This is a genomic window from Streptomyces sp. NPDC030245, assembly GCF_055572995.1.
The window spans coordinates 281,882-337,969 of the sequence record NZ_JBVICF010000007.1; the positions used below are offsets into that span (position 1 = coordinate 281,882).

Annotated in this window: 51 protein-coding genes, 1 tRNA gene and 1 pseudogene (2 of these 53 only partly in view); 21 read left to right on the top strand and 32 right to left on the bottom strand. The window is 69.8% G+C overall.

Features of this window, described 5'->3' with window-relative positions; translation table 11 throughout:
* Positions 1-433, bottom strand: the 5' portion of a protein-coding gene (locus tag ACZ4Z4_RS20890; protein ID WP_468329048.1) for a DUF2617 family protein. 92 nt of this gene lie to the left of the window's left edge; the window shows 433 of its 525 coding nt (coding positions 1-433); its start codon is at positions 431-433; its stop codon lies beyond the left edge, outside the window.
* 386 nt (positions 434-819) lie between these two features.
* A complete protein-coding gene (locus ACZ4Z4_RS20895; RefSeq protein WP_468329051.1) occupies positions 820-1,080 on the bottom strand; it encodes a hypothetical protein in 261 nt (86 codons plus the stop codon).
* A gap of 127 nt (positions 1,081-1,207) precedes the next feature.
* Here ACZ4Z4_RS20895 and ACZ4Z4_RS20900 point away from each other — a divergent pair, with 127 nt between their 5' ends.
* Positions 1,208-2,416 (top strand): pyridoxal phosphate-dependent aminotransferase, encoded by a 1,209-nt coding sequence (locus ACZ4Z4_RS20900; protein WP_468329054.1) that lies wholly within the window; start codon positions 1,208-1,210, stop codon positions 2,414-2,416.
* Positions 2,417-2,488: 72 nt separating this feature from the next.
* Here ACZ4Z4_RS20900 and ACZ4Z4_RS20905 read toward each other — a convergent pair whose 3' ends face one another.
* Together ACZ4Z4_RS20905 and clpB are read right to left on the bottom strand one after the other, a co-directional pair.
* Positions 2,489-3,028 (bottom strand): type III secretion system chaperone family protein, encoded by a 540-nt coding sequence (locus ACZ4Z4_RS20905; protein ID WP_468329057.1) that lies wholly within the window; start codon positions 3,026-3,028, stop codon positions 2,489-2,491.
* 242 nt (positions 3,029-3,270) lie between these two features.
* Positions 3,271-5,889: an ATP-dependent chaperone ClpB gene (gene clpB, locus ACZ4Z4_RS20910; protein ID WP_468329060.1), complete on the bottom strand. Its 2,619-nt coding sequence runs from the start codon at positions 5,887-5,889 to the stop codon at positions 3,271-3,273.
* A 147-nt stretch (positions 5,890-6,036) separates the two neighbouring features.
* Between clpB and ACZ4Z4_RS20915 the strand changes: the two genes are divergently transcribed.
* Positions 6,037-6,462: a pyridoxamine 5'-phosphate oxidase family protein gene (locus ACZ4Z4_RS20915; RefSeq protein ID WP_468329063.1), complete on the top strand. Its 426-nt coding sequence runs from the start codon at positions 6,037-6,039 to the stop codon at positions 6,460-6,462.
* Positions 6,463-6,586: 124 nt separating this feature from the next.
* Here the strand turns inward: ACZ4Z4_RS20915 and ACZ4Z4_RS20920 are convergent, their stop codons facing one another.
* Positions 6,587-6,943 (bottom strand): hypothetical protein, encoded by a 357-nt coding sequence (locus ACZ4Z4_RS20920; RefSeq protein WP_362987996.1) that lies wholly within the window; start codon positions 6,941-6,943, stop codon positions 6,587-6,589.
* Between the two features lie 373 nt (positions 6,944-7,316).
* On the opposite strand from ACZ4Z4_RS20920, the gene ACZ4Z4_RS20925 reads away from it, so the two are divergent.
* The 3 genes from ACZ4Z4_RS20925 (at position 7,317) to ACZ4Z4_RS20935 (ending at position 10,364) form a co-directional block, all read left to right on the top strand.
* On the top strand, positions 7,317-8,306 hold the full coding sequence (locus ACZ4Z4_RS20925) for a helix-turn-helix transcriptional regulator (RefSeq protein WP_468329066.1): 990 nt from the start codon (positions 7,317-7,319) through the stop codon (positions 8,304-8,306).
* 121 nt (positions 8,307-8,427) lie between these two features.
* Entirely contained in the window at positions 8,428-9,426 is a 999-nt protein-coding gene (locus tag ACZ4Z4_RS20930; protein WP_468329069.1) for a helix-turn-helix transcriptional regulator, read from the top strand.
* Between the two features lie 101 nt (positions 9,427-9,527).
* On the top strand, positions 9,528-10,364 hold the full coding sequence (locus tag ACZ4Z4_RS20935; RefSeq protein ID WP_468329071.1) for a helix-turn-helix transcriptional regulator: 837 nt from the start codon (positions 9,528-9,530) through the stop codon (positions 10,362-10,364).
* A gap of 239 nt (positions 10,365-10,603) precedes the next feature.
* Here ACZ4Z4_RS20935 and ACZ4Z4_RS20940 read toward each other — a convergent pair whose 3' ends face one another.
* The 5 genes from ACZ4Z4_RS20940 to dnaK all read right to left on the bottom strand — a co-directional run bounded on the left by ACZ4Z4_RS20940 (position 10,604) and on the right by dnaK (position 15,531).
* On the bottom strand, positions 10,604-11,119 hold the full coding sequence (locus tag ACZ4Z4_RS20940) for a hypothetical protein (RefSeq protein ID WP_468329073.1): 516 nt from the start codon (positions 11,117-11,119) through the stop codon (positions 10,604-10,606).
* A 132-nt stretch (positions 11,120-11,251) separates the two neighbouring features.
* Positions 11,252-11,707 (bottom strand): heat shock protein transcriptional repressor HspR, encoded by a 456-nt coding sequence (locus ACZ4Z4_RS20945; protein ID WP_468329076.1) that lies wholly within the window; start codon positions 11,705-11,707, stop codon positions 11,252-11,254.
* A gap of 3 nt (positions 11,708-11,710) precedes the next feature.
* Positions 11,711-12,901 (bottom strand): molecular chaperone DnaJ, encoded by a 1,191-nt coding sequence (dnaJ, locus tag ACZ4Z4_RS20950; RefSeq protein ID WP_398302090.1) that lies wholly within the window; start codon positions 12,899-12,901, stop codon positions 11,711-11,713.
* Between the two features lie 33 nt (positions 12,902-12,934).
* Positions 12,935-13,666 carry a nucleotide exchange factor GrpE gene (gene grpE, locus ACZ4Z4_RS20955; protein WP_468329079.1) on the bottom strand — a complete coding sequence of 244 codons (732 nt, stop codon included), beginning with the start codon at positions 13,664-13,666 and terminating at the stop codon, positions 12,935-12,937.
* On the bottom strand, positions 13,666-15,531 hold the full coding sequence (gene dnaK, locus ACZ4Z4_RS20960) for a molecular chaperone DnaK (RefSeq protein WP_468329083.1): 1,866 nt from the start codon (positions 15,529-15,531) through the stop codon (positions 13,666-13,668). The genes grpE and dnaK overlap by 1 nt, the downstream gene beginning before the upstream one ends.
* A gap of 359 nt (positions 15,532-15,890) precedes the next feature.
* Here dnaK and ACZ4Z4_RS20965 point away from each other — a divergent pair, with 359 nt between their 5' ends.
* On the top strand, positions 15,891-18,173 hold the full coding sequence (locus ACZ4Z4_RS20965) for a (Fe-S)-binding protein (protein ID WP_468329086.1): 2,283 nt from the start codon (positions 15,891-15,893) through the stop codon (positions 18,171-18,173).
* Between the two features lie 81 nt (positions 18,174-18,254).
* Here the strand turns inward: ACZ4Z4_RS20965 and ACZ4Z4_RS20970 are convergent, their stop codons facing one another.
* From ACZ4Z4_RS20970 to ACZ4Z4_RS20980, 3 genes are read right to left on the bottom strand one after another with little or no spacing between them, the layout of a single operon-like run.
* On the bottom strand, positions 18,255-19,058 hold the full coding sequence (locus tag ACZ4Z4_RS20970) for an ABC transporter permease (RefSeq protein ID WP_468329089.1): 804 nt from the start codon (positions 19,056-19,058) through the stop codon (positions 18,255-18,257).
* A complete protein-coding gene (locus tag ACZ4Z4_RS20975; protein ID WP_468329092.1) occupies positions 19,055-20,014 on the bottom strand; it encodes an ATP-binding cassette domain-containing protein in 960 nt (319 codons plus the stop codon). The genes ACZ4Z4_RS20970 and ACZ4Z4_RS20975 overlap by 4 nt, the downstream gene beginning before the upstream one ends.
* Before the next feature lie 33 nt (positions 20,015-20,047).
* Positions 20,048-20,722 carry a DUF4097 family beta strand repeat-containing protein gene (locus tag ACZ4Z4_RS20980; RefSeq protein ID WP_468329096.1) on the bottom strand — a complete coding sequence of 225 codons (675 nt, stop codon included), beginning with the start codon at positions 20,720-20,722 and terminating at the stop codon, positions 20,048-20,050.
* Positions 20,723-20,970: 248 nt separating this feature from the next.
* On the opposite strand from ACZ4Z4_RS20980, the gene ACZ4Z4_RS20985 reads away from it, so the two are divergent.
* The 7 genes from ACZ4Z4_RS20985 (at position 20,971) to ACZ4Z4_RS21015 (ending at position 32,503) form a co-directional block, all read left to right on the top strand.
* Positions 20,971-21,735 (top strand): helix-turn-helix domain-containing protein, encoded by a 765-nt coding sequence (locus ACZ4Z4_RS20985; protein WP_468329099.1) that lies wholly within the window; start codon positions 20,971-20,973, stop codon positions 21,733-21,735.
* Positions 21,736-23,559: 1,824 nt separating this feature from the next.
* On the top strand, positions 23,560-24,999 hold the full coding sequence (locus ACZ4Z4_RS20990) for an FG-GAP-like repeat-containing protein (RefSeq protein ID WP_468329102.1): 1,440 nt from the start codon (positions 23,560-23,562) through the stop codon (positions 24,997-24,999).
* Between the two features lie 52 nt (positions 25,000-25,051).
* A complete protein-coding gene (locus tag ACZ4Z4_RS20995; RefSeq protein ID WP_468329105.1) occupies positions 25,052-26,566 on the top strand; it encodes an FG-GAP and VCBS repeat-containing protein in 1,515 nt (504 codons plus the stop codon).
* 245 nt (positions 26,567-26,811) lie between these two features.
* The gene (locus ACZ4Z4_RS21000; RefSeq protein ID WP_468329108.1) at positions 26,812-28,299 is read left to right on the top strand and encodes a VCBS repeat-containing protein; all 1,488 of its coding nucleotides are present in this window, start codon (positions 26,812-26,814) and stop codon (positions 28,297-28,299) included.
* A 91-nt stretch (positions 28,300-28,390) separates the two neighbouring features.
* Entirely contained in the window at positions 28,391-29,836 is a 1,446-nt protein-coding gene (locus ACZ4Z4_RS21005; RefSeq protein ID WP_468329110.1) for a hypothetical protein, read from the top strand.
* 62 nt (positions 29,837-29,898) lie between these two features.
* The gene (locus tag ACZ4Z4_RS21010) at positions 29,899-31,398 is read left to right on the top strand and encodes an FG-GAP-like repeat-containing protein (protein WP_468329113.1); all 1,500 of its coding nucleotides are present in this window, start codon (positions 29,899-29,901) and stop codon (positions 31,396-31,398) included.
* 127 nt (positions 31,399-31,525) lie between these two features.
* Positions 31,526-32,503, top strand: coding sequence for a Yip1 family protein (locus ACZ4Z4_RS21015; RefSeq protein WP_468329116.1), 978 nt, complete (start codon positions 31,526-31,528; stop codon positions 32,501-32,503).
* Positions 32,504-32,581: 78 nt separating this feature from the next.
* Here the strand turns inward: ACZ4Z4_RS21015 and ACZ4Z4_RS21020 are convergent, their stop codons facing one another.
* Both ACZ4Z4_RS21020 and dcd read right to left on the bottom strand, forming a co-directional pair.
* The gene (locus ACZ4Z4_RS21020) at positions 32,582-33,079 is read right to left on the bottom strand and encodes a phosphoribosyltransferase (RefSeq protein ID WP_468329119.1); all 498 of its coding nucleotides are present in this window, start codon (positions 33,077-33,079) and stop codon (positions 32,582-32,584) included.
* A gap of 8 nt (positions 33,080-33,087) precedes the next feature.
* Positions 33,088-33,663, bottom strand: a complete 576-nt coding sequence (gene dcd / locus ACZ4Z4_RS21025; RefSeq protein WP_030788950.1) for a dCTP deaminase — start codon at positions 33,661-33,663, stop codon at positions 33,088-33,090.
* Between the two features lie 568 nt (positions 33,664-34,231).
* Between dcd and ACZ4Z4_RS21030 the strand changes: the two genes are divergently transcribed.
* Positions 34,232-34,305, top strand: a tRNA-Gly gene (locus ACZ4Z4_RS21030).
* A 50-nt stretch (positions 34,306-34,355) separates the two neighbouring features.
* On the opposite strand, the gene ACZ4Z4_RS21035 is transcribed toward ACZ4Z4_RS21030, so the two are convergent.
* The 10 genes from ACZ4Z4_RS21035 to ACZ4Z4_RS21080 all read right to left on the bottom strand — a co-directional run bounded on the left by ACZ4Z4_RS21035 (position 34,356) and on the right by ACZ4Z4_RS21080 (position 41,317).
* On the bottom strand, positions 34,356-35,525 hold the full coding sequence (locus ACZ4Z4_RS21035; protein ID WP_468329122.1) for a tyrosine-type recombinase/integrase: 1,170 nt from the start codon (positions 35,523-35,525) through the stop codon (positions 34,356-34,358).
* On the bottom strand, positions 35,525-35,737 hold the full coding sequence (locus ACZ4Z4_RS21040; RefSeq protein WP_030788957.1) for an excisionase family DNA-binding protein: 213 nt from the start codon (positions 35,735-35,737) through the stop codon (positions 35,525-35,527). Before ACZ4Z4_RS21040 ends, ACZ4Z4_RS21035 begins: the two co-directional genes overlap by 1 nt.
* On the bottom strand, positions 35,730-37,025 hold the full coding sequence (locus tag ACZ4Z4_RS21045; protein ID WP_468329125.1) for a replication initiator: 1,296 nt from the start codon (positions 37,023-37,025) through the stop codon (positions 35,730-35,732). Before ACZ4Z4_RS21045 ends, ACZ4Z4_RS21040 begins: the two co-directional genes overlap by 8 nt.
* A gap of 162 nt (positions 37,026-37,187) precedes the next feature.
* Complete coding sequence (locus ACZ4Z4_RS21050; protein WP_468329128.1) at positions 37,188-37,433, bottom strand: SpdD protein; 246 nt, start codon at positions 37,431-37,433, stop codon at positions 37,188-37,190.
* Positions 37,434-37,458: 25 nt separating this feature from the next.
* Positions 37,459-37,653, bottom strand: coding sequence for a hypothetical protein (locus ACZ4Z4_RS21055; protein ID WP_468329131.1), 195 nt, complete (start codon positions 37,651-37,653; stop codon positions 37,459-37,461).
* 14 nt (positions 37,654-37,667) lie between these two features.
* Positions 37,668-37,859, bottom strand: coding sequence for a mobile element transfer protein (locus ACZ4Z4_RS21060; protein WP_468329134.1), 192 nt, complete (start codon positions 37,857-37,859; stop codon positions 37,668-37,670).
* A gap of 38 nt (positions 37,860-37,897) precedes the next feature.
* The gene (locus tag ACZ4Z4_RS21065) at positions 37,898-38,548 is read right to left on the bottom strand and encodes a DUF2637 domain-containing protein (RefSeq protein WP_468329137.1); all 651 of its coding nucleotides are present in this window, start codon (positions 38,546-38,548) and stop codon (positions 37,898-37,900) included.
* 86 nt (positions 38,549-38,634) lie between these two features.
* Positions 38,635-40,011 (bottom strand): FtsK/SpoIIIE domain-containing protein, encoded by a 1,377-nt coding sequence (locus tag ACZ4Z4_RS21070; RefSeq protein ID WP_468329140.1) that lies wholly within the window; start codon positions 40,009-40,011, stop codon positions 38,635-38,637.
* Positions 40,011-40,367, bottom strand: a complete 357-nt coding sequence (locus tag ACZ4Z4_RS21075; RefSeq protein ID WP_468329143.1) for an SCO3933 family regulatory protein — start codon at positions 40,365-40,367, stop codon at positions 40,011-40,013. The genes ACZ4Z4_RS21070 and ACZ4Z4_RS21075 overlap by 1 nt, the downstream gene beginning before the upstream one ends.
* A 164-nt stretch (positions 40,368-40,531) precedes the next feature.
* Positions 40,532-41,317, bottom strand: coding sequence for a GntR family transcriptional regulator (locus tag ACZ4Z4_RS21080; protein ID WP_468329146.1), 786 nt, complete (start codon positions 41,315-41,317; stop codon positions 40,532-40,534).
* A gap of 107 nt (positions 41,318-41,424) precedes the next feature.
* Here ACZ4Z4_RS21080 and ACZ4Z4_RS21085 point away from each other — a divergent pair, with 107 nt between their 5' ends.
* From ACZ4Z4_RS21085 to ACZ4Z4_RS21095, 3 genes are read left to right on the top strand one after another with little or no spacing between them, the layout of a single operon-like run.
* Entirely contained in the window at positions 41,425-41,832 is a 408-nt protein-coding gene (locus ACZ4Z4_RS21085) for an NUDIX hydrolase (protein WP_150217308.1), read from the top strand.
* 46 nt (positions 41,833-41,878) lie between these two features.
* Positions 41,879-42,310 carry an ATP-binding protein gene (locus ACZ4Z4_RS21090; RefSeq protein WP_468329150.1) on the top strand — a complete coding sequence of 144 codons (432 nt, stop codon included), beginning with the start codon at positions 41,879-41,881 and terminating at the stop codon, positions 42,308-42,310.
* A complete protein-coding gene (locus ACZ4Z4_RS21095; protein ID WP_468329153.1) occupies positions 42,301-42,690 on the top strand; it encodes a hypothetical protein in 390 nt (129 codons plus the stop codon). Before ACZ4Z4_RS21090 ends, ACZ4Z4_RS21095 begins: the two co-directional genes overlap by 10 nt.
* Positions 42,691-43,160: 470 nt before the next feature.
* Here the strand turns inward: ACZ4Z4_RS21095 and ACZ4Z4_RS21100 are convergent, their stop codons facing one another.
* The 4 genes and pseudogenes from ACZ4Z4_RS21100 to ACZ4Z4_RS21115 all read right to left on the bottom strand — a co-directional run.
* A complete protein-coding gene (locus tag ACZ4Z4_RS21100; protein WP_468329156.1) occupies positions 43,161-44,459 on the bottom strand; it encodes a hypothetical protein in 1,299 nt (432 codons plus the stop codon).
* Positions 44,460-44,926: 467 nt separating this feature from the next.
* Positions 44,927-45,253, bottom strand: coding sequence for a hypothetical protein (locus ACZ4Z4_RS21105; protein WP_468329159.1), 327 nt, complete (start codon positions 45,251-45,253; stop codon positions 44,927-44,929).
* On the bottom strand, positions 45,250-45,594 hold the full coding sequence (locus tag ACZ4Z4_RS21110; RefSeq protein WP_468329162.1) for a DUF6247 family protein: 345 nt from the start codon (positions 45,592-45,594) through the stop codon (positions 45,250-45,252). Before ACZ4Z4_RS21110 ends, ACZ4Z4_RS21105 begins: the two co-directional genes overlap by 4 nt.
* A gap of 128 nt (positions 45,595-45,722) precedes the next feature.
* Positions 45,723-46,436, bottom strand: a pseudogene (locus ACZ4Z4_RS21115) (hypothetical protein); the annotation flags it as partial.
* 337 nt (positions 46,437-46,773) lie between these two features.
* Here ACZ4Z4_RS21115 and ACZ4Z4_RS21120 point away from each other — a divergent pair.
* Positions 46,774-47,466, top strand: a complete 693-nt coding sequence (locus tag ACZ4Z4_RS21120) for a DUF4232 domain-containing protein (protein ID WP_468329165.1) — start codon at positions 46,774-46,776, stop codon at positions 47,464-47,466.
* 26 nt (positions 47,467-47,492) lie between these two features.
* On the opposite strand, the gene ACZ4Z4_RS21125 is transcribed toward ACZ4Z4_RS21120, so the two are convergent.
* Entirely contained in the window at positions 47,493-48,371 is an 879-nt protein-coding gene (locus tag ACZ4Z4_RS21125; RefSeq protein ID WP_468329168.1) for an MmyB family transcriptional regulator, read from the bottom strand.
* A 140-nt stretch (positions 48,372-48,511) separates the two neighbouring features.
* Here ACZ4Z4_RS21125 and ACZ4Z4_RS21130 point away from each other — a divergent pair, with 140 nt between their 5' ends.
* On the top strand, positions 48,512-49,273 hold the full coding sequence (locus tag ACZ4Z4_RS21130; protein ID WP_468329171.1) for an NAD(P)H-dependent oxidoreductase: 762 nt from the start codon (positions 48,512-48,514) through the stop codon (positions 49,271-49,273).
* An 82-nt stretch (positions 49,274-49,355) separates the two neighbouring features.
* Here ACZ4Z4_RS21130 and ACZ4Z4_RS21135 read toward each other — a convergent pair whose 3' ends face one another.
* Together ACZ4Z4_RS21135 and ACZ4Z4_RS21140 are read right to left on the bottom strand one after the other, a co-directional pair.
* Positions 49,356-50,621: an MFS transporter gene (locus ACZ4Z4_RS21135; protein ID WP_468329174.1), complete on the bottom strand. Its 1,266-nt coding sequence runs from the start codon at positions 50,619-50,621 to the stop codon at positions 49,356-49,358.
* A 15-nt stretch (positions 50,622-50,636) separates the two neighbouring features.
* On the bottom strand, positions 50,637-51,122 hold the full coding sequence (locus tag ACZ4Z4_RS21140) for an SDR family NAD(P)-dependent oxidoreductase (RefSeq protein WP_468329177.1): 486 nt from the start codon (positions 51,120-51,122) through the stop codon (positions 50,637-50,639).
* A gap of 238 nt (positions 51,123-51,360) precedes the next feature.
* Here ACZ4Z4_RS21140 and ACZ4Z4_RS21145 point away from each other — a divergent pair, with 238 nt between their 5' ends.
* Together ACZ4Z4_RS21145 and ACZ4Z4_RS21150 are read left to right on the top strand one after the other, a co-directional pair.
* Entirely contained in the window at positions 51,361-54,819 is a 3,459-nt protein-coding gene (locus ACZ4Z4_RS21145) for an AfsR/SARP family transcriptional regulator (protein WP_468329180.1), read from the top strand.
* Positions 54,820-54,861: 42 nt separating this feature from the next.
* On the top strand, positions 54,862-56,088 hold the 5' portion of the coding sequence (locus ACZ4Z4_RS21150; RefSeq protein WP_468329183.1) for a serine/threonine-protein kinase. 525 nt of this gene lie beyond the right edge of the window; the window shows 1,227 of its 1,752 coding nt (coding positions 1-1,227); it begins with the start codon at positions 54,862-54,864; its stop codon lies beyond the right edge, outside the window.

Consider the following 56,088-nt stretch of genomic DNA (forward strand, 5'->3'; position numbering starts at 1 on the left):
ACATCAGTGAGCCTTCGTGCCGCTGTGCGAGCAGCGCGGTGAACGCGTGCGGACTGCCGGGGAACACACCCGCCAATCCGTGCGGGTGTTCGGCCACAAGGGCGAGCAACTCCTGTGCACGGCCCGCGAACTGACCGCGCGACAGCGTTTCCACGCGAGCCGCGAATTCGTACTCCCATTCACCCACGCGTTTCGATACGCCGAGCGGCAGGGGTGTACTACTTCCGGGGATGCAGGCCACGGTCTCCGAACAAGCGCCCTGTTCATCCTCGAGGAGTACTTGGTGCGAGGCCCCGAGCAGTCTCAACTGCATTTTCGCGTCGGCCAGTTGCAGGTCGAGGGTGGCCAGCGCGGGCAACGGCTCGCGCCCCAGGGCCCAGGCCAGGTCCTCGGCGCGCGTGTCGGTATAGACGGTCTTCAGGGTCGTGAGCATGGGTCGGCTCCGCTAACACTCAATGGAGGTGGGGCCGGCGCACCCGGATCGGACTCCGGGAGGTCGGAATGCCGGCTCGTGCCCACAAGAACGTCTTTCGGGTATCCAGTTCGCGGTCTACGAAACCTGGTGAGACGTCCGAGGGCGGTGCTGACGTATCAGAGGGAATCATGGTCGGCGACGCTGCCACTGCGTTTTTACCCAAGTACGTGTCGTTTCCATCCCCATGAGGGCCACGCAGTTCATCTGTTCAGTACAGCCATCACAGAACCCGCCCCTGACGTGGCGCCGAAGCTCGGCACTCCACCGCAACACCGAAGCGCCCGGCGGGAATTGCGAGGCCCCGCCGGGCGCTTCGTGGGATTCGGTGGACCAGCTGCCCCGTGTCAGCTGCCTCCGCCGCACCCGCCTCCGCCGCCACCTCCGCAGGAGGAGCTGCCGCCGCCGCACGACGATCCGCCGCCGCACGAGGAACCCCCGTCGTGCCCGCCGTCGCCGCCCCCGGCCCACCAGCTGCCGCCCGCCGAGCTCGAAGCCGTGCCCGAGGTCCACCGCGACCGGGTGCGGCGCCGGCCGCTCCCCCCGTAACCGATCGCCGCGACCAGGGCGAAGATCAGCACCGCTACGAAGACGAAAGCCATGAACATGGCCCTCACGCTCCTTCCGTTCCCCCGAAGCAGGTCCCCCGTCGGCCGGCTTCTCGCGTGCCAGGGAGATGCCCTGCGCCAACCCGGCCCAAAGCAGAGTTGAGGAAGTCCAGAGGTTCGGCGCAGGATGGCGGCCATGACGTCCTCCTCCGGCCCCTCGGGGCGCGAGCGCCCGCTGCTCAACCGCCGCCTCGCCGAGTTCGGCACGACGATCTTCGCAGAGATGTCCGCGCTCGCGGTGCGCACCGGCGCGATCAACCTGGGCCAGGGCTTCCCCGACACGGACGGCCCCGAGGCCGTGCGGGAGGCCGCGGTGCGGGCGCTGCGCGACGGCCGCGGCAACCAGTACCCGCCCGGCCCCGGCGTCCCCGAACTCCGCACGGCGATCGCCGGCCACCAGCTCGCGCGCTACGCCCTCTCGTACGACCCCGACCGCGAGGTCCTCGTGACGGCCGGCGCGACCGAGGCGATCGCCGCGTCCCTGCTCGCCCTCGTCGAGCCGGGCGACGAGGTCATCGCCCTTGAGCCCTACTACGACTCGTACGCCGCCTCGATCGCCCTCGCGGGCGGCGTCCGCGTCCCCGTCACCCTGCGCCCCCGGGAGGGCCGCTTCGTCCTCGACCTGGACGAGCTGCGCGACGCGGTCACCGACCGCACCCGGCTGATCCTCCTCAACACCCCGCACAACCCGACCGGCACGGTCCTCACCCGCGCCGAGCTCACGGAGATCGCGAACCTCGCGGTCGAGCGCGACCTGCTCGTCGTCACCGACGAGGTCTACGAACACCTGGTCTTCGACGACGCCGAGCACATTCCGCTCGCCACGTTCCCCGGCATGCGCGAGCGCACGGTCAGCATCGGCTCGGCGGGCAAGACGTTCTCGTTCACGGGCTGGAAGGTCGGCTGGATCACCGCGTCCCCGGAGCTGGTCGCCGCGGTCCGCTCGGCGAAGCAGTTCCTCACGTACGTCTCCTCCGGCCCGTTCCAGTACGCCGTCGCGGAGGCGCTCGCCCTCCCGTCGTCCTACTTCGACGACTTCCGCGCGGACATGCTGGCCAAGCGGGACCTCCTCGGCGAGGGCCTGGCGGCGGCGGGCTTCGACGTCTACCGCCCGGCCGGCACGTACTTCATCACGACCGACATCACCCCGCTCGGCACGACCGACGGCTTCGCCTTCTGCCGCTCGCTCCCGGAGCGGGCCGGCGTCGTCGCCATCCCGAACGCGGTCTTCTACGACCACCGGGACGCGGGCGCGCCCTTCGTCCGCTTCGCCTTCTGCAAGCAGACGACGGTCCTGGAGGAGGCGGTGACGCGCCTCAAGTCGCTGGCCGGCTGACCGCCCTCACGACGTGCGAGAGCCCGGCGGGGTGCTGTACACCCCGCCGGGCTCTTATCCGCGTACGGACCCTCAGGCCTCGTCGTCGCCGGGCTTCTCACCCTCGGCGGAGTCGACCTCGGACTCCAGGCCCAGCTGCTCCACGAGCCAGCGGTCGAACTCGATCGCGGCGCGCACCCAGCTGACCGTCGACGACACGAAGTGCTCCAGCGAGACACCGGTGCCGATCAGCATCTGCGCCTCACCGATGAGGCGGACCGTGCCGTCGTCGTGCGTGTGGCTGTAGACCTTCGGCCACAGCGTGCGGCGGTTCCAGTCGTCGATCGACTCGAGAAGCTGCTGCTTCTCCTCGATCTGGTGCGGCCGGTCGTAGAACGTCCGCACCGAGAAGACCTGCTGGTCGTCCTCGCCGCGGAACATGAAGTACGTACGGAACTCCTCCCACGGCGCCGCGAGGTCACCCTCGTCGTCGACGACGTGCTTGAGCTCCATCTGGTCCAGGAGCTGCTTGACCAGGTCCTGGTCGGGGACGACGGGGCCCGCCGGTCCTGAGCCCTGCTGCGGGTCGGGCTGTCCCCCGAAATTCGGAATCGAGGACGGGTCGATGCTCACGTGCTGTGTCCCTTCGTATGGATGGGCCCATCCTCTCTCAGGAAGGGCCCCCGGGGGCAAGCCCGGCTGCTCGCCTGCCGGGTTTCCGCCGTTCGCCGACCGCGGACAGGCGGTGTCCGAGCGCGCAGTTCCCCGCGCCCCCAGGGGGGCGCGGAGCGCCCCTTCAGGGGCGCGGGGAACTGCGCGAGGACGGACCACGACCCGCAGACGGGAACCGACCGAACCGCGCAGACGGGACCCCGCTACAGGGACTTGCCCGGCGAGGAAGTCGTCGACGGGCCGACGATGAGGCCGTCGGCGACGCGGTCGACGCGGACGACGTCACCGTCCTTGACCTCCCCCGCAAGGATCTCCTTGGCGAGCCGATCGCCGATGGAGGTCTGGATGAGCCGCCGCAGCGGCCGCGCCCCGTACGCCGGATCGTTGCCCTCGTCCGCCAGCCAGGCCAGCGCCTCGGGCGTGACGTCCAGCGTCAGCTGCCGGTCCGCGAGCCGCTTGGCGAGGCGGTCGATCTGCAACGCGGCGATGTGCGCGAGTTCGTCCTTGGTGAGCGCCGAGAAGACGACGAGGTCGTCGAGCCGGTTGAGGAACTCGGGCTTGAAGGAGGCCCGCACGACCTCCAGGACCTGCTGCTTCTTCTCCTCCTCGGAGGTGAGCGGCTCGACCAGGTACTGGCTGCCCAGGTTGGACGTAAGGACCAGGATCGTGTTGCGGAAGTCGACCGTCCGCCCCTGCCCGTCGGTGAGCCGCCCGTCGTCGAGGACCTGGAGCAGGACGTCGAAGACCTCCGGGTGCGCCTTCTCGACCTCGTCGAGGAGGACGACGCTGTACGGACGGCGGCGCACCGCCTCGGTGAGCTGGCCGCCCTCCTCGTACCCGACGTACCCGGGAGGGGCGCCGACGAGGCGGGCGACGCTGTGCTTCTCGCCGTACTCGCTCATGTCGATGCGGACCATGGCCCGCTCGTCGTCGAAGAGGAAGTCCGCGAGGGCCTTGGCCAGCTCGGTCTTGCCGACGCCGGTCGGACCGAGGAAGAGGAAGGAGCCGGTGGGCCGGTCGGGGTCGGCGATCCCGGCGCGGGTGCGCCGCACCGCGTCGGAGACGGCCCGCACGGCCTCGCCCTGCCCGATGAGCCGCTTGCCGAGCTCGTCCTCCATGCGCAGCAGTTTCTGCGTCTCGCCCTCCAGGAGCCGCCCGGCGGGGATACCGGTCCAGGCGCCGACCACATCGGCGATGTCGTCGGGCCCGACCTCCTCCTTCACCATGGTGTCCTTGGACTGGGCGGCAGCCTCCTCCTCGGCCTCGGAGGCCGCTTCGAGGTCGCGCTCCAGGGCGGGGATCTCTCCGTAGAGCAGCTTGCTCGCGGTGTCGAAGTCGCCGTCGCGCTGGGCGCGCTCGGCCTGGCCGCGCAGTTCGTCGAGCTTCTCCTTCAGCTCACCGACGCGGTTGAGGGACTGCTTCTCCTTCTCCCAGCGGGCAGTGAGGCCGCGCAGCTCCTCCTCCTTGTCGGCGAGGTCGCGCCGGAGCTTGTCGAGACGCTGCTTGCTCGCGGGGTCGGTCTCCTTGCTGAGCGCGAGCTCCTCCATCCGCAGCCGGTCGACGGCGCGCTGGAGCTCGTCGATCTCGACGGGCGAGGAGTCGATCTCCATCCGGAGCCGGGACGCGGCCTCGTCGACGAGGTCGATGGCCTTGTCGGGCAGGAAGCGGGAGGTGATGTACCGGTCGGAGAGCGAGGCCGCGGCCACCAGGGCGCTGTCGGCGATCTGCACCTTGTGGTGCGCCTCGTACCGCCCCTTGAGCCCGCGGAGGATCGCGATGGAGTCCTCGACGCTCGGCTCGGCGACGAGCACCTGCTGGAAGCGGCGCTCCAGGGCGGGATCCTTCTCGATCCGCTCCCGGTACTCGTCCAGGGTGGTCGCACCCACCATCCGCAGCTCACCGCGGGCGAGCATGGGCTTGAGCATGTTCCCGGCGTCCATGGCGGAGTCGCCGCCGGCCCCGGCGCCGACCACGGTGTGCAGCTCGTCGATGAAGGTGATGATCTGCCCGTCGCTCTCCTTGATCTCGGAGAGGACGGTCTTCAGGCGCTCCTCGAACTCGCCGCGGTACTTCGCGCCGGCGACCATGGCGCCCAGGTCGAGGGAGACGAGCCGCTTGTTCTTCAGCGACTCGGGGACGTCCCCCTTCACGATGCGCTGGGCGAGCCCTTCCACGACGGCGGTCTTGCCGACACCCGGCTCACCGATGAGGACGGGATTGTTCTTCGTACGCCGCGACAGCACCTGAACCACCCGCCGGATCTCCTGGTCCCGTCCGATGACGGGGTCGAGCCGTCCTTCGCGGGCCGCCGCGGTGAAGTCGGTGCCGAACTTCTCCAGTGCCTTGTACTGACCCTCGGGGTCGGGTGTGGTCACCCGGCGCCCTCCCCTTGTCTTCTCGAAAGCGTCCAGCAGCTTCTTGCTGCCGGCCCCGTGCTGAGTGAGTACGTCCCCGGCCTTGCCGCCCTTGGCCGCGATGCCGATGAGCAGGTGCTCGGTGGACAGATAGTCGTCCCCGAGCTCCTTCGCGCGCTGTCCGGCGTCCGAGACGACGGCCAGCAGTTCACGGTCGGGCTGGGGCGGCGCGACCGTGGACCCGGTCACGCTGGGCAGGCCCGCGAGGACGCGCTCGGTGTCCGCGCGCACGGCGGCCTGGTCGGCGTCGACCGCGGCGAGCAGATCGACGATGTTCTCGTTGTCCTCGCCCTCCAGCAGCGCGAGCAGCAGGTGCGCGGGGGTCAGGTCCGGGTGCCCGTCCTTGACCGCGCGGCTGCTGGCCGCGTTGATCGCGTCCCGGCTCCTGTTGGTCAGCTCGGCGTCCACGTGCGCTTCTCCTCCTTACGGGGTCCTACGGCGGGGGGCCTCCACGAACGGGTCCCCCTCCCACACTGACTTACTCAACCTACACAAACTTGAGTCTATTCCACTCAAGGAGGGGCCGGGAAGTCCGGGCGGCTATGTTCCCTGGTCATGGCCCCGAACCCGCGCATCGACCCGTCCGACCCGCCCGAGCCCTACCTCAGCTTCTGGCGCGAACGGCACCTCTGCACGTTGACGACGCTCCGCCCGGACGGCACCCCGCACGTGGTGCCGGTCGGCGTGACGTACGACCCGGAGGCCGGGGTCGCCCGGGTCCTCGCCCGCAAGACGAGCCGGAAGGTCGCACACATCCTGGCGGCGACGGGCGTGGAAGGCCCCGGGGCGCGGGTGGCGGTCTGCCAGTTCGCGGGCCGGCGCTGGGCGACGCTGGAGGGCCACGCGGTCGTGCGAACGGAACCGGAGGCGGTGGCGGAAGCGGAGGACCGCTACGAGGAACGCTACGAACGCCGCCCGTCCCCGAACCCGGACCGGGTCCTGATCGAGATCACGGTGACCCGAGCACTGGGCAAGCCCTGACGCCGTCCGTACTTGTACGTGCTTCGCTTCCCGCACACCACAGCGGCGCCACCGTGTTCAGGTCCACGGTGGCGCCGCTGCTGGGGGAAGCGCCTGCGCGATTTACAACGACGGGGGAATCGCGTCAGGCACTGCGGGGGGTGGCTGTGATGTTGTCCGAGACGCCCATGGCGTCCGGGCCCTGCTGTTCCTGCTGCCCGACCATCTGGTGGTCGCGCCGGTCGAGATTGACGAACACCATCCCGTACCGGATGGCACACCGCACGGGCTGCGGTGCCCCGCGGGGCCGCCGCAGGCACCGGTAGGCCCGGATCTCCTCCTCGTCATCACGAGTGACGACGATCGGCTCACCGAGCAGGGTCACCATCAAGGAGTCACCGCGGTGAGGGATCGCGGTCACCAGATCGATGAAGTGCCACCCGGACCGGTAGGCGGTGGCCATTTCTCGGCGGAAGGTGCGGTCGTCGGGAGGGGTGCTCATGATGCGGCGCCTCCTGCCGGGGTAGAGGCCCAGATGACATCACTCTTCGAAGCGGACGCCCAGATGACGTCGCCCTGCGGAGCTGCGTCCCAGATGACGTCCAACGGCGCAGCAGCGGGCACCGACGTGCGCGTCGCGGCCGTATCGGCATCCGCACGCACATCGAGACCACTGAAGGCGCTGACAGCCAACCCAACGGAGAAGGCACAGACAAGTACCGAGCGAAGCTTTCCCTGGCGCATAGCGGGCTTCGTCCTCACTTCCATCGCGACTCTCCCCCGGCCTTCCAAGACGATGGCTCATTCAGCCATGCGAACACCACAGGACCGATGCATCATGTTCCTGCACGTTCAGGACCCTGGGGGGTGGAGGCATGACAACAAACAGCCCAATTAGGGCACATCCACACGCCATGGCCGAACTATGTGATGAGGGCAAGCGGCTCTACGCCAACGCGCTGCGTACCGGACGCATCCGACGAACCGAAGCGGAAGCCGCTCCTTGCCTGATGGAGTTCGCCCTTCTGGATCCTGATCCGGACGACCCCGACTGGCTTCGCCCTGTTCCGCCCACCTCTGTTCTCGCGCAACGCCTAAGGCCCATCGAGCGCGAAATTCAGGAGCGCAGGGCCCTCGCCAACCAACTGTCCGTCACTTTCGAGCCATTTATGGCAATTAGCGCACAGGACCGGCCCGCCGTACATTCGATCACCGTCCTGGAAGGCGGGAGCCGCATCAACGCGGCCATCCAAGTGGCCATAGCCGAGTGCCAGTCGGAGGTGATTACCGTCCAGCCCGGTGGCGGCCGCAGTGAGGCGATCGTCACCGAAGCCGTGAAACAGAGCCAGAGCATCCTCGATCGGGGCATCAGGATGCGGACGCTCTACCAGCACACCGCCCGCCACAGCCAGGCCACCCTCGCGTATGCCGAGCACATGCGGCAAGGGAAGGTGGAGGTTCGCACCCTCGAAGAACTCATAGAACGGCTGATGATCTTCGACCGTACTGTGGCCTTCATACCTGCCCGCGAAGACCGCCAGGCGGCCCTGGAACTCCGCCACCCCGGTCTGGTCCAGTATCTGGCCAACGTCTTCGAGCAGCTCTGGCAGCGCGCCTCGCCACTGCTCGAAGAGGCGCCGTACGCCCCCACGACCGACGGCATAACCGGCGTCCAACGCTCCATAGCCAAACTCCTCGTCGAAGGCCACGTCGACGAGGCCATCGCCCGCCGCCTCGGCATGAACGTCCGCACCTGCCGCGCCCACATAGCGAAGATCGCCGCCGCCCTCGGCAGCGGCAGCCGCGCCCAACTCGGCTACCTGATCGCCCAGTCCGGCATCCTCGACCAGGACCACCCGAAGTGACCGCCCGACCTCAGTCTTCCCCACGGCCCGAGCGACACGCCCCTCGACGGGAACCCCCACGGTGAAGTGAACGCACGCGCATACAATCGCGTCGCTTGAAGCACCGGGGAGGGGACGCCACATGGTCGCCGAGCATGTGCCGCACGGGGTCGAGGAACTCTGCGAAGCAGGCTCAGCCATCTACAGCCGCGCACTTCGGGCAGGGCGGATCCGCAGCAAGGAAGCCGAAGCGAGCCCCTGTCTCATCGACTTCGGCCTGCTGCATCCTGACATCGACAATACGCAGTGGCTCCACCCCACCCCGCCCGCCGCAGCCCTCCCCCACCTGCTTCGCGTCATAGAGGACCGCATAAGCCATCACCGGCGCCGGGAGGAGAAGCTGACGGCGACGTTCAGCTCCTTTCTCTCCCTGGGCAGCCAGGTCACCGCCGGCGGCGAGACCTCCGCCATCACCGTCCTGGACGGCATGGCACGCATCGACGCGGCGATAGACCAAGCGGTCGCGGAAACCTTCGAGGAAGTGCTCACCGTGCAACCCGGTGGGGCCCGCCTGCCCAAGCAGATGGCGGAATCACTGCCCCGCGGACAGGAGATCCTGTCCCGAGGCGGCCGCATGCGCACTCTCTACCAGCACACAACGCGCCATTCCCTACCGGTCCTCGCACACTACGAACAACTCCGCGGCGACGCCGAAGTCCGCACCCTCGACGAAGTCACCGAACGCCTCTTCGTCTTCGACCGGTCCGTGGCCTTCATTCCGGCCGTCAAGGACCCGAAGCGTCCCGTGGCCCTGGAGATCCGGCACGCGGCCATCGTCGACTACCTCGTCACCACCTTCTACCGCCTGTGGCGCCTGGCGACGCCGATGTTCCCGTACACCGCACCGCAAGCCCCACGGGACGGCATCACCACACGGCAAAGAGCCATCGCCGGCCTCCTCATAGAAGGCCTCACCGACGCCGAGATCGCCACCCGCCTCGGCATGAACATCCGCACCGCCCGCGTCCACATCGCCAAACTCGCCGCCACCCTCGGCAGCAACAGCCGCGCCCAACTCGGATATCTGATAGGTCAAGCAGGGATTCTCGAGCAGGGGCGACCCCAGAACCGGACACCCTGAAACAGCCGTCCAGAAGCAGACACTTCACCTGCGGCATCCGGCCCCGGCTCACCCCGCCTGCATAGAATCGCGACGCTTCAACCAGGCAGGAGGGGGCTCGCATGGCCACGAAGCACTTACCGCACTCGTTCGAGGAAATCTGTGAAGCCGGGTTGTCCGTCTACGCCCGCGCCCTGCGTGAAGGCCGGATCAACCGCAACGCCGCCGAACCGGCCCCGTGCCTCGTCCGTCTCGGCCTCCTGCAACCCGGCCCCGACGACCCGCAGTGGCTGCACCCCACCAGCACCACCGTCACCGTGCTCGACGGACTCGACCGCATCAACGCGGCCATCGACCGCGCCATGAACGAGGTCACCGAGGAGTTCCTGGCCGTCCAGCCCGGCGGTACCCGGCCCCCCGAGACCTTGGCCGAAGTCTTCCCCCGGGACCAGGCCATCCTCACCCGGGGCTGCCGGATGCGGACCCTCTACCAGCACACAACGCGCCATTCTCTGCCCGTGCTCGCCTACTTCGAACAGCTCGACGGCGACACCGAGGCGCGCACCCTCCACGAGGTCACCGACCGGCTCTTCGTCTTCGACCGGACCGTGGCGTTCATCCCGGCGAGCAAGGACCGCAGCGTCGCCCTCGAACTGCGCCAGCCCGCCCTCGTCGAGTACTTCGCCACCACCTTCTGGCGGCTGTGGCGCCTGGCCACCCCCATGTGGCCGCAAGCCGCTCCCCAACCCGCCGAGAACGGCATCACCCCCCGACAGCACGCCATCGCCGGCCTCCTCGTCGAAGGCCTCACCGACGCCGAGATCGCCACCCGCCTCGGCATGAACATCCGCACCGCCCGCGTCCACATCGCCAAACTCGCCGCCACCCTCGGCAGCAACAGCCGCGCCCAACTGGGGTATCTCATAGCGCGGTCAGGAGTTCTTGAGCGGAGTTCTTGATCGGAGTTCTTGATCGGGGGCCCGCCTAGCCCCCGGGGGGCCAGTTCGGTCCGTGATGTGCGTATTGCGCCCTCTTGTTCCCTCCTCAGCTCGCTGCACCGCAACAAGATGGCGCTACCGCCGCGCCTCCCCGCACGGCAAGCTCGGTGCAGCGGCGGGGGCATCTAGTCGGCCCCCTCCCGCTTCCCCCGAGCGCCCCGGCTGGCTGCTCCCCCGTAGCCGCCCGGGGCGCTCTCACGTCACGGCGTCAAAGAGCCGCCCCACTCGCGCAGCAGTTCCTCGCGCTCCGACGCCCGCGGCGACCCGCCCTCGTGGCGGCGGCCCCAGTCGGACATCGCGGCCAGCGTGGTGAGAAGGGTGCCCGCGCCTTCGGTGAGGTGGGCGAGGAGGGCTCGGGAGAGGTCGTACTCCGTGCGGGAGTAGCCGACCGCCGCCGCCGTGTACGCCGTCAGTTCCGTCTCCTCGCCCTCGGCGTCCGTGAGCCGCACCGTCATCGTCGGAGCCTCGTCGCCGCCGCCGAGGCCCACCGTCAGGGCCAGGTCGACGACCACGCCCACGTGCCGCTTCAGGGACTTCACGGGGACGTCGTCGACGGTCAGCGCGCGCACGTCCTCCCACGGCCACATGCCGGACTGCTTGTCGCCGAGGGCCAGTACGCCCTCCGGCGTCAGCCGCACCCCGGGAGCGAGCCCGGCCGGCTTCGCCCCCACGTACACATCGCCCTCGGCGATCCAGAACAGGCCCACCATGGCCATGTCAGTTCAACTCCCCGTACCCGTACACACGTACGCCCATACACACGTCGAAGCGGGGCCGGGAGGTCATCAAACCTCCCGGCCCCGCTTCAGCGTACTCAGCCCGTGACCGGGACGAACCGGCCGCGGGAACTACTGCTCCGTCGCCCTCTTGGGGCGCCACACCACCAGCGCGCTCGCCTGCTGCACGTCCTGGTAGGGGACGAGGTCACGGCGGTACGAGGCGTGCACCGCCGCTTCGCGCTGCTGCATCGCCGCGGCGGCGCCGTCCACGGCCGCGGAGAGCTCCGCGACCCGCGACTGGAGCGCCGCGACCTGGTTCTCCAGCTCGATGATGCGCTTGATGCCGGCGAGGTTGATGCCCTCTTCCTGCGACAGCTGCTGCACCGTGCGGAGCAGCTCGATGTCGCGGGCGGAATAGCGTCGGCCGCGGCCCGCCGTGCGGTCCGGGGAGACCAGACCCAAGCGGTCGTACTGCCGCAGGGTCTGCGGGTGCAGACCGCTCAGCTGGGCGGCCACCGAGATGACGTACACGGGTGTCTCGTCGGTGAGTTGGTACGGATTATGACGACGGCCGACCCTATCCATGGGTCACGCTCCCTTCGCGGCCTGGAACAGTTCTGCCCGCGGGTCGTCGCCCGCAGTCGCCTTGCGGTAGGACTCCAGAGCTTCCTTCGCCGAGTCCGACAGGGATGTCGGGACCGACACCTCCACCGTCACCAGGAGGTCGCCCCGGGTGCCGTCCTTGCGGACCGCGCCCTTTCCGCGGGCCCGCATCGTACGACCGTTCGGCGTGCCTGCGGGGAGCTTCAGGGTGACGGGTGGCCCACCCAGGGTGGGCACCTTCACCTCGCCGCCCAGCGTCGCCTCCGGGTACGTCACCGGAACCGTGACCGTGAGGTTGTCGCCCTTGCGGCCGAAGACCGGGTGGCTGTCGACGTGCACGACGACATAGAGGTCGCCCGCCGGACCACCCCGCTCGCCGGGCGCGCCCTTGCCGCGCAGGCGGATGCGCTGCCCGTCCGAGACACCGGCCGGGATCCGCACCTGCATGGTGCGCGACGACTTGGCGCGGCCGCTGCCGCCGCAGACCTCGCAGGGGTCCTGGGCGATGAGCCCACGGCCCTTGCAGTCCATGCACGGGTCGGTGAGGGAGAACCCTCCGCCGCCGCCCCGCGAGACCTGGCCCGTGCCGACGCAGGTCGGGCACACGCGCGGTGTGCCGTTCTTGTCGCCGGTGCCGGAGCACGCCTTGCAGGCGGCCTGGGAGGACATGCGGAGCGGCACCGTCGCGCCGTCCACCGCCTCCGTGAAGCTGAGCGTGACCTCGGACTCGATGTCCTGGCCGCGCCTCGGCTGCGTACGCGTGCCGGCTCCGGCACCCGCGCCGCCGCGGTTGAACAGGCCCCCGAAGACGTCACCGAGACCGCCCCCGAAGCCGCCGGCCGCTCCACCGCCACCCGGGCCGCCGCCTCCGAAGAGGTCGCCCAGGTCGAAGTTGAACGATCCGCCGCCGGCTCCGGGGCCCTGCCGGAATCCACCGTTGCCGAAGAGAGCACGCGCTTCGTCGTACTCCTTGCGCTTCTTGGGGTCCCCGAGGACGTCGTTCGCCTCGGAGATCTCCTTGAAGCGCTCCTCCGCCTTGGTGTTGCCCTTGTTGGCGTCCGGGTGGTTCTCGCGGGCGAGCTTCCGGTACGCCTTCTTGATCTCGGCTTCGGTGGCGTCCTTGGGGACGCCGAGGACCTTGTAGTAGTCCTTCTCGATGAAGTCCTTGGTGCTCATCCCCGACGTCCCTCCTCACTCATGTCGTGACCGTCAGCCCTCGTCCGGGCCACCGGTCTCCTTCTCGTCCGTCTTCTGCTCCGCGGCCGCGGAGCCGGCGGAGCCCGCGGAGGCCGTGGAGCCGTCGGAATCCTCGCCCTTGACGGTCTGCGCGCCGGGCTGCGGCTCGGCGACGGCCACCCGCGCGGGGCGGATGGTGCGCTCGCCGATCCGGTACCCCGGCTGAAGGATCGCGACGCAGGTCGTCTCGGTGACGTCCGGTGCGTAGCTGTGCATCAGGGCTTCGTGGATCGTCGGGTCGAAGGGCTCGCCCTCCTTGCCGAACTGCTGGAGGCCCATCTTGGCGACGACGGTCTCCAGCGACTCGGCGACCGACTTGAAGCCGCCGACCAGCTCGCCGTGCTCACGCGCGCGGCCGATGTCGTCGAGGGTGGGGAGGAGCTCGGAGAGGAGGTTCGCCGAGGCGATCTCCTTCACCGCGACCTTGTCCCGCTCCACCCGACGGCGGTAGTTCTGGTACTCGGCCTGAAGCCGCTGGAGGTCCGCGGTGCGCTCGTTGAGCGCGGAGCGCACCTGGTCCAGCTGGGCGGTCAGGCCCACATCCTGGGCGGACGTCTTGCTCTCTGCTGCGTCCCCGGCCGGGGCCGCCGGGCCCTCCTCGGTGGAGGGCTCGGCGGCCTTCGGCGCCGCGTCATCAGGGGTGGCGCCGGAGGGGACGTCAGGCTTCTCGGCGTCCTCGCCGAAGCCCGGGGTCTCCTCGGTCATCAGGCGGCGCCACCCTTCGCGTCTCCGGGCTTCTCGTCGTCGACGATCTCGGCGTCGACGACTCCGTCGTCCTCCTTGGCCTGGTCGGCACCCGGGGCGGCGCCCTCGGGACCGCCCGCGGCCTGCGCGCCCTGGGCGTCGGCGTACATCGCCTGGCCCAGCTTCTGCGAGACGGCGGCGACCTTCTCGGTGGCGGTGCGGATCTCGGCCGTGTCCTCGCCCTTGAGCTTCTCCTTCAGCTCATTGACGGCTTCCTCGACCTCGGTCTTCACGTCACCGGGGACCTTTTCCTCGTTGTCCTTGAGGAACTTCTCGGTCTGGTAGACGAGCTGCTCGCCCTGGTTGCGGGCCTCGGCGGCCTCGCGGCGGGCGTGGTCCTCGTCCGCGTACTTCTCGGCCTCTTCGCGCATCCGGTTGACCTCGTCCTTCGGCAGCGAGGAGCCACCGGTGACGGTCATCTTCTGCTCCTTGCCCGTGCCGAGGTCCTTCGCGGTCACGTGCATGATGCCGTTGGCGTCGATGTCGAAGGAGACCTCGATCTGCGGGACGCCGCGCGGGGCCGGCGGCAGGCCCGTCAGCTCGAACATGCCGAGCTTCTTGTTGTACGCCGCGATCTCGCGCTCGCCCTGGTAGACCTGGATCTGCACCGACGGCTGGTTGTCCTCGGCCGTCGTGAAGATCTCCGACCGCTTGGTCGGGATGGTCGTGTTGCGCTCGATGAGCTTCGTCATGATGCCGCCCTTGGTCTCGATGCCGAGGGAGAGCGGGGTCACGTCGAGGAGCAGGACGTCCTTGACCTCACCCTTGAGGACACCGGCCTGGAGCGAGGCGCCGATGGCGACGACCTCGTCCGGGTTCACACCCTTGTTGGCGTCCTTGCCGCCGGTGAGCTCCTTGACGAGCTCGGCGACGGCGGGCATGCGGGTGGAGCCACCGACGAGAACGACGTGGTCGATCTCGCTCAGCTGGATGCCCGCGTCCTTGATGACGTTGTGGAACGGGGTCTTGCAGCGCTCCAGGAGGTCGGACGTGAGCTGCTGGAACTGGGCGCGCGTGAGCTTCTCGTCCAGGTGCAGCGGGCCCTCGGCGGAGGCCGTGATGTAGGGCAGGTTGATCGTGGTCTCCGTGGAGGAGGACAGCTCGATCTTGGCCTTCTCGGCCGCCTCGCGCAGGCGCTGGAGCGCCATCTTGTCCTTGGAGAGGTCCACGCCGTGGCCGTTGTTGAACTGCTTGACCAGGTAGTCGACGACGCGCTGGTCCCAGTCGTCACCACCGAGGTGGTTGTCGCCGTTCGTGGCCTTCACCTCGACGACGCCGTCGCCGATCTCGAGGAGCGAGACGTCGAAGGTGCCGCCACCGAGGTCGAAGACCAGAATGGTCTGGTCGTCCTTGTCGAGGCCGTAGGCAAGGGCGGCGGCGGTCGGCTCGTTGACAATACGCAGGACGTTCAGGCCCGCGATCTCGCCGGCCTCCTTGGTGGCCTGGCGCTCGGAGTCGTTGAAGTACGCCGGGACGGTGATGACCGCGTCGGCCACCTTCTCGCCCAGGTACGACTCGGCGTCGCGCTTCAGCTTCTGAAGGATGAACGCCGAGATCTGCTGGGGGTTGAATCCCTTGTCGTCGATGTCCACCTTCCAGTCGGTGCCCATGTGGCGCTTGACCGACCGGATGGTCCTGTCGACGTTCGTGACCGCCTGGCGCTTGGCGACCTCGCCGACGAGCACCTCGCCGTTCTTCGCGAAGGCGACGACGGACGGCGTGGTCCTGGCGCCCTCGGCGTTGGTGATGACGGTGGGCTCGCCGCCTTCGAGAACGCTGACGACGGAGTTAGTCGTGCCCAGGTCGATGCCGACCGCACGTGCCATTTCGGTTCCTCCAGATGTACTTCTTGAGTGGATCTGACTCAAGCATGCATGAGCGCTGCGTCGGCGTCAACAGATGTGAGTCTGGGGCACTCAAGTCTTATCCCGCGCTTACGCGCAGGTATGGGGCCTCCCGGGGGTGGTTTTTCGGCCGCGGGCGCGTCGTGGCTGGTCGCGCAGTTCCCCGCGCCCCTGAACAGCGCCACCGCGGCCGGCGGCGTCAGGCGCCGCTCAGGGTTGCCTGAGCGACGCAGATCACCGGGTTGCTGGCTACAGTGCGGCGGAGTAAGTGGGTAGTCTCAGACGGACTGCATAAGTTACCGCTTAGTAATAGTTCGCCTCGCAGGCCCGAGGAGCCCCCAATGCAACTCGCCGCGATCATCGTGTCGCTGGTCCTAATCGCGGTCGGCGTCGCGCTGTTCGGCCGTGCCATCGTGCAGATCTACAAGTTCGTACGGCTCGGTCAGCCCGTGCCCGCCGGACTCAGGACCGACAACCCGGTCCAGCGCACCCTCACCGTGGTCAAGGAGTTCCTCGGCCACACGCGCATGAACAGGTGGGGCATCGTCGGCTTCGCGCACTGGTTCGTGGCGGTGGGCTTCTTCTCGCTGCTGCTGACGATCGTCAACGCCTTCGGCCAGCTCTTCCAGGCCGACTGGATCCTGCCGGTCATCGGTGACTGGGCGCCGTACAACGTCTTCGTCGAGTTCATCGGCACCATGACCGTGCTCGGCATCCTCACGCTGATCGTCATCCGGCAGCTGAACAAGCCCGGAAAGCCGGGCCGCAAGTCCCGCTTCGCGGGATCGAAGACCGGCCAGGCGTACTTCGTCGAGTCCGTCATCCTCATCGTCGGCGTCTGCATCTTCACGCTGCACGCCCTGGAGGGTGCCCAGCACCACGTCGACAGCTACGAGGCGTCGTTCTTCATCTCGTACCCGGTGGTCCAGTGGTTCGCGGACATGGACCTCTCCACCCTCCAGAACCTCACGTATTTCTTCGCCGGGCTGAAGATCGCGACCTCCTTCATCTGGATGATCGTCGTCTCCCTGAACACCAACATGGGTGTGGCCTGGCACCGCTTCCTCGCCTTCCCGAACATCTGGTTCAAGCGCGAGGCGGACGGCGGTACGACGCTCGGCGAGCTTCAGCCCATGACGTCGGGCGGCAAGCCGATCGACTGGGAGGACCCGGCCGACGACGCCGTCTTCGGTGTCTCCCAGGTCGAGCAGTTCAGCTGGAAGGGCATCCTCGACTTCTCCACCTGCACCGAGTGCGGCCGCTGCCAGTCGCAGTGCCCCGCCTGGAACACCGGCAAGCCGCTCTCCCCCAAGCTCCTCATCATGTCGCTGCGCGACCACGCGCACGCCAAGGCCCCGTACCTGCTCGCGGGCGGCGGCAAGACGATGGAGGGCGAGGAGAAGGCGACCGAGGAGCAGCTGAAGGACGTGCCCGCCGCCGCCCTCGCGGAGGCCGAGCGCCCGCTCATCGGCACGTACGAGGAGAACGGCGTCATCGACCCGGACGTCCTGTGGTCCTGCACCACCTGCGGCGCCTGCGTCGAGCAGTGCCCGGTCGACATCGAGCACATCGACCACATCGTCGACATGCGCCGCTACCAGGTGATGATCGAGTCCGCGTTCCCGTCCGAGGCGGGCACGATGCTCAAGAACCTGGAGAAGAAGGGCAACCCCTGGGGCCTCGCCAAGAAGCAGCGCCTGGAGTGGACGAAGGAAGTCGACTTCGAGGTGCCGGTCGTCGGCAAGGACGTCGAGGACCTCACCGAGGTCGAGTACCTGTACTGGGTCGGCTGCGCCGGCGCCCTGGAGGACCGCGCCAAGAAGACCACGAAGGCCTTCGCGGAGCTCCTGCACATCGCGGGCGTCAAGTTCGCGATCATGGGCGGCGACGAGAAGTGCACCGGTGACTCGGCGCGGCGCCTGGGCAACGAGCCGCTGTTCCAGCAGCTCGGCCAGGAGAACGTCATGACGCTGAACGCGGCGTTCGGCGAGGAGTTCGACGACGACGGCAAGGTCACGCCCGAGTCGCGGAAGCCGAAGACGGCCAAGAAGATCGTCTCGACCTGCCCGCACTGCTTCAACACCATCGCCAACGAGTACCCGCAGCTCGGCGGCGACTACGAGGTCATCCACCACACGCAGCTGCTCCAGCACCTCATCGACGAGGGCAAACTGATCCCGGTGACGCCGGTCGAGGGCCTCATCACCTACCACGACCCGTGCTACCTGGGCCGCCACAACAAGGTCTACACGCCCCCGCGCGAGATCATGTCGTCCGTCCCCGGCCTGCGCCAGCAGGAGATGCACCGCCACAAGGAGCGCGGCTTCTGCTGCGGCGCCGGTGGTGCGCGCATGTGGATGGAGGAGCGCATCGGCAAGCGCATCAACACGGAGCGGGTCGACGAGGCGCTGTCGCTCAACCCCGACATCGTCTCGACCGCCTGCCCGTTCTGCCTCGTCATGCTCACGGACTCCGTGAACGGCAAGAAGAACGACGGCCAGGCCAAGGAGTCCCTCCAGGTCGTGGACGTCGCGCAGCTCCTCCTCGACTCCGTGAAGACGCCGGTCGACCCGGCGGGCGACGCCGAGTCGGCGGACGAGCCGGAACCCGAGCCGGTGAAGTAACGGCACGTCACAACGGTGCAGGCCGGTTCCGCCTTCGGGCGGGACCGGCCTGTTCGCGTTGCATCCATGGGTACCGCGTCACTACTTCGGGTCGCGGTTGAACTTCGACGTCGACCAGAAGTAGCCGAGCACCGCGAGCCCCAGGCACCAGCCGGCGGCGAGCCATCCGTGGTGCCCGATCTCGCTGCCGAGCAGCAGGCCGCGCAGGGTCTCGATGGCGGGGGTGAACGGCTGGTACTCGGCGATCGGCTGGAACCAGCCGGGCATCGAGTCGACCGGCGTGAAGGCGCTGGAGAGGAGCGGCAGCAGGATCAGCGGCATCGCGTTGTTGCCGGCGGCCTCGGCGTTCGGGCTGACCAGGCCCATGCCGACCGCGATCCAGGTCAGAGCCGTCGCGAAGAGCACGATCAGCCCGAACGCGGCCAGCCATTCCAGTACGGAGGCGTCGGTGGACCGGAAGCCGATGGCCACGCCGATGGCGCCGACGAGGACGACGCTCGCGACCGCTTGCAGCACGCTGCCGACGACGTGCCCGATGAGCACCGAAGGGCGGTGGATGGCCATCGTGCGGAAGCGGGCGATGATGCCTTCGGTCATGTCGTTGCAGACGGAGACCGCGGTTCCGATCACGGTGCTGCCGATGGTCATCAGGAGCAGGCCGGGGACGACGTACGCGATGTAGGCGGAGCGATCCGCGCCCCCGCTGCCGTCACCGATTCCTGAACTCATCGCGTCGCCGAATATGTAGACGAAGAGCAGCAACAGCATGACCGGGGTGAGCAGCAGGTTGAGGGTGAGGGACGGGTAGCGGCGGGCGTGGAGAAGGTTGCGGCGCAGCATCGTGGACGAGTCGCGCACGGCGAGGGAGAAGGGGCTGGCACTCATCGGACGCTCTCCTGTGTCTGGTCGCGGACGTCGGTGCCGCCGGTGAGGGCGAAGAAGACGTCGTCGAGGTCGGGGGTGTGGACGGTCAGCTGGTCCGCTTCGATGCCGGCGCTGTCGAGCCGGTCGAGGACGGCGCGCAGGGCGCGCTGACTGCCGTCGCTGGCGAGGTGCAGGGCGAGTGCTTCGTCGTCACGGGTGGCGTCGGGCAGGGCGCGGGCGGCGCTCCGATAGGCGGCAGGATCGCTGAAGCGCAGCCGCACATGCCCGCCCGGGACGAGCCGCTTCAACTCCTCCGCACTGCCTTCGGCAGCGATGGCCCCGTCGTTCAGGACCGCAATACGATCGGCGAGCTGATCGGCCTCTTCCAGGTACTGGGTGGTGAGGAAGACGGTGACGCCGTCGGCGACGAGACCGCGGATGATCTGCCACATGTTGTGACGGGAGCGCGGATCGAGGCCGGTGGTCGGTTCGTCGAGGAAGATGATGCGCGGGCTGCCGACCAGGGTCATGGCGATGTCGAGCCGACGCTTCATACCACCGGAGTAAGTAGCGGCAGGCTTCTTGGCGACGCCACCGAGATCAAACCGCTCCAGCAGCTCGGCGACGACCTGCCGCCCTTCTCTCCGGCCCAGATGGTGCAGGTCGGCCATGAGGAGCATGTTCTCCTCGCCGGTGATGAGGCCGTCGACGGCGGAGAACTGTCCGGTGACGCCGATGGCGGCGCGTACGGCCTGGGGGTCGGTGGCGATGTCGTGTCCGGCGATGCGGGCCTGGCCGCCGTCGGCGGTGATGAGGGTGGAGAGGATCTTGACGGCGGTGGTCTTGCCGGCGCCGTTCGGGCCGAGCAGGGAGAAGACGCTGCCGGCCGGCACGGCCAGATCGATGCCGTCGAGGACCGTCTTGTCCCCGTACGCCTTGCGCAACCCGTACGCCGCGATGGCCAGGTCGTCCGTCATGGTGACTGCTCCTTCAGAGGCTTGTGGCAACGGTCAGAGGCTGCGGGCGGCGATGTCGCCGTAGGAGGTGGTCGCGCGGATGGACAGGCCGGCGTCGGGGCCCTCGGCGTTCATGAGGGCGTTGTGGATCCGGCCGTAGGTGGTGCCGGCGTCCAGGGAGGCGGAGACGCCGCGGGCGACGCCGACCGAGATGTCCCCGGCCTCGGTGCGCAGGTCGAGGGCGCCGCGGACGGCTTCGGCGACGCGGATGGCGCCCTTCTGGACGTCGACCTTCGCGGCCCCGGTGAGCCGGCCCACCGCGACGTCCCCCGCCATCAGGGAGAGGACGGCGTCCGCGGCCTCGTCGAGCTTGACCGAGCCCTGCGCGGCCTCGAAGACGACGTCACCGAGGCGTCCGACGCCACGCAGCTCGCCGGCGGCCGCCTTGGCCTCGACCTTGGATCCGGCGGGCAGCTGAACGGTGATCTCGACCGATCCGGCGCCGTTGCCGAGGAGGCGGTTCTTCGGCTCGGCGGCCTCGATCCGCAGGACGCCGTCGCCGTACGCGACGACGATCCGCTCCGCCGCCTTCACGTCCTTGCCGTTCGAGGCGTCGGCGGGCCGGACCTCGACGGCGGTGTCGTCGCGGTCGGCGGCGATGAGCTGGATGCGGCCGGCGGGGATGTCGAGGACGGCGGAGATGGGGGCGGGGGTGGCGAACTTCTGCATGGTGTGCTCCTTGGGTTGGGCCCGGTTGGGCTTGCGGGGCTCGGTGTTTCCGACGAGAGAAAAGCTACGTTGCATTCATGGACGAGGCAACAACTTCGTTGCATCTGACTCCTGTATACGCAGGCCAGAGGCCCCATTTCATTGCAACAACTGTAAATTCAAGGCAACGATGACGAACGCACTCGTTGCAATGGGTTGAAACTGAACGCTAAGCTGACGGCACCAAGGACGACCGCGAGGAGAACGTGATGCCGGGAGGCAGACTCACCCAGCAGGAACGCCGGCAGATCGCGTCGGGGCTGGCCGACGAGCTCGCCTACGCGGAGATCGCCAGGCGCCTGGACCGCCCCACCTCGACGATCACGCGCGAGGTCATGCGCAATGGCGGTCCCACCGCCTACCGCGCCGACCTGGCGCACCGCGCCACCGAGCACCGCGCCCACCGGCGCAAGCAGTCAGCGCCCCGGGGGACGCAGGCCGCCCGACGGGCCTCTGCTTCGACGGCCTCTTCGCAGGCCCATGGGCGCGACGACGAGGCGGTGCGCGAGTACGAGGAGTTGCTCGCCACCGTCTTCATGCAGTCGGGCCTGCCGAAGATGACCGCCCGGGTGCTGGTCGCCGTCTCCGTGAGCGACACGGGCAGCCTCACCGCGTCCGAACTCGTCCAGCACCTTCAGGTCAGCCCGGCGTCGATCTCCAAGGCGGTGGCGTTCCTCGACAGCCAGGGTCTGATCCGCCGGGAGCGCGACGACCGCCGTCGCGAGCGCTATGTCGTCGACAACGACGTCTGGTACCAGTCGATGATCGCCAGCGCCCGGGCCCACACCCAGCTCGTCGAGACGGCGCGGCAGGGTGTCGTCGTCCTCGGCCCCGACACCCCGGCCGGCGCCCGCCTCGAAAACGTCGCCCGTTTCGTGGACTTCGTCTCCGAGAGCATTGTTCGGGCGGCGGAGCAGGCGCGGGAGATTCTGTACACGAAGCCGGATGCTGGCGGTGCCCGGGCGGGGGACTGAGGGAGTCTTCGGTGGGCCGGTGCCTTTGCTGGTGGCCGGGGCCGCCCGGTTTTTGCGGAGTGTGGCGCCTCCGGGCCGCCAGTAAAGGGCGCTCCTGCGTCGCGTCGGCTCCGCCGATTCCGCTCCGCTCCACCCTTGACTGCCGCCCCTCCACCGCACGTCGACTTTGCCCCGGCCGGCCAGGGGTGGGGCGACGGGACTCGCGGGCTGGGCCATCCCCTTTCATCGCCGTGTGCGGCCCGGCCCAACGTAAGCCGACGCCACCGTCGAGGTGGCCGACCCCGGCTACGCCGCTCGGGCCATCCGCTTGCGCTGCCGGGTGCGGACCGGCCCAACGTAGGCGCGCGCCCCGGTCGAGGCTCGGCCACCCGCGCGGCCCGGCGGCCGGGTCATCACCTCACGCGGCCGGGTGCGGCCCGGCTCAACGTGGGCTGCCCGGTGTGGTGTGGTGTGGTTGTAGCGTCGTCGGGCATGCGGGGACCGCCCCCCTCCTCCCCCCGGCACCTACTTCCGCAAAGTTGTGAATGGAGGGTCCGCGCGCCCCCTTGCCACACCCCACGCGCCGTCCCGCATGCCCATCCGTCGCAGGTTTCTGGCGCACGGGGCTTCGCACGCTGGGGGCGCATTGGCCGTGTGGTGGGGGGCGTGCGGCAAACGCATTCGCAACTTCGCGAAAGTAGGTCCCGGGTGCCCTTCCGGCCGGGCGGCGCATTGCGTGCATACAGGGGGCGCGCGGCCTCCTCATTCACAACTTTGCGGAAGTAGGTGCCGGGGGGAGGGGGCGGGCCCGGGCTTGCCAGCACATCGACCACCCCTCCCCGCGCGAGCCGAGAACGCGAGCGGCGAGGCCCGACCGGGCGGCTGAGCCGGGGCCGGGACCCGCACCGCGATGGGCTGGTCGGCACCCGGCAATGAAGGCGCGTGACCTGGCCGCCAAGCCGGGCGGGCGACTGCGCCCCAACCGGGTCCCGCGCCCGCGTTATGGCGGGCGGCACCCGGCCGCGAAAGGTGGTGGCCCGAGCGGCGAAACCGTATGGGCGGCTGGCTGCGCCCCGACCGTGGCTCGTGCCGCGCTGGGCCGGTCCGCACCCGGCGATGAAGGCCGCTGACCCGGCCACCGGCCCGCGCGGGTAGCCGCGCCCCAAGCGTGACGTCGACACACGATGGGCCGGGCCGCACCCGGCAGCGCAAGGTGATGACCCGGCCGCCGAGCCGGGCGGGTGGCTGCGCCCCGACCGTGGCCCGCGCACACGTTGAACCGGTCCGCACCCGGCAGCGAGAGCCGATAGCCCGAGCGGCGGGGCCGGGCCGCGTGGGCGGCCGAGCCGGGAGCGTGACCCGCGCACACGATGGGCCGGTCCGCACCCGGCAGCGCAAGCGGATGGCCCGAGCGGCGTAGCCGGGGTCGGCCACCTCGACGGTGGCGTCGGCTTACGTTGGGCCGGGCCGCACACGGCGATGAAAGGGGATGGCCCAGCCCCCGGTCCCCGTAGACCCCACCCCTGGCCGGCCGGGTCGAAGTCAACGTGCGGTGCAGGGGCGGCAGTCAAGGGTGGAGCGGAGCGGAATCGGCGGAGCCGACGCGACGCAGGAGCGCCCTTTACTGCCGGCCCGGAACCGCCACACTCCGCAAAAACCGGGCGGCCCCGGCCACCAGCAAAGACACCGGCCCACCGAAGTCCCCGCCCCGACCCCCGCCTCACCTCCCGTTCACCCCACCACCCCCCTCGCACAACCCTTCGTACGCCTCACGAGTCACACCCCCGCAAGCAACACCCAAAGCATCCAAAGGATCCAAAGGTTCCAGAGGCCCGGGAGACCCACGTGCGCGTAAGAAGCCTGGTCGTCACCGCCACCGTCATCGCCCTCGCGGCCACAGGGCTGACGCTGCCCGCGGCCGCGTCGGCGAACGCCGTCTCCACCGGCTTGCAGTCGAAGTCCACTTTGAAGGACGACTTCAATGGCGATGGGTACCGCGACCTCGCGATCGGGGCGCCCGACTCCAACTCCGTCACGGTGACCTTCGGTTCGGCGAGCGGCGTCGGTGAGGACCGCGCTGTCACCGTCACCCAGAACACCTCCGGCGTACCCGGCGTCACCGAGCCGGGTGACGAGTTCGGCGAGAACGTGACCAGCGGAGACGTGAACGGGGACGGCTTCGCCGATCTGATCGTCGGCGCCCCCGGCGAGCAGGTGGAGGGCAAGCCCTCCGGCTCCGTCACCGTCATCCACGGCGGCAAGAACGCGTTCACCTCCGGCGGCCGCGCCCTGAACTCCCCGGCCGACACGAAGGGCCGGTTCGGCGAGGCCGCCGTCTGGACCGACCTGGACTACGACGGCGCGCCCCAGCTCGCCGTGGTCAGCGGCGACAACTGGTACTTCTACACCGGCGCGGGCGAGAACGGCCGCGTGCACGGCCTGGAGGTCGACTTCCTGCCCGAGGACGTACGCCTCGACGGCATGATCGCCGGCAACTTCAAGTACAAGGAGGGCGTCGGCTTCGTCCTGTTCGGCGAGCGCGCGGACGGCAGTGTCTACACCGCCCACATGAACGGCGGAGTCGGCGACTACGGCTACCGGTCCGAGGTCATCGGCGCGGACGCCCCCTCGACCGCGACACGCGACGCGGCCACCGCCGGTGACGTCGACGGCGACGGTTACGACGACCTGATCACCGGTAATGGCGGCGACTCGGCCGGTGGCAAGGGCGGTTCGATTACCGTGCGGCTCGGTGGCGACGGGAAGTTCGGCGCGCCCGTGACGTACAACCAGGACAGCGTCGGCGTCCCCGGCACGGACGAGAACGACGACAGCTTCGGCGGTTCCGTCTCCGCGGGCGACGTGACCGGTGACGGCCTCGCGGACCTCGCGGTGGGCGCCCCCGGCGAGACGGTCGGTGGGACGGTCGGCGGGACGGGCGACGCGGTCGCCGGTGCCGGGAGCGTGACGGTCCTGAAGTCCACGGCCGGGAAGTTCACCTCGGGCAAGGCCTGGCACCAGGAAACCGCGGGCGTACCCGGCATCGCCGAGGCCGGCGACCGCTTCGGCACGTCCGTCCGGCTCAAGGACATCAACAAGAACGGCAGGGCCGACCTGGCCACCGGCGCGACCGGCGAGGACATCGGCACGACCCGGGACGTCGGCGCCGTGTGGGTCCTGCGCGGCACGTCGACGGGGCTCACCTCGTCCCACGCCGCCTCCTTCAACGGCACCGACTTCGGGGTCGGCGGCACCGGAGCCGGCTTCGGCCGCACCGTGCGCTGACCCGCCCCCGCCGGGCACCCGCCCGGCCCCCACTCATGCACACCCTCAACCATTGAGAGACCTCTCCATGTCCTCGTACGTGCGAAAGACCGCGCGCAACACCACGCGTAGCAACACGCGCAACAAGCTCCTCGCGGCAGGCGCCCTCTGCGCCGCCACCGCCCTCGGCGTCACCGGCCTCACCGCGGGCAACGCGTCCGCGGCTGCCCCCGCCGCCCCCACCGCCCCCTCGAAGATCCACGCCGACTACAACGGCGACGGCTACGTCGACCTCGCCGTCGGCGTGCCCGGCGCGACGGTCGGCGGCCACGCCAAGGCCGGATACGTCAACGTCGTCTGGGGCGGCGCCTCCGGCCTCGGCAAGCACGGCTCGGCCACCGTCAGCCAGGCCACGGCGGGCGTGCCCGGCACCGCCGAGGCGGGCGACAAGTTCGGCCACGCCGTCGACTCGAACGACATGAACGGCGACGGTTACAGCGACCTGGTCGTCGGCGCGCCCGGCGAGGCGACCACCGCCGGCTCGGCCGCCGGCACCATCGCGGTCGTCTGGGGCTCCGCGACCGGCTTCAAGAGCGGCTTCACCGCCGCCAACGGCACCGTCGACAGCGCCAGGTACGGCTCACTGCTCACCACCGGCGACTTCGACAAGGACGGTGACCAGGACATCGCCCTCAACTCGCACTTCGACGAGTCCAACGCGGTCGTGACCCGGCCCGGCCCCTTCACCACGGGCTCGCCCGCCACGGTCTCCCGGGTCACCGGCTGGCACTTCGCGGGCGCGTCCGCCCTCGCCGCCGGTGACTTCGACGGCGACGGCGGCGACGACCTCGCCATCTCGTACCGCGGCATGGAGGTCAGCGGCACGACCGTGCAGAGCCGCGCCTCGGGCGAGTGGAAGGAGACCTGGCGCACGGCCGACAGCTCCGAGACCGCGCTCGCCACCGGCGACTTCGACGGCGACGGCAGCGCGGACCTCGCCATCGGCAACATGCGGCCGAACCCTGAGGCCGAGGGCACCTACTGCGAGGACATCCTCGGCGGCGCCATCGCCGTCGTCTACGGCAAGCAGGGCGGCAACCTCGGCGACGGCGGCGCCTCCTGCACCTCCCAGAACAGCCCGCAGGTCGGCGGCACCGCCGAGACCGGTGACAACTTCGGCGCGCGGCTCGCGGTCGGCAACCTCGACCGGGACGGCATCGACGAGCTGGTCGTCGGCGCCGACGCCGAGGCCGTCGGCACCGCCCAGAACGCGGGCACGTACTGGATCCTCGCCTCGTCCGGCACCGGCGGTGACCTCACCGGCCCCGCCTTCAGCCAGAACACCGCGGGCGTGGCGGGCACGGCGGAGGCCGACGACCACCTCGGCGCGGCCGTCGCGACCGGCGACTACAACGGCGACTCCTACCCGGACGTCGCGGTCGGCGCGCCCGGCGAGGACGGGCAGAAGGGCGGCGTCTGGTATGCCGCGACCCCCAAGGACGGCCCGAACCCGGCGGTCACCTCGGTGACGCCGGGCAAGCTGGGGCTCACGGGCGCGCGGGAGTACGGGATGGTTCTCGGCAAGTAAGCCAGGAGCATCGCAGGGGGGGCGGGCCGGATCCCGGAGATCCGGCCCGCCCGGTGCGCAAGACGCCCGAAACCCGCCATTCACCCCAACTCCCGCCCTCCGTACAACCCTTGTGCCCCACCGCAGGTCTCCCTTTAGCCGATCACGGCATGACGCCAGGGCCAACGCCCGGTGAACACGCCCACCCCGGCCCCCATCGACCGCGGATGCCCGCCAGGCATCCCCGCCTGCCGCAGGAGTACCGCATGGCCAAGCACAAGCGCACCTCCACCACCGTCCGTTCCAGACGCACGCGCCTCGCCGCGGCGACGGCCACCGCGGCCGCGCTGACGGGCGGGCTGCTCGCCGTCACGGCAACCACCGCGTCCGCCGCGCCCGCGGACCCGCTGCCCTCGCACGAGGCCGACTTCAACGGCGACGGCGTCGCGGACCTCGCGACCTCCGCGGCCGGCGCCAACGTCGGCGGGAAGGACGGCGCGGGCCAGGTCACCGTCACGTACGGCGGCAGCACGCTGCGCCACAAGACCTTCAGCCAGAACAGCGCGGGCGTCCCCGGCTCCGCCGAGACGGGCGACACCTTCGGCTACGACACCGCGTACGGCGACTTCAACCGCGACGGCTACGACGACCTCGCGGTCGGCGTTCCCGGCGAGGACGTCGGCAGCGACAAGGACGGCGGCAGCGCGCAGATCCTGTGGGGCTCCGCGAACGGCCTCTCCGGCGGTACGACGGTGCAGGACCCCCGCCCGAGCGGCCACGACTACTTCGGCGGGCCCATCGAGGCCGGCGACTTCGACGGCGACGGCACCACCGACCTCGCCATCGGCGCCCGGTCCGGCTCGGCCACCATCGACGTGCTCAACGGCAAGATCTCCCGCAGCAGCGGCACCGGCACCAGCCGCTACACGATCAAGCCCGCCATCCAGAGCGGCGAGGGCGCGGGACCCTTCAACCTGCACTCCGGCGACGTGAACGGCGACAAGCGGGAAGACCTCATCGTCGACGGCTACTCCACCGGCGACGGCTACAACGCCAACCTGTGGGTGCCCGGCACCGCCGACGGCCTCAAGACCACCAACCAGCAGCGGCTGCCCGGCGGCATCATCACCGACGTCGGCGACACGGACGGCGACGGCTACGGCGACATCGTCATCGGCCTGGAGTGGGACGACGAGATCGCCGGCGCGAACAAGGGCGGCACGGTGTACGTCGCCCACGGCGCGGCGAACGGTCCGTACGGCGAGACGCAGGTCTTCACCCAGGACACGGCGGGCGTGCCGGGCGCGGGCGAGAAGGGCGACTCGTTCGGCGGTGAGCTGGACCTCGGCGACGTCAACGGGGACGGGCACCTCGACCTGGTCGTGGGCTCCCCCGGCGAGGACCTCGACGGCGTCACGGACGCGGGCTCCGCCACCGTCATCTACGGCAAGGCGGACGGCTCGGGCCTCTCCACGGACGGCGCGGTCCTCCTCGACCAGAACACCCGGGGCGTCCCCAACTCCAACGAGAAGGGCGACTACTTCGGCGCGGACATCCACGTCGACGACCTGAACGGCGACGGCCGGGGCGACGTCACCGTCGGCGCGTACGGCGAGAACGGCGGGAACGGCGCGTTCTACCCGCTGACCAGCAAGAGCGACGGCTCCCTCACCGGCTCGGCCGGCGTCTACACGTCGACGGTGGGCATCTCGGCGGCAGGCACGCCGCGCCTCGGCGCGAACTTCGCCGACTGACGTCCCGGCCCCTCCCGGGCCCCTCCCCGCCCCCTCCGCCGGGCCCGCGCCCACCCACGCGGGCCCGGCCCCACCCCTTCCCGGAGCGCCCGTGCGCATACGCACCCTCTTCCTCGCCGCGTCCCTGACGACGACCGGCCTGCTCGCCCTCCCCACCACCACGGCGTCCGCCGCGCCCGCCAAGTACACCGACGACTTCAACGGCGACGGATACCGCGATGTCGCCGTCGCGGCCCCCGACGCCAAGGTCTCCGGCAAGGACGAGGCGGGCGCCGTCGTCGTCCTGTACGGCTCGGCATCGGGCCCGCGAGCCGCGAAGAAGCAGTTGATCACGCAGTCCTCGGCGGGGGTGACGGGCGCCGCGGAGGCGTACGACCGGTTCGGGCAGTCAGTGGCCTCCGCCGACCTCGACGCGGACGGATACGCGGACCTGCTGGTGGGCGCTCCTTACGAGGACGTCGGCAGCGCCAAGAACCGCGGTGGCGTCACGGTCCTGTGGGGCAGCGCCCAGGGCCTGAAAGGCAGTGCGTCGCTGCCCACCCCGGGTGGTTCCTACGGCAACGCGGGGTGCATTTACGGGGTCGGCCTCGCCGCGCAGAAAGCCGCCACCGGCAACGGGAGCAAGGTCTCCGTCGCCGGATGGTGCGCGAGCCGCCGTATGACGGGCCCCTTCACCAGGTCCGGCAAGCCCGTCTCCAACAGCACGGCGTTCGGCACGGGCTCGGTGGACGACACGGTCCTCGGTGACCTCGACGGCGACAAGGCTTCCGACACCGTGGACATCACCGTGGGCATGGGCGACTACCCGGACGGCGCCGTGTACGTGAACCCGGCGGCGAGCGGCAACCGCCCGCTGTCCACCGACGGCGACAACGCCACCATCGGCGACGTCAACGGCGACGGCTACGGCGACCTCGTCATCGGCGACCCCACCGACGCGGAGATCGACGGCACCCCGACGGGCGGCACCGGCCACAAGGGCGGCCAGATCGCGATCTGGCCGGGCAGTGCGAGGGGCATCGATCCCACCGCGCGACCGCTGCTGATCCACCAGTCGACGCCCGGCGTGCCCGGGTCCGCCGAGAGCAACGACTCCTTCGGCACGGACGTGAGCGTCGCCGACATCAACGGCGACGGCTATGGCGACATCGCCGTCGGTACGCCCGGTGAGACGCTCGGCAGGGCCAAGGGCGCCGGCACGGTCGTCATCGTCCCCGGCGGCCCCCAAGGCCCCACCGGCTCGGGCTCGTTCACCCTCTCCCAGGACTCGGCCGGTGTGCCCGGCACCGCGGAGCGCGAGGACGACTTCGGCACCACGGTCCGCTTCGCCGACGTCACGAAGGACGGGCGGCCCGACCTCGTGACCGGCGTACCCGGCGAGATCGCCCCCGGCTCCACCCGCAACACGGGCGGCGTCTGGGTCTTCAAGGGCACGTCGTCGGGCCTGGGCCTCGGCACGTCGTACGACATCACGGCGGGCGCGGTGGGCCTGTCCAAGACCGTGAACACCTACTGGTCCTCGGTACAGGCCCCCTGAGACACGGGCCGCGTCACATCTCGCCCCTCCCACCCGTACCTCCTCGAAGAGTTGGAGCCCCCGTGCGCACAAGCACAAGCACCAGCAACAGCACCAGCACACGCACACGCCCCCTCGCCCTCGCCGCGGCCACCGCTCTGGCCGCCGCCGGCCTCACCCTGCCCCTCACCACGGCCGCGCACGCCGCACCCCCCACCGAACCCACCCCCCTCACCAGCGACTTCGACGGCGACGGATACGCCGACCTCGCCGTCGGCGTGCCCAGCGGCACCGTCGACGGGAAGGCGAAGGCCGGCTACGTGAGCGTCGTCTTCGGCGGCAAGGACGGACCGGGCACGAACGGCGTGCGGCGCATCACGCAGGCCACCGTCGAGGTCCCCGGCACCCCGGAGGCCGGTGACCGCTTCGGCGGCGCGGTCACCACCGCGTACATAGACGACGACAAGTACGCCGACCTCGTCATCGGCGCCCCGGGCGAGGACATCGACGCCAAGACCGACGCGGGCTCGGTCACCGTCCTGTACGGCACCGGTGACGGCTTCGCCGTGGCCAACACGGCGGCCCGCGGCGACAAGTCCGGCGCCGCCTACGGAAACGCCCTGGTCGCCGCGGACTTCACCGGCGACACGGACGTCGACCTGGCCATCGGCGGCAAGGACCAGGTGGTCTACAACGCCCACCCGCTCGTCGACCGCACCCAGCCCCTCATGGCCAGGCCCATGGGCGGCCGCGCCCCCGTCATGACGACCGGCGACTACAACTCCGACGGCCGCCCCGAGCTGGCCGTCGCGTACTACACGCAGAACCAGCCCAACACCCAGTCGCACGTCCAGCTGTACGACTACAGCAGGGACGAGTACGGGTTCTTCCTTACGTGGAGCAGCGACAACAGCGCCGCGAACGCCCTCGCCACCGGTGACTTCAACGGTGACGGCAACGACGACCTCGCCCTCGGCAACTGCCGTGAGATCGCCGACGAGAACATCGACGACCCGTGCGGCCCCGAGGAGATCGCGAAGGGCGGCGGCATCCACATCCACTACGGGGACGGCACCGGCCTCGTCTGGGAGGGCCAGACCCTCAACCAGGACACCCCCGGCGTCCCGGGCGTCGCCGAAACGGGTGACGACTTCGGCAACGCCCTCACCGCCGCGGACCTCGACGGCGACGGCAAGGACGACCTGATCGCGGGCGCCCCCGGCGAGGCCATCGGCAGCGCCGCCAGGGCGGGCAGCGTCACCGTCCTGAAGGGCGGCGCGAAGGGCATCCTGAACGCGGACGGCTCGGCGGCCGGCGCGGTCGCGTACCAGCAGAACACCCCCGGCATCCCCGGCGCGGCCGAGCAGGGCGACACCTTCGGCGCGAACCTCGCCGCCGCCGACCACAACGGCGACGGCCGCCCCGACGTCTCCGTGGCCGCCCCCGGCGAGAACGCCTCCGCGGGCGGCGTCTGGGAGCTGCCCGGCGGCGGCGCCACGGGCAGCAGGGCCATCACGCCCAACTCCATCGGGCTGCCCGCGTCTTCGCACCCGTACGCGTACGGGGCGGTGCTCGGCCGCTGACCGGCGCTGACCCACGGGAACCCTGACCCTTCAGGGTTCCCCTAAGGGTTGTCACAGGTCGGCCGCAAAGCCCGTCTCCTCCCGGGGAGGGACGACCCGACCCCCGAAGACCAGGTACGTTCGATTCGTGGCTGGATTCAGGATCGGACGCGGCCGGGACAACCGCGCCGCGCGACCGCAACAACAACCGCGGCAGCAGCCGTACGGACAGCAGGCCCCCCAGGGCGGCCCGCAGCCGTACGGCTACCCACCCGCGCCGTCGACCCCGCAGCGCCCGCAGCCGCCGTACGCCGGTGGCGGTGGCGGCGGCCAGCAGTGGCCGCAGGCGGGCGCCGGCAGCGGCAACCACGGCGAGCCGGAGTACTTCGGCGGCCCCGACGCCCACGGCCAGGGCCAGGGGTACGGCCAGGGCCAGGGGTACGGGCAAGGGCACGCCCCCCAGGGCGGCCACGACCCGTACGCGGCGAACAACCCCGGGCACACCCAGGCCTTCTCCATCGGCGAGGACCCCTACACCCAGGGCGACACCTACCGCGCCGGCCAGGCCCCCGCCCCGGTCCTCGGCCCCCGTCTGCACTGGAAGGAGCTGCTGCGCGGCATCGTGCTGCGCCCCGGCCCCACCTTCCTGCACATGCGGGACTACGCGATGTGGGCCCCCGCCCTCATCGTCACGTTCCTCTACGGCCTGCTCGCGATCTTCGGCTTCGACGACGCCCGCGACGACGCGATCAACGCCACGCTGTCGTCCGCGGTGCCCTTCGTCCTCACCACCGGCGTCGCGATCACCATCAGCGCCTTCATCCTGGGCGTGGTCACGCACACCCTCGCCCGCCAGCTCGGCGGCGACGGCGCCTGGCAGCCGACGGTGGGCCTCTCCATGCTGATCATGTCGCTCACGGACGCGCCGCGCGTGATCGTGGCCATGTTCCTCGGCGGCGGCCAGCCCTTCGTGCAGCTGCTCGGCTGGGCGACCTGGCTGGCGGCGGGCGCGCTGCTCACCACGATGGTCAGCAAGTCCCACGACCTGCCGTGGCCGAAGGCGCTGGGCGCGTCCACGATCCAGCTCCTTGCGATCCTGTCGATCATCAAGCTGGGCACGTTCTAGTACGTACGTGAGGAGGGCCCGGGACTGACGAGCAGTCCCGGGCCCTCCTCATTCACAGAGTCACGTCACACGCATCCGTCAGGCGTCGAGAACCTGACCCTCACGCTTCACAACGGGCGGCTCGACGCTCCACGGGAAGTTGATCCACTCATCGGTGCGCTTCCACACGTACTCGCACTTCACGAGGGAGTGCGACTTCTCATAGATGACGGCGGACCGCACCTCGGCGACGTGGTCGAGGCAGAAGTCGTGGACGAGCTTCAGCGTCTTCCCGGTGTCGGCGACGTCATCGGCGATGAGCACCTTCTTGTCGGTGAAGTCGATGACGTTGGGAACGGGGGCGAGCATGACAGGCATCTCAAGAGTCGTCCCGACCCCCGTATAGAACTCCACGTTCACCAGGTGGATGTTCTTGCAGTCGAGCGCGTAGGCGAGCCCGCCCGCGACGAAGACGCCACCACGGGCGATGGAGATGATGATGTCGGGCTGGTACCCGTCGTCGGCGATGGTCTGCGCGAGCTCCCGCACAGCGCCGCCGAACTTGTCATACGTAAGGTTCTCGCGCACGTCACTCATACCGCTGCTCACACCTGGGTCCGATGGAAGTTGAGGAAGGAACGGGAGGCGGTGGGACCGCGCTGCCCCTGGTAACGCGACCCGTACCGCGCCGAGCCGTAGGGCTCCTCGGCGGACGAGGTCAGCCGGAAAAGACAGAGCTGCCCGATCTTCATCCCCGGCCAGAGCTTGATCGGCAAGGTTGCCAGATTCGACAGCTCCAGGGTCACGTGGCCGCTGAACCCCGGGTCGATGAACCCGGCGGTGGAGTGCGTGACGAGCCCGAGCCGCCCGAGGCTGGACTTCCCCTCCAGCCGGCTCGCGAGATCATCGGGCAGGCTGACGACCTCGTACGTCGACGCGAGCACGAACTCACCCGGGTGCAGGATGAACGGCTCGTCGCCCTCGGGCTCCACGAGCCGCGTCAGATCGGCCTGCTCGACGGAGGGGTCGATGTGGGGGTAGCGGTGATTCTCGAACACCCGGAAGTAGCGGTCCAGCCGCACATCGATGCTCGAGGGCTGCACCATGGATTCGTCGTACGGGTCGATCCGCACCCGTCCGGAGTCGATCTCGGCCCGGATGTCCTTGTCTGAGAGAAGCACGCACCGAGGATACGCAGAGCGCGCGGGCCCGCCCCAATCGGACAGACCCGCGCGCTCACACGACTCCACGCTCGGCGCCGCTGCGCCCCGTAGGGCCCGCTCCCGCTACCGCTTCTCCAGCATCACCGGCACGGCGTGCCGGAGCCGGGCACAGCGCGGGCACCGGATGAGCCGGCCGGGACCGAGCCGGTCCGCCTGCTGCATCGGGAACGAAGCGGTGCTGAACACGTGCCCTTCGGCACATCGGACGACGGTGCGCTCCATCAAGTCTTCGAGTCCCTTCCCCAGTCGTAGGTGAGCTCGTACGTACCCGTACTCACTCGTCTCTCGCTCGCCTCCGAGCCGACGACGAACGCCCACATTACGGTATGAAAGGGACGGCCCTCCAGGCGGCGCGACCAGGCCCCACGGTACGCCCCAACTCCCTCCCGCCGCACGGCGCATCCCCCCTCCCACACACGACTCGGGCCCCGCGGCGGGAGCGCCGGGGGCCCGGGATGAGGTACAGTGTGCGACGGTACGACACGGCTTCGAAGCACCTTCTGGGCGCTTCGGGACGGTGTCTTTCGCGGGTGTAGTTTAGTGGTAGAACATCAGCTTCCCAAGCTGAGAGTGCGAGTTCGATTCTCGTCACCCGCTCCACGAAGAAGGCCCAGGTCATCGACCCGGGCCTTTCTGCTGTCCGCTTCCGCTCAGCCGTCGCGTGCCACATCCGTGCCAGATGCCTGATCATCCGGCTTCCGTGCCACAGCCCGGCGAGCCTTCCGAACACTCCGATCGAGCATCCCAGCGACCTCTTGCTGACGCTCCTCCTCGGAGTGCTGGTAGATCATCGCCGCCTTCTCGGACGACTGGCCGGCGCGGACCATCGTGTCCTTCAGGGTCGCGCCGGATCGGGTCGACAGAGTGTGCCCGGTGTGGCGGAGATCGTAGAACCGGAAGTTGTCCGGCAGACCGGCGACCGCGCGCGCCCTGCGCCAGTACTTGCCGAAGGTGCTCCGCCGGAAGGGCGCCCCGCGATCACCGACGAAGACGAGGCCGTTCGGTCCCTCCTCGGCGAACGACTCCATGTGCCAGCGGACCTCACGCTCCAGGAACGCGGGCAGGTGGATCGTGCGGGTACCGGCGTCCGACTTGGTGTCGCCGGGCGCGCGTCGCCCGTTCGTCCTCTCGGGTTCTGCTGTCCGCACCGTGATGCGCAGAGCGTCGAGGTCGACGTCCCGGCGGCGGAGCCCAGCCAGTTCTTCGGGCCGGGTCGGACCGTAGGCGCCGAGGTAGACCATGAGACGCCACCGCATGCCGACCGCTTCGGCGAGGGCATCGACCTGCGCGACGGTAGCCGTAGGCCGTTCCTGTGCCTTCTCGGCACCCGCGCCCTTGATCCGACACGGGTTGCGGCGGATCAGGTCGTCATCGACGGCGGTCTCCATGATGGCCTTGAGGAGGCGGTACGCCTTGGCCGTCGCCGTCTTGGCGCCAGTACGGAGACGCTCGGTGCGCCAGGTGCGGACGCGGGGCGCGGTGATCTCGTCGAGGTCGTCATCACCGAAGGTCGGGAGGATGTGCCGGTCCAGGAGGTACCGGTACAGGTCGCGCGTGAGCACGCTGAGTTCGCGCTCCTCGACCCACTTGTCTGCGTAGGCGCGAAGGTTGCCAGCCCCGGCCTCTGGGTCCCGCCAATCACCTCTGCGGATCTCGGTCTGCTTCTCGGCCAGCCAGTCGTCAGCGTCGGCGGTCGTCTCGAAGGTGAACGGCGCCGGGCGCATCACGCCGTCTGGCCCCGGGTACCGCGCCTGGTAGCGGCCGGACGGCAGCCGCCGAATCGCACCGAAGCGGCGACGCCTCCCCCTGCTGTTCGCCATCAGGCAGCCCTCCCGTAGCGAGCACGAGACCGCTTGATCGGCTCGACCGTGTGGGAGGTGATGAACTCCTCGACCGCGCTTTCCGGGATGCGCACGTGGCGGCCGACCTTCACGTACCGGATGCGTCGCTCCTCGATGAGCCGACGCGGGAAGCGGGCCGTCGTGCCGAGCAGCTCGGCGACCTGGTCGACGGAGAGATGCCGCTCAGCCACAGGTGGGTTCCCCTTCCGTTCCGGGGGCGGGTTCGAGGGTTTCGGCGAGCCAGGCTTCGGCGTCGGTGAGGCCGGTTCCGGCGTAGACCCAGTGGGCGAGGACGAGGGTCGAGTCCGGGGTGGCCTGGTCGTCGGTGACGGCTTGGGCTCGGCGCCATTCGGCTCGGGCGTCGCGGAGGGCGCCAAGGGTGACGGAGTAGCGGCGACTCTTCGTGGAGAAGTGGCCGCGGAAGCCGAGCATGTGGGCCCAGGCCCGGAGCCGGAGTTCTTCCAGTTCCTTGCGTGCACCTAGGGTCCACGCGGTACGGACCATGCGGCGGGCGTGGTCGCTGATGTCGAGCTGGGCGAGTTCGGCGAGGAACTTGAGGGGGCGGTCCAGCGCTCCCGTGGCGGTTTCGGCGCCCTTGGTCGCGTACTTGGCGATGTACGCGGCAACGGCTCGTTCGGTCAGCTCCTGGCCGTTGTCGAAGTCGGCGGATCGGACGGTGCGTACGTCGAGTTGGCGGCCGAAGGTGAAGGCGTGGGCGTGGTTGTCGATGACCGGGCCATCCACGCGCGCGGTGGTCGCGGCGGCGCGGATCGCGTCGGTCAGCAGCTCGGCGCTTGCCCAGGCCGGAGGTGGGGTGTCGCCGCCTTCGGGGCCGTCGATGCGGATGACCGCGTGGAAGTGGACGGCGCCGCGTTTCTGGTACTCAGCGACCTTGGCGAAGGAGACCCGGGCGTACTCGCGGAAGGCGCGTTGGGTGAGGCCGGCACGCTTGGCGATCTCCCGGCGGAGGTAGATCGAGAAGCGCCGCCAGAGCAGGCCCGCGTGCGCGTTCCAGAGCACGGCTGCTTCGTAGTCGTAGGTGTCCGGGTCGAGCGGGGTGCCGAGGGCGATGTCGTCCTGGTCGTGGACGACGCCGCAACGGCAAGGGCGGACCGTTCCGGCCGAGCCGGTGGGGCGGTTGTGGACCGGCCCGAAGCCGGGGGCGGTGAAGGTGGCGAAGACGCGAGGGTGGGCGGCGACGCGTTCGGGGACGCCCTTGCCACCGCGCAGGCCGGAGGTGATCAGGTGGAAGGTGTCGCGGCGGTAGATCTCCGCGCAGGCCGGGCAGCGGGTCGTACGGCGGTTGTTGCAGCGGACGAGGAGGTGACCGGCGGGGAGGTTGGTGGAGTCGAGGTGGTGGAGGACGTTGCCGATCTCGCCGGTTCGGGTGTCGATGGCGTGCTCGGTGCGGTGGCCGTCGAGACGGATGGGGTGCGTGCAGCCGCCGAGACCGGAGAGTTGGCGCAGGAGCGCGGGCATGGTGCCGGTTGCGGCCAGTTGACCGAGTTCGCTGAGCGGGGGCGGGGTGGTGCGGGTAATGATGGCTTCTCCTTCTGGCTTCGGTCAGGAGGGACAGGGCCCCCGGGGCGGCGGATGCTTGGCGGTATCAGGGCCGCCCCGGGGGTCTAGCAGCGCTGGCGACTAGCGCCGCCGCTGGTTGCGGAGCATCGAGCGGATGACGACGGCGCACACCGCGACGGAGATGGCCGTCACGGCGATGGCGGCCAGGAGGGCGGTCAGCACGACGCCGCCGACGAGGACGGTCACGACCGCCCCGCTGGTGATGGAGATCTGAGGCGCGGATCGCCGTACGGGATTCGGGTCGGCCCCCGTGTGGTGGTGGGCGGGCGGCGGCGTCGGGCTGTCGGGGCACTTGGGCAGGAACACGGCGAAATTCTTCTTACCTACTCGTCTAGACATGTGAGCCGTTTACGACGTCCACGCCGGAGCGCGTACCGGATTCGATGGCCGGGGCCATGAAGGTGTGCGAGAGCCAGAAGCCGAACAGAGCGATCACGACGACGATCCACGTACGGACGCCGAGGAACTTGACGGCTCCCCAGGCCAAGAGACCGAGGACGAAGACGAGCGGCAGGCTGACGGTCACGGAAGCGGGTCCTTTCAGCGGACGGGGCAGCGGTGGGTACGGGCGGCCAGCTCGGCGGCGGCGCGACTGTCGTAGTCGGCGGAGAAGCCGCAGCGCGGGGCCGTGCAGGCAGCGGTGTGCTTCTCACGGCCGCGGCCGTCGTACGACGTGCCGACCTGGACGGGACCGGTACGGGCGACGGAGCGGAAACGGCGGTTGGCGCTCATGTGGATCTCCCTTCAGGACGTTCAGAGCTTTCGGGCGTTCAGAGCTGGGCGGCGATGGCGTCGGCCATGGGCATCGGGACGCCGAGACGGGCGCGCAGGGTCGTGGTGTCGATGGCAGTGCCGGTGCGGGCGTGGTGTTCGGTGGCGACTTTGCGGGCGTGGTCGACGAGGGCGGCCGGGACGGCAACCGTGGGCGGAGGGGTCGAGGTGAGGGCGGACTCGGTGGCCGAAGCCGGTGACGACGAGAGCTCCGGTACGGGATCGGGCGCGTCCTCCTGGTCGTCGACGCCCTCGGGGTCTTGCTCCCGGACCTCGTCGGGCGGTGTCGGCGTCGAGTGTGCGAGGAGTGTCCCGCCGAGGAAGGCGACCGCAGGCCAGCCCGCGACGAGGATGCGGAGCCAGGCCGGCACGTGGTTCATGTCGAGCAGTCCGGCGGTGGCGACGTTCGCGCCGAGGGAAGCGGCGAGCGCGATGACGAACCAGCACCATCCCGCGGCTTTGGTCTCACCGGTCCGCAGCCGACGCCAGGCAGCGACGAGCAGCAGGTCGACCGAGATCGGATAGGCCCACGCCTTCCACCCGTCTTGTCCGGCCGCCGAGGCGACGTCGTGCAGGTGGGCGAAGGACAAGGCTGCCGCAATGACGGCCTGTACGAGCACCGCATCGATACGGGCGAGTTGGGCGCGCATGCTGCGGCTCCTTCCGATTCAGGCATGGCAGGGGTAGGGACTTGGCGCGAGACAGCCACGCCGACCGGGGTGCAGGAGAGTGCGGCTCAGCCGGTGACCGGTCGCGGCCGTACGACCGAAGCCGGGGACTCGACCGGCTGCGCGGGTACGGAGGGCCGGAAGGTCTTCAGCGCGGGCAGGTCGGGGACCATGTGGGCCGACGCGCGGCAGGTCTCGGCAGCGTCGGACAGCGAGAGATACGGCGTACGGATGCGGGACCAGCCGCCCGAGGTGTCACCGGCGACGGCGAGACCGGGTCGTTCGGCAGGGATGGCGCAGGCGGCGGAGACCGCTTCGGGTGCGATGTCGCCGAGCGCCATTTTCGCGGAGGCTTCGTCGTTCACGCGGTGGCAGACGCGGCCGGTCAACTGGGCCCGGAGCATCGTGGCGCCCTTGCCGAGCTCGGCGCCGAACCGCTGCCCGCACACCTCCAGGTAGATACCGGCCGCACGGCCGAGTTGGGCAAGCCGGATGAGCTGAGTGACCATCTCGTCCCGTCGCTCTTCCTCCTTCCTTGTGGCGACGAGGAAGAGTTCCGCCACTTCGTCGACGAACAGGACTACGGGCACGGGTCGTTCCTGCTCGGGAAGCCCCCAGATGTCGGAGGTGATCTCCTCGTTCGGCGTGCCCGGTGCGATCCTCTGGCGTCCCTTGATCAGGTCGTACCGGTCCTCCATCTCCTTGATGAGCACGGGCAGCAACTCGGCGGCCTGCTCGGGATCGGTGGCGAGCGCCGACAGCCGCGAGGCGAAGGGCGCCAGCTCCACACCGCGCTTGCAGTCGATGCCGACCAGGGCGACGGGCTGCGGTGCGAGTCCGGCAACGAGGTGTCGCAGGTACATGGACTTGCCCGACAGCGTGGCTCCCAGGGAGAGGCCGTGCGGCACCACGCGGTAGTCACGTACGAATGGTGTGGCGTCTTCCCGCAGCGCTACGGGCACTTTCAGGAATCCGCCCACCGCTTTGCGCGGCATACGGACCTCTCGCAGCACGTCATAGCCGACGAGTCGCAGGTCGATCACGCCAGGCTTGACTGTGGTCACGTAGACGGCATGAACTCCCCAGGCGTGCCGCAGCCGTTCGGCCGAGGCGGCCACGTCGGCGGGTTCCTGGCCCGGTGCGAGCCGCAGCCGGAGCCGTAAGCCGGTCGTGGTCGGGCGGATGATTCCGCGCCGAGGCGGTACCGGACGGATCTCCCCACGGGTTGTGGCCTTGACCGCCAGGACACGCAGGCGGGACGGCGTCACGGACAGGCCGCAGGCCTCCATGACCGAGCCGTACGAGCTGAGCAGCCGGGCCGTGGATATCGGCAGGCCGACCGCAGACCAGTAGACCCCGGGGTGCTTGGCCCGGGTGTAGGCAGCCCCGCCGCCGATTGCGGCGACAGGACCACCCACCTCCAGAAGCGTCGTCAGGTCCGTCATCAGGCCGAGGCCCCCATGGCGGCCGGGAAGGCGGCCGGAGTGACGGCGGCGCAGCGGTAGGCGATGCCGTGCCGCTGCTGGCCGTTGAAGACGCTCTCCCACGGTCGGGCGACGAGTCCTGGCAGCGAGACCGGCGCACCGAGCGTCAGCCCCTCGGACACTCCGCTCTCCGGGATGGTCACCTTGATCAGGGACGACTCGCCCTCCTCGATGTAGACGACGCCGATCGTCATCAGCGATTCACCGCTGGTGGCGTCCTTGGCGATCTCGCCGGTCTGACGGTCGCGGACCTTGGGCTCGGGCGCCTCAGTGAGCAGGATCGTCGCGGCCGAGGTCTCCACGCGAATGGTTGGCAAGGTTCTTCCCATCTACTCGTCTATACAAGATGCGACGTTGGAACCCGATCTCCGGGAACGCCGTCCACTGTGCCACACAACTTGCCAACTCGTCTATACGAGTAGGCCTGTTGGCGTATACGAGTTCGGGGTGCGGACCACCGCGCGCCACAGTCGTCAGGCCGTCACGTGGCCGGGAGCTGGTACGACAGGACGTAGGCGTCCGCCGCCATGACGGTGTCGCAGACCTCCACGGCCCGCCCTTCCGTGTCGTACGCGGTGCGGACCAGGTGGATCACGGGTACACCGGAGGCCAGCCGGAGCGTCTTCACCTCGGACGGTGCGGGCATCCGCGCCCGGATCTCCTCGTCGAAGTGGTCGAGGTGGTGGCCCAGTTCTTCGAGGCGGGCGTAGATGCCGCCGGGGCCGGGATTGGGTTCGGCGATCTGCGTACCGCGTGCGATGTCGAGCGGGAGGTACGAGGTGGCGAACTCGACCGGCCGGCCATCGAGCAGATACCGCCGCCGACGAGCGAGCACACGCCGCACCGAGCCAAGGCGGGTGGAGATGTCCTGACTGGCCTTCTCCTCCTTGACCTCCAGGCTGTCCACCTGGGGGTGGCTGCCCGCAGCGTCGGCCTCGACGATGAAGGCAGACTTGCCCTGCTCGCGGTGGCGCCGAGCGAAGCGGTCGGAGGCGAGCCGTCGCACGGGAGGCCGCGGTCGTACGAAGACGCCCTTGCCATGCTCGGCATGGACCAGGCCCTCACCCTGCAACACGGAGAAGGAGTTCCGAACGGTCATCCGGGATACGCCGTAGTGCTCGACGAGTTCGGCCTCCGAAGGCAGCTTTTCGCTCTCCTTGAATCGCCCACGGTCGATGGCCTCGCGCAGCTGGTCAGCGATCTGCCGAAAGACCGCACGATCACTCGTGGGGTCGATGTCACCGAGCAGGCTCGGGAGTGACGTCACGTGTACTCCTTTAGGTATCTAGACGAGTGGGCGAGTGTTGTTGCTACGGTGGAAAGCCTAGCCATCCGAGAGGGCCGAGGACCGTGAGCACTGACCGTCCGCACTCCGTGAGCGTTGCCGGAGTCATCGTCGATGATCAGGATCGCGCCCTCCTGATCAAGCGCCGTGACAACGGCAAGTGGGAGCCCCCGGGCGGAATCCTCGAACGCGAGGAGACGATCCCCGAGGCCTTGCAACGCGAGGTCCTCGAAGAAACCGGAATCAAGATCGTGCTTCCGGCGACGCTCACCGGCATCTACAAGAACATGACGGGCTTGATCGTCTCCATGGTCTTCCGCTGCGAGGCCGCCGACGGTACGCCCACCACCGGCGACGAGACCCGAGCTCTGCGCTGGGCGACCCGCGAAGAAGTCACCGAACTCGCCGACGAGGCCTACGCGATCCGCGTCCTGGACGCACTCGACGCGGCATCCCCGCCGGCCATTCGCGCCCACGACGGCGTGAAACTCGTCTAGCTCGAACCCGCTGCACATGGCGGCCTACCAGCACGAAGGAACTTGTATGCACGAGTATACGAGCACCGCCCGAGTCTGGGGCCTCACTTGCCCAGGATTCCCCGAAGAGATCAGCCGGGCCCGCCGCTGGACGCGGGACATCCTGCGCGGCTCACCACTCGCGGACGCCGCCGAACTCATCGTGAGCGAGCTGAGCACGAACGCGATCCTGCACACGGCCAGCGGGCGCCAGTCGGGCAGCTTCTCCCTGGCCATCGAGGTATCCCCGCAGATGGTCGCGCTGTCGGTCACCGACGACGGAGGCACGGGAACCGCCCCCAAGGTCGAGCACCAGGACGGAGAGGCTGAACACGGCCGGGGCCTGGAGATGGTCAGCGCCATCGCGCACCGAGTCATCGTCAACGACAGCGACCACGGCCACACGGTCACCGCGGCCCTCTACACCCAGGCCGGCCAGGGAGCCCAACTATGCCAATGAGCAGGCCCCGCCGCGGCTACTGGTGCGAGTGCTGGACGGAACCCACGACGACGGACAGCCAGTCCGAACCACACCTACGAGCATCCTTCGACGCCTACTCAGCACCCCAGGCGGACCGATGGGTAGCGGTCGCACTCCGCACCATCTCCCCGGCACTCGACGCCGACGCAGCAGACGAAGCCTGGCAGTGGCTGTACGAGGACCGCGTCCACACCCGCAGAGCACTCCTCCAGAAGCAGCCCTGCACGGTCTCAGTAATCCACGCGGACACACGCATCACCTGGACGATCCGCCCAGTCCTCTTCCTGCCCCTCGCACACCGCCAGGCAGCAGAACTCCCGGCATACGCACACGACTTCAAGCCCCGACAGGCGGACTGAGTTACAACTTTCTCTACTGGTTCAAGCACCCGGCTGCGCTCCGCTCCGCCGGGCGGGCTCCCCGGCTCCGCTCGGGGCTGCCGCTCCTGCCTTCGGCCCGCTCCGCCCCGGCTGCGCCGACGCCCGCCCACTGTGGGTAGGCCCGGGGGTCATGAGTCGAGCACCCGACGACTTCGGCCCACGGTCAAGGACATGCCTCCGGCAGGGGATCGGCCAGCACCGGGGGGAGGGGGCGCCGTTCCCGGCCGCGGGCACATCGTGGCAAGCGTGGGGGGGGCTCCCATCCCGTCCACCATCGACCCAGGCAGAGCCGAGCAGACGCGGCCCATGGCGTCCAGGTCGTTCGTACAGTGGCGCGCTCCACCTGGACGCCATGAACCACGCCCGCTCCACCGTGTGTGGGTCGACGGCGGACGGGATGGGAGAGTGGTTGGCGGGAGTAGTAGACCCTTATTCGACCGCAGGCAAAATCAGAGAATTTTCCCGTGGGCGATGATGATCTGCTCGGATGCGAATCGCATCAAGGGGATTTCCATTGCGAGTTCATCATCATGCGCGAAGGGGGCATATTTAGGGAGGTCACCATCCTTGGCGTGAACCAAGGCATTGCGTACTTTATATATTCGTTTCGCCATGGACGATCGCACCGCTTCTTCGTCCGCAAGCGCCAGGTCCAGCTTGCCAGCACCAGCGAATGGAACACCATTCTCTCTGTAGTGGGTGACCAGATATCCGTCGTAATTGCCAAGGTCGGTCACTAGTCGTCCGATGTCGACAAATCGCTCCAGTACCAGATGGAGAGCTCGCTGCTCGTTTACTCCACCCTCCTCTTTCACCTGACGCTGCGCCTTGCTAACAGTGCGGATAATTGCTTGCACATCCTTCGCGCGCCGAGCCGAGAAGGAGGGGTCCGTTATCCCCTTACGCACCTGTTCAATCAGGTCATCGTTGAACACTTTCTCGAAATAATGCTCGGCGATGTGATAAAAGGAAAGATATTCAAGCAAAGGTATTTCTGCCGCAACTCCCATGAGGTAATGCTGCACCAGGTCTGAGCCATAGGTCTGCCTAGGGGGATCAAACTCCGCCCCGGATGGTCTGCGGATTCTCTGGATTCTACCCGGAGCGAAGAGTGGGTCTGGCCCAATGCGTGCCGCGAGATCCATGTTGTAAGCGGCGTGAAACAGGAAGGAATTGGCTAGATTTTCATAGTCCAATCCTCCTTGCGTTGATTTAATTTTTAGGGTTACGGTGTAAAAGGCTTCGGCCACCAACTCCAGCAGCGAGACGCGCCCATCGCTTTCTCCACCCATACGCAAGGCGATCTTCCTGACCCGATTCCTCAGCATAGTCCACCTGGGCTGCTTAACGATTTCGGGCTTTTCAGAAATAGCACAAAGAAGGTAGGCGACGACTTCCTTTGATGGAGATCCAACCGTGTATGTGACAGGATTATCGCCCTGCCCTGTGAAGTCCACTCCATCGAGGTATCTCTCAAAGAGACCATGCGGGTTCAATGGGACTAGCGTGAATTCTGCACTATTGGACCAAATAAAAGAATTCTCGGTGTTGGACTTGAGCGTCCTGAGATTCTGGATTACGGTGTCGATTTCGCTTTCGCCGAGGACGGCAATACCGTCGCCTTTCTGGTCGTAGCCGGGAATTGGAATCGCGAACCCCTCGTCTATAGCCGACAATCGGCGGACAGCCAACTGAAGGCCGTTGAGGAGGGCTTCCCTGCTAACCGCTGGCGAAGTGGCTGTACCCATTATCTTCTCCCTTGAGGTGAGGCAGCTATGTTGTCAGGAAGGAGCAGGGAAGGTGGCAGAATTGAGTGTTCTCTGCAGGCCCGAGCCGTGAGTGGACCGTCCAAGGATGCTCGGAGGCAACCGCGATGTTGCTTGGCCCCGTGCCAGACCCGTGCCAGGTTGGGCGGGGAGCCACGGGGAACGGCGGGTAAAAGGCCATCGCCGTCAGGTGCCGCCGGGCCGCTCCCCCTGCAGGTCAGGCGCCCAACTCCCCGTAGATCACCCGAGCTTCCCAAGCTGAGAGTGCGAGTTCGATTCTCGTCACCCGCTCCACGAAGAAGGCCCAGGTCATCGACCTGGGCCTTTTGCTATGCAGATCCCCAATCGTCGCGTGCCAGACCCGTGGCAAAGCCTGGAGCCCCCGGGCGAGCCGTCAGGGCGTGCCATGTTGAGCGGGGAGCCGTGGCAGCTGACCGACCGGGTCACTGTCACTGCCAGAAGATCTCTTCGACGACGATCTGGGGGTCGTCCACGCGGTGCATGAAGATGTACCGGAGCCAACCGCGGTAGTTGTCGAAGTACAGGATGCGGGGGCCCTTGGGGCTGGAGGAGCGTGCCGGCTCGACTCTTATGGTGGCAGGCAGTTCGGCGTCGGCGTCGATGCCGCGAAAGTACGGGTCCTTCGCCGTCACCAGTTCGGCGCGGGCCGCGTCGACGATCTTCCGTACGTGCTCGGGCAGGGCGTCTCGGGCGGCTTGAGCCTTGAGGGCCCAGTCCATCTGCCAGGGCGGTCCCATGAACGCGTCGTCGCTCACCGGCCCGGCTCCGTGCGGGCAGCCATGTGGCGGATGTTGGACGCTTCCTCCAGGAGCTTCCTGGCTTCGGCGAGGTCGGTGGCTTCGGCGGCACGTGCCTCAAGGTCGGTCAGGTGGGCGTCGAGGTGCGGGTCACGGGCGATGGCGTACTCACCCCACCAGCGAGCCACGAACGCCGGTACGGGACCGAGGTCGAACGTGTCGGCGATCGCCCGATTCCAATGCGCGTCGAAGTCGGTCAGCAACTGTGGAGCATGCTGAGCGATAGCTTCGCGGAGTGCCTTTGGGGTTCTCTCCGGCATGGGAGGGATGCCGGGTGAGTCTTCAGCAGCAGTGCTCATGCTTCATCCTCCGTCGCCCTCGCCTTGTCGGTTCTGGAGCCTACCGCCGTGGCCTGGAGCACGCAGAGGTTCGTACGGGACCGGCACAGGGCGTGGCGTGCGCCCTGGGCCTGTGGCATGTGCCTTGGTCACTCCGTCAGTGCCAGGTCAGCTCCGGCAGGGGGTGGAGTGAGGGGCTGGGTGGGGGCCTGTCTGCGAGGAGTCTGGGGATCCGGGGGCAAGGTGTCGGCCGTTTTGGGTGAGCGGGCGCCGCTCGTGGGTCGGCGCGTTGCCGGGGCGTCGAGGCTGGCGGCCACCGTGGCGTAGAAGCGGTGTACGGCATCGTCGACGCTGCGGATGAAGCCGGTCTCGGCGTTGCCGCGGCCGCTGCCCATGCCCTTGAAGAGGGAGAGGCGGAAGCCGGTGATCTGGGCACCGTTCTTGGGGAGCAAGTCCGCAGGCTCCGGGCGCAGCCGCTCCAGCGTGCCCCGGGGCCCTCCTGCCTCACCCTCCACGAGCGTCTCGATATGCAGGTCGGCGGGTGCTTCGGCGAGGCGGCGGACCAAGCGCTTCACCCAGGTGAGGGGGTAACCCTGGTCGGGTGCTGGGATCTCGACGGACGTGCGGAGCTTGCCGGTGCGCAGGTCCGCTGCGATCACCAGGATGCCGGGGGCGCCCTCGACGCGTAGCTCCGCTTGCAGCTTTCCGTCGAGGCATAGCTGATCCGCCGGCGCGGACCGGCGAGCTTCGGGGTCGGCTCCGCGCTTGGCGCGTCGTTGGACCGGCAACACCTTCTGTCCGAGTTCGCCACCGAGCCTGAGACAGACCTGGCGAATGAGCCGTTCCCAGTTCTCCACCACCTGCCGTACAGGCACATAAGTGCTCGCGGCTTCCTCGCGTCGGCCAGTCGAGGCATATTTCTCCGTTCGCCGGCGCAGGCGTCGGAGCGTTGGTCGGCCTGACGGTTCCCCGTGTTTTCCGCACCATGCTGTTTGGCGTGCCCATCCTGTTCGGCGAACACGGGGGCCTTCCCGCCGGGCGGAGGCAGGGCGGGTGGGCGGCAGTGGGGCGTGAGTGGGACGGCAGTGGGACGTTAGCGGGGGCGGGCAGAGTTGGGGATGTCAGCAGGTCAGGCGCTGGTTGTCACAGACCGGGCAGCTGTCGCGCCAGTATTCACGTTTCATTCACGGGGGAAATCCCATGCGTACGTTCCGCAGCCGCACCACCGTTCTCGCCGCCACCGGCGCAGCCGTCTTCGCCCTCTCCCTCACCGCCTGTGGCGGGGGCGACTCCGACGACAAGTCCGCCGGGTCGGCCGCCACCCCGACCACCGTCTCGGTCGGCAGCTCCAAGTCGGACGACTCGTCGAAGTCGGGGCCGTCCGCGAAGGGTGGTGCTGACGCCAAGGGCGGCGTCCGCGCCAAGGCCACCGTTGCCGCCGGTGGTTCCGGTGCCGCCAAGGCCGCCGCCACCACCCCCGTCTGCACCACCAAGGACGTCAACATCAGCGCCGCCCGCCACGGCGGCCCGCCCTACACCCACATCGTGCTGACCGCGAAGAACACCTCGGGCCACAGCTGCAAGATGACCGGCTTCCCCGAGATCCAATTCCTGGAGAGCCACAAGCAGAACGTGCCCGCCGTCGCCAAGAGCAAGCCCGCCGCCCCCGTCGTCCTGAAGGCCGGCGCCCCCGCGTACGCGCTGGTCAAGGTGTCGGACGGCGGTGTCGACGAGAAGAACGAGCCCGTCTCCGGCTTCTCCGTGACGCTTCAGGGCGGTGGCGGCATGGCCGCCGTCACGGCGCCGGGCAGCGGTGGCATCGCCGTCGACCCGGCGAAGTCGCTGACCGGCTACTGGACGTACCAGCTGCGCAACGGCGCCGACGACTTCTGAGGGAGTCGTCCGGGCCCTCGCGGGCCCTACAGTCTCCCGGCGAGGCGGGCGAGGACAGCCGCCTCTTCGGTGCCTTCCCCCGCACCGAAGACGTGGACCACCAGTCCCGTCTCGCCGGGTGCGGCCGGCACGTGGAGCGTCTCGTAGTCCAGGGTGAGCAGCCCGGCCTCCGGGTGCCGCAGCCGTTTGTGCCCCGCCGCGCACATCACCACCTCGCCGCTTGTCCAGATGCGTGTGAACTCCATGCTTTGCGCGGCGAGTTCGGCTATCAGTGCCGTCAGGCGCGTGTCGGTCGGGTAGCGGGCCGCGGCCACCCGCAGTTGGCCCACCGCCTCCGCCGCCCGGTCCTCCCACTCGGGGTATACGTCCCGGGATGCGGGGTCGAGGAAGAGGTAGCGGGCGTTGTTGGGGTCGCGGGTTCGTTCGGATGTAGCTGTTGCGTTGTCCGTGGCGGGGTGAGTTACCAAGCCTCCTAGTAGTTCCGCGCCCAGTGCGTTCCAGGCCACCACGTCCAGGCGGTGGTTCGTCGCGAAGGCCGGGAAGCAGGGGATCGCGTCCAGGATCTGTCGCAGCAGAGGGCTGACCCGGGCGCTCGGCACGGGCGTGTGCTCGGGGGCTGCCAGAGTGGCGAGGTGGCTGCGCTCCGCCGTGTCGAGGCCGAGTGCCTCGGCCAGGGCGCCGAGTACTTCGGGGGACGGCTGGGTGGCGCGGCCCTGTTCGAGGCGTACGTAGTAGTCGACGCTGATGCCGGCGCGCTGGGCCAGTTCCTCGCGGCGCAGCCCTCGGACGCGTCGGCGGGGGCCGCCGTCGATCCCGATGTTCTCCGGTGTGACGCGGCCGCGGCGGGCACGCAGGAACTCGCCGAGGGTGGGGGCGGGGGCGGCAGCCGCGCTCACGGTGTCCATGGGGCAAGTATGGGTGAGTTGGGTTGCGGAACGCGGGCGTGGGCGTACGGGGGGTAGGTGGTCCTCGCGGTACCAGGAACCCGGTTCCTTCACCTGAGAGGGGGCTGGTTGCTGCTTCGCGTACGGGAGAGCGTGGCGGCATGAAGATTCTTGTCGTCAGTGCCCATCCCGAGCCTCGTTCGCTCAATGCCTCCCTCGCCCGCTTCGCCGTCGACCGCCTGCGCGCCGCGGGCCACGAGGTGCGGCTCTCCGACCTGTACGCCATGAAGTGGAAGGCGACGGTCGACGCCGACGACTTCCCCGACCACCCCGGGGGGCGGCGGCTCCAGGTCATGGGTGCGTCGGAGGAGGCCACGCTCGGGGGGCGCCTGTCCGCGGACGTCGCGGCCGAGCAGGAGAAGGTGCGCTGGGCGGACGCGTTGGTCCTTCAGTTTCCGCTGTGGTGGTTCTCGGTGCCCGCGATCCTCAAGGGCTGGATCGACCGGGTCTTCACCGCCGGGTTCGCCTATGGTCCCGCGGTTCCGCCGCCGTACAGCGAAGGCGTGTTCCCGGGGAAGCGGGCCCTGGTGTCGGTGACCATCGGCGCCCGGGAGTCGTCGTTCTCCGACCGCGGCATCCACGGCCGGCTCGTGGACGTCCTGCATCCGTTGCAGCACGGGCTGCTCTGGTTCACCGGCATAGCGCCGCTCGAACCGTTCGCGGTGTACGGCTCGAACGACGTGACCGAGGAGCGGTTCGCGGCGGCTCGGGAGGCGTACGCGGCACGGCTCGACGGGCTCTTCACCGACGTACCCATCCCGTATCGCACCCTTGTCGGCGGGGACTACGACCACGGCATGCGGCTGTTGCCGGGGGTGGAGGCGGCGGGCGCGGAGGGGCTCGCGTTGCATGTGCGTGCGTGACTGTCCGGTTCGCTCTCGTGCGTGACTGTCCGGTTCGCTGCGTCCACGACTGCCCTGTCCGTCGGCGCGGGTGGTCTGGTCTTCAGGAGTGGGTCGGGAAACCGTGCCTGCGGGACGCTGCCACCACCAGCAGCACCGGGGCCAGGAGCAGCAGGATCGTCCAGGGGAAGGACGAGGTGCCGACCAGGCCGAGCAGGATGCCGCCGAAGACGCCGCCGCCCGCCATGGCCACGTTCCAGAGGGTGACGAGCATGGCCTGGGCCGCGTCCGCCGCCTCGCCGGCCGCGTCGCCCGCGGCGGTCTGGAGGAGAGTCGGGGCGCCGCCCCAGCCCAGGCCCCACAGCGTCACGGCGACGTATACGAGTGCCGGGATGTCGGAGAAGACGGCCAGCAGCGCCGCCGCCACGCCGACCAGGAGCACGCTCGCCAGCGTCAGTGCGCGCAGCCTGCGGTGGATCAGCGTGCCCACGAGCCAGATGCTGAGCAGCGATGCCGCACCGAAGACGAGCAGGATGCCGTCCGTCGAACCGCCCATGCCGAGTTCGTCCAGGAACGCCGCGATGTAGGTGTAGAGGACGGTGTGTGCCAGGACGAAGACGAGGGTGACGGAGAGGACCGGGGTCACGCCGGGGACGCGTAGGGCGTGCAGCATCGGCGTACCGGCGCCGCCGTCCTCCTGCTTCTCCCGTCCCGGCTGTCGCTCCCGTCCCGGGTAGTCGGGGACGAGCGCGGCGATCCAGGCCAGCAGGCCCAGGGTGAGGCCGGTCATGACGAGGAAGGACGCCTGCCAGCTGAGCAGCCCGCCCAGGTACGTACCGGCGGGCACTCCCAGCGACAGCGCGACCGGGATGCCCGCCATGGCGATGGCGATCGCCTTGCCCTGGAGGTGGGGCGGTGCCATGCGGCGGGCGTAACCGGCGAGCAGCGCCCAAGCCAGTCCCGCGGCGACACCGGCGACGAAACGGGCCGTCATCGTGAGGGGGTAGTTCGTCGAGAGCGCGGTGACGGTGTTGGCGGCGGCGAAGCCCGCCATCGCCGTCAGCAGCAGCCGCTTGCGCCGCCAGCCCGCGGTGGCGGCGGTCAGCGGTATCGCGGTGAGCGCGGTGCCGATCGCGTAGATGGTGACGGTCTGTCCGGTCGCCGACTCGCTGACGCCGAGGTCGGCGCTCATCGCGGGCAGCAGGCCCGCGGGCAGCGTCTCGGTGAGGCTGGTGATGAAAACGGCGGTGGCCAGGGCGAGGAGGGCGAGGAGGGGGAGTTGCTGTCTCTGCTGGGTCTGCTCTTGGGGGTGCGCGGGTGTGGGGTTGGGCGTGGGGGCGGAAGCGGGGGTGGATTCTGTTGTGCGCATGGGGTGTGGGGCCTTTCAGTACGTGGGGGATTTCGATGCCAGGTGGAGCGCTACGGCTGCCGTTTCGTCGGCCGGGGCTCGACCACGGGTCAGGGAGGCCAGGGAGTTGGCCGTCGGGTCATCGGCCTCGCTGCCGGTGAGGACGACCGAGCCGTCCTCCCGCAGGAGCCGGAGCAGTTCGGGTGCGGGTGGTGCGGGGAGGCCGTCGTCGGCGTGGATGAAGAGGAGGTCGATGCCGCCCAGGCGTTCCTGGATGGTGGAGGCGAGGGCGGTGGAGACGAGGGCGGTGGAGGCCGGCGGGGGTGGCTGCGGGGGTGGCGTCGGGGAGCGGATGACGTGGGCGCAGGGGCCCACCTCTGCCGCCGTCTCGGCGAGGTCCGTCCCTGGGCCGCCGGTCACCAGGACCTCGGCGCCGCCCTCGACGAGACGCTTCGCGATCGCCAGGCCGAGACCTGTGGCGCCGCCGATGACCACGGCTTTCGTGCCTGCGTACTTGGGCATCCGCTTCTCCCGTCCTGCTGCTGTTGTGGGTGCGCTGCTTGCTGACGGGGACGACTGTGCTCGTGGGCGCTTCGGGAGTACTGAGGAAGTGCTGAGGGAGTGCTGCGGGGGTGCTGCGGGGGTGCTGATGGGGCGCTGATGGGGTGTGCCGGCGGGTTGTCGTGCGGGCGGGCGCCGGTGAACCGTGACCGTCGTCCGTCCCGGCCGGGGCCGGAAAACGGTGTGTACGGTGATCCACATGCGGTTCGGGGTGCTGGGTCCACTGGCGGTGTGGGACGGCGACGGGGAGCCGGTCAAGGTCCCCGAGGCGAAGGTCAGGGCGCTTCTCGCCGACCTTCTCGTGCACGAAGGGCGGCCGGTCTCCACCGGCCGGCTCATCGACGACCTGTGGGGCGACGCGCCGCCGCGCAATCCGGCCAACGCGCTTCAGGCCAAGGTCTCGCAGCTGCGCCGCGCCCTCGGGCGTGACCGCGTGGTGCACCAGGCGCCTGGTTACCGGCTGCGTGTGGATGTGGCGGCCGGCGACGAGGTGGACGCGGACCGGTTCCGCGCGCTCGTCGGGGAGGCGAGTGGGTTGCCGGACGCGCGTGCGCGGATCGAAGTACTGACGCGAGCCCTTGAGTTGTGGCGCGGGCCCGCTTACGCCGATCTCGCCGACGAGCCGTTCGTACGAGGGGCAGCCGACCGGCTCGCCGAGCAGCGCCTCGCCGTGGTGGAGGAACAGGCCGAGGCGCGTCTCGCGGTGGGCGATCACACGCTGCTCACGGGTGAGTTGGCGGACCTGGTCGCGCGGCACCCGCTTCGGGAACGGCTGCGGGCCGTGCAGATGCGCGCGCTGTACCTGGCGGGGCGCCAGAGCGAGGCCCTCGCGTCGTACGCGGCGCTACGGCGGCAGCTGTCGGAGCAGCTGGGTATCGATCCCAGTCCCGAGTTGGTCTCCCTGCACGAGGCGATATTGCGGCAGGAGTTGGGGGTGGGGGTAGCCCTGGGTTCCGACCCGGACCCCGGCCTCGGCCTCGCCCCTGGCCCCGGTATCGGCCTCGTCCCTGGCCCCGGTACCGGCCCCGCCCCGGACCCCAGTACCGGCCCCGCCCCGGACCCCGGTACCGGCTCCAACCCCGTCCCCACCCCGAAACCGTCACCCGCAGCCCCACCCCCCAGCGACCCCACCCGCCCCCGTACCAACCTCCCCGCCCCCCTCACCCCACTCGTGGGCCGCGAGCGGGCCACCGAGGAGGCGGGGAAGCTGGTCGTCGGTGGGCGGCTTGTGACGCTTACCGGGGCCGGGGGCGTCGGCAAGACGCGGCTCGCGGTGGAGGTCGCGGGCCGGTGGGCAGGCCCGGAGGAGGGGAGCGCCGCCTTTCCCGACGGCGTCTGGCTCGTCGAGCTCGCCGGATTGCCGGGCGGAAGCGGTGTCGCCGATCTCGCCCACGCCGTGGCCGGTGTCCTCGGCCTCCGGGACGACATGCCGTCGGGGCCGCCGGGCTCCGGTTCGCCCGGGGGCGGCGCGGCCGAGCCTCCGCCCCCCACCGACCGACTCGCCGCCGCGCTGCGCGACCGCCGGATGCTGCTCGTCCTCGACAACTGCGAGCAGGTCGTTGAAGCAGCCGCCCAGCTCACCGACGCGTTGCTGCGTGCCGCGCCGGGGCTGCGCGTGTTGGTCACCAGTCAGGAGCCGTTGGGCCTCACCGGTGAGGCCGTGTTCCTGGTGGAGCCGCTGCCCGCCGCCGACGCGGTCAATCTGTTCGTGGCCCGCGCCCGTGCCTCGGCGCCCGGGTTCGACCTCGGTCGCGGCGGCGCCGACGAGGCGGCCGTCGCGGAGATCTGCCGCCGTCTCGACGGCATCCCGCTCGCCCTCGAACTCGCCGCCACTCGCGTACGCGCCCTCGGCGTACGGGAGTTGGCCGACCGACTCGGCGACCGGTTCCGGCTGCTGACCTCGGGACAGCGCGGCGCCCCGGCCCGCCAGCAGACCCTGCGGGCGATGATCGACTGGAGCTGGGAGCTGCTCAGCGCGCCCGAACGCATCGTCCTGCGCCGCCTGGCCGTGCACCGCGACGGCTGCACGCTGGACGCGGCGGAGGCGGTGTGCGCGGGTGACGGCGTGACCCCTGACGAGGTCCTGGACCTGGTGACCCGCCTCGTCGACCGCTCCCTGGTCGTCGTGGCGCCGGGGCCTGCCGGGACGGGCCCGCGCTACCGGCTCCTGGAGTCCGTCTCCGCGTACGCCATGGAGCGGTTGCGCGAGATGGAGGATCTCGGCGCCGTACGCGAGCGTCATCTGCGCCACTACCTGGACCTCGCCGAACGCGCCGAGCCGTACCTTCGCGGGAGCGAGCAGCGCGTGTGGCTCGACCTCCTCGACGCCGAGGCGGCGAACCTCCGCGGGGCGTTGGAGGAGGCGGTCCGGAAGGCCTCCGCCCGGGGCGCCGAGGACGCCGATGAGGCTGATGAGGCCGATGAGGCCGATGACGCCGTGCGGCTCGGGGTTGCCCTCTCCTGGTGGTGGCTGTTGCGCGGACGGCTGAGCGAGGGGCGGCGTGCGCTCTCCGCTGTGTTGGATGTCGCGGGTGAGGGGGGTGAGGCGGGTGAGCTGGCCGCGGTGGGTGAACTGCGCTTGCTGCGAGCCGCGTTCGCTCTGCTCACCGGGGAGAGAGAGGGCGGTGGTCACGACCCTCTCGGCAGCCGCGCCCGCACCCTCTGGCTCTACGCCTACGGCCTCTTCAGCGCGGGCGATCCCCTGGCGAGCGAGGACGTCAACGCCCGGGTACTCACCATCGCCGACGAGGGCGGAGAGGGCGACGGAGCGTGGGTCACCGCCGCCGCGCTCGGCCTGCGCGCCATGCACGCGCTGATCCGCGGAGAGCTCGACACCGTCGAGGACGACGGGCTGCGCGCGGCCCAGCTGTTCGGGGAGACAGGGGACCGCTGGGGCGAGTTGCAGGCCGTCACTCCCCTCGCCGCGCTCGCCGAGATCCGGGGCGACTACGCCGAAGCCGTCCGCCGCCAGGAGGAGGGCCTCCGCATCGCCCGCGAGCTCGGGCTCCAGGCCGAGGTCGCCGCGCGGCTCTCCGGCCTCGGGCGGCTGGCCCTGCTCACCCGCGACTGGTCGCGGGCCCGCGAACTGCACGAGGAGGCCAGGAGGTTGGCCGTCGCGTACGGCTACCGGTACGGGGAGATCCACGCCGAGATGGGGCTCGCCCTCGGGGCGCGCCGCGTCGGTGACCTCGCCGCGGCCGAGACGTATCTGCGGCGCATCCGCGACCGCCACGCCGACGTGTCCTCCCTGGCCGGTGATCACCTGCACCACGCCGAGCTGGGCTTCATCGCCGAGCTGCGCGGGGACGGGGCCGGCGCCGAGGCCCACCACCTCCACGGCCTCCGGACCGCCCGACTGCTCGCCGAACCGCGCGCCGTCGCCCTCTCCCTGGAGGGCCTGGCGGGCGCGGCGGCCGTCTCGGGTGCGCCGGAGCGCGCCGCCCTGCTGCTGGGCGCGGCGGACGCGGCCCGCAGAAGCGTGGGGGCGCCCCTCCCGCCCGCCGAACGCGGTGACGTCGACCGGATCACGGCCGCGGTGCGGGCCGTCCTGGACGAGGCGGCCTTCGTCGCGGCGTTCGCCCGCGGTGGGCGGCTCGACAGCGCCGATCTGCCGATCTGCCGATCGTCGTCGATTCGGCCGACCCATAGATGCCCATAGAGACCCGTAGAGATCATCCGGCGCGTGCGGCACCCTTGTGCCGTGGAAGCGCTCAGGCCTCAGGACCCGCAGTCGATCGGTCGGCACACCCTTGTCGCGCGCCTTGGCGCGGGCGGCATGGGGCAGGTTTACCTCGGGCGGTCGCCCGGTGGCCGGCTCGTGGCCATCAAAGTGATCAAGGATGAGATCACCGATCACCCGGAGGCCCTCGCGCGGTTCCGGCGCGAGGTGGAGACCGTACGGGTCGTCCGCAGCGCGTACACCGCCCAGTTGATCGACGCGTCGCTCGACGCGGCCCCTTACTGGCTCGCCACCGAGTACGTGAAGGGGCCGACGCTCGGCGCCGCCGTCGCCGAGCGCGGGCCGTTCCCCGCCGACACCTGCCGCAAGCTGTTCGCCGCGCTGGCCGAGGGGCTCGCCGCCGTGCACGCGTACGGCATCACCCACCGCGACCTGAAACCGCAGAACGTCATCCTCGGCGGACAGGGACCGCAGCTCATCGACTTCGGCATCGCGCGCGGGGACGGGCACACGGCGCTGACCGACACCGGTCTGGCTCCGGGCACGCCCGGGTACACCGCGCCGGAAGTGCTGCTGCGCAATGAAGTGGGCTCCGCGGCCGATGTGTTCGCGCTGGGCGCGACGTTGGCGTACGCGGCCACGGGACGTCCGCCGTTCGGTGCGGGCGCGGCGGCCGGAGTGAGCTACCGGGCCGTGCACGAGCCGGTCGACCTGGCCGACGTCGAGCCGGAGCTCGCGGCCCTGATCGAGGCGTGCGTCGCCAAGTCGCCCGGTGACCGGCCGACTTCGGCGGAGGTGATCGAGCGGTGCGCCGTACGGTCCGCGCTGGTGGACGACCCGGCGTACGCGGGCCTCGCGGGCGCGGGGGCGGGGCCGGAGACGGGCCCAGGGCCGGTGGGCCGCACGGGGGTCACACCCGCACCCACACCCACACCCACACCCACTTTTGCACCCTCCCCCTCTCCGGAAGTGCTCGCCCACTTCCCCACGCAGCCCGCGGCCCCGCCCCCGCGCCGGAAGCCGCACCGGCTCAAGCTCGCCGCGATCGCCACGGCCGCCGCGGCGGTCGCCGTCGCACTCACCCTCGTCACCGTCCAGCTGCTGCCGGACGGCGAGGGCCGGAACGAGAGCGGGAGGGAAGGGCAGGAGTCCGGGTCGGGGTCCGGCAAGGGTGATCAGGCGTCCGGGGATACGGATACGTCCGGCGGGTCCAGCGGAGCGGAAGGGTCCGGCCGTGCCGATGACCCC

Excerpts from the sequence above, each read along its gene's own strand:
- ACZ4Z4_RS20895 (WP_468329051.1), bottom strand. The coding sequence starts at position 1,080 with ATGTTCATGGCTTTCGTCTTCGTAGCGGTGCTGATCTTCGCCCTGGTC.
- ACZ4Z4_RS20900 (WP_468329054.1), top strand. The coding sequence starts at position 1,208 with ATGGCGGCCATGACGTCCTCCTCCGGCCCCTCGGGGCGCGAGCGCCCG.
- ACZ4Z4_RS20915 (WP_468329063.1), top strand. The coding sequence starts at position 6,037 with ATGGCCCCGAACCCGCGCATCGACCCGTCCGACCCGCCCGAGCCCTAC.
- ACZ4Z4_RS20920 (WP_362987996.1), bottom strand. The coding sequence starts at position 6,943 with ATGAGCACCCCTCCCGACGACCGCACCTTCCGCCGAGAAATGGCCACC.
- ACZ4Z4_RS20925 (WP_468329066.1), top strand. The coding sequence starts at position 7,317 with ATGACAACAAACAGCCCAATTAGGGCACATCCACACGCCATGGCCGAA.
- ACZ4Z4_RS20930 (WP_468329069.1), top strand. The coding sequence starts at position 8,428 with ATGGTCGCCGAGCATGTGCCGCACGGGGTCGAGGAACTCTGCGAAGCA.
- ACZ4Z4_RS20935 (WP_468329071.1), top strand. The coding sequence starts at position 9,528 with ATGGCCACGAAGCACTTACCGCACTCGTTCGAGGAAATCTGTGAAGCC.
- ACZ4Z4_RS20940 (WP_468329073.1), bottom strand. The coding sequence starts at position 11,119 with ATGGCCATGGTGGGCCTGTTCTGGATCGCCGAGGGCGATGTGTACGTG.
- ACZ4Z4_RS20945 (WP_468329076.1), bottom strand. The coding sequence starts at position 11,707 with ATGGATAGGGTCGGCCGTCGTCATAATCCGTACCAACTCACCGACGAG.
- dnaJ (WP_398302090.1), bottom strand. The coding sequence starts at position 12,901 with ATGAGCACCAAGGACTTCATCGAGAAGGACTACTACAAGGTCCTCGGC.
- grpE (WP_468329079.1), bottom strand. The coding sequence starts at position 13,666 with ATGACCGAGGAGACCCCGGGCTTCGGCGAGGACGCCGAGAAGCCTGAC.
- dnaK (WP_468329083.1), bottom strand. The coding sequence starts at position 15,531 with ATGGCACGTGCGGTCGGCATCGACCTGGGCACGACTAACTCCGTCGTC.
- ACZ4Z4_RS20965 (WP_468329086.1), top strand. The coding sequence starts at position 15,891 with ATGCAACTCGCCGCGATCATCGTGTCGCTGGTCCTAATCGCGGTCGGC.
- ACZ4Z4_RS20970 (WP_468329089.1), bottom strand. The coding sequence starts at position 19,058 with ATGAGTGCCAGCCCCTTCTCCCTCGCCGTGCGCGACTCGTCCACGATG.
- ACZ4Z4_RS20975 (WP_468329092.1), bottom strand. The coding sequence starts at position 20,014 with ATGACGGACGACCTGGCCATCGCGGCGTACGGGTTGCGCAAGGCGTAC.
- ACZ4Z4_RS20980 (WP_468329096.1), bottom strand. The coding sequence starts at position 20,722 with ATGCAGAAGTTCGCCACCCCCGCCCCCATCTCCGCCGTCCTCGACATC.
- ACZ4Z4_RS20985 (WP_468329099.1), top strand. The coding sequence starts at position 20,971 with ATGCCGGGAGGCAGACTCACCCAGCAGGAACGCCGGCAGATCGCGTCG.
- ACZ4Z4_RS21000 (WP_468329108.1), top strand. The coding sequence starts at position 26,812 with ATGGCCAAGCACAAGCGCACCTCCACCACCGTCCGTTCCAGACGCACG.
- ACZ4Z4_RS21020 (WP_468329119.1), bottom strand. The coding sequence starts at position 33,079 with ATGAGTGACGTGCGCGAGAACCTTACGTATGACAAGTTCGGCGGCGCT.
- ACZ4Z4_RS21035 (WP_468329122.1), bottom strand. The coding sequence starts at position 35,525 with ATGGCGAACAGCAGGGGGAGGCGTCGCCGCTTCGGTGCGATTCGGCGG.
- ACZ4Z4_RS21045 (WP_468329125.1), bottom strand. The coding sequence starts at position 37,025 with ATGCCCGCGCTCCTGCGCCAACTCTCCGGTCTCGGCGGCTGCACGCAC.
- ACZ4Z4_RS21060 (WP_468329134.1), bottom strand. The coding sequence starts at position 37,859 with ATGAGCGCCAACCGCCGTTTCCGCTCCGTCGCCCGTACCGGTCCCGTC.
- ACZ4Z4_RS21065 (WP_468329137.1), bottom strand. The coding sequence starts at position 38,548 with ATGCGCGCCCAACTCGCCCGTATCGATGCGGTGCTCGTACAGGCCGTC.
- ACZ4Z4_RS21070 (WP_468329140.1), bottom strand. The coding sequence starts at position 40,011 with ATGACGGACCTGACGACGCTTCTGGAGGTGGGTGGTCCTGTCGCCGCA.
- ACZ4Z4_RS21090 (WP_468329150.1), top strand. The coding sequence starts at position 41,879 with ATGCACGAGTATACGAGCACCGCCCGAGTCTGGGGCCTCACTTGCCCA.
- ACZ4Z4_RS21095 (WP_468329153.1), top strand. The coding sequence starts at position 42,301 with ATGCCAATGAGCAGGCCCCGCCGCGGCTACTGGTGCGAGTGCTGGACG.
- ACZ4Z4_RS21100 (WP_468329156.1), bottom strand. The coding sequence starts at position 44,459 with ATGGGTACAGCCACTTCGCCAGCGGTTAGCAGGGAAGCCCTCCTCAAC.
- ACZ4Z4_RS21110 (WP_468329162.1), bottom strand. The coding sequence starts at position 45,594 with ATGAGCACTGCTGCTGAAGACTCACCCGGCATCCCTCCCATGCCGGAG.
- ACZ4Z4_RS21120 (WP_468329165.1), top strand. The coding sequence starts at position 46,774 with ATGCGTACGTTCCGCAGCCGCACCACCGTTCTCGCCGCCACCGGCGCA.
- ACZ4Z4_RS21125 (WP_468329168.1), bottom strand. The coding sequence starts at position 48,371 with ATGGACACCGTGAGCGCGGCTGCCGCCCCCGCCCCCACCCTCGGCGAG.
- ACZ4Z4_RS21130 (WP_468329171.1), top strand. The coding sequence starts at position 48,512 with ATGAAGATTCTTGTCGTCAGTGCCCATCCCGAGCCTCGTTCGCTCAAT.
- ACZ4Z4_RS21135 (WP_468329174.1), bottom strand. The coding sequence starts at position 50,621 with ATGCGCACAACAGAATCCACCCCCGCTTCCGCCCCCACGCCCAACCCC.
- ACZ4Z4_RS21140 (WP_468329177.1), bottom strand. The coding sequence starts at position 51,122 with ATGCCCAAGTACGCAGGCACGAAAGCCGTGGTCATCGGCGGCGCCACA.
- ACZ4Z4_RS21145 (WP_468329180.1), top strand. The coding sequence starts at position 51,361 with ATGCGGTTCGGGGTGCTGGGTCCACTGGCGGTGTGGGACGGCGACGGG.